Raw genomic sequence first — 54,318 nt, forward strand, 5'->3', positions numbered from 1 at the left:
ACGACTTCGCGCCGATGATAGTGCGGACTACCCGTGTGAAAGTAGGTCATCGCCAGGCTCTTATTCCCAGAACACCCCAGCCCTCAAAGCTGGGGTGTTTTGCTTTGGGCGGCCCGCCATCGCCGGGTGCTCCAAGCGCGGCTTGGATGGCGCCAGAGGCGCGCCAGGCGGCCCCTATAGGGTAGGAGGACATGTTTCGCAATGTCCTGCGATATGGCGCATGGCGCGGTCCCTGGAGGCCGCGGAATGGCGCGGCAGCAAGGGGTTTCCGGTACAGAAGTAAGGCCGAAAATGCTTGACCTGCCTAGCCAGTTGCCCCATAATCGCAAGTTCTCTGCGGAGAGGTGCCCGAGTGGCTAAAGGGGGCAGACTGTAAATCTGTTGGCTTACGCCTACGTTGGTTCGAATCCAACCCTCTCCACCAGAATGCAAAAGCAGCAGTAATCCGGCGAGTGTCGGTGAAGTGAAGTAACCGGGCGGGTGTAGCTCAATGGTAGAGCAGAAGCCTTCCAAGCTTACGACGAGGGTTCGATTCCCTTCACCCGCTCCAGAGCACGGATTGCTGTTCAAGTCGTACACATCAAGTTTCGCCCATGTGGCTCAGTGGTAGAGCACTCCCTTGGTAAGGGAGAGGTCGGCAGTTCGATCCTGCCCATGGGCACCAAATACCGCACTGGCAATATCGCTACCGAGACAGGAGTCGCGAAATGGCAAAGGAAAAGTTCGAGCGGACTAAGCCGCACGTGAACGTTGGCACGATTGGTCACGTTGACCATGGCAAGACGACGCTGACGGCGGCGATCGCGACGGTGCTGGCAGCGAAGTTTGGCGGTTCGGCCAAGAAGTACGACGAGATCGACGCAGCGCCGGAAGAGAAGGCACGCGGTATTACCATCAACACCGCGCACGTGGAATACGAAACGGCTAACCGCCACTACGCCCACGTCGACTGCCCGGGCCACGCTGACTATGTGAAGAACATGATCACGGGCGCCGCACAGATGGACGGCGCCATCCTCGTGTGCTCGGCCGCTGACGGCCCGATGCCGCAAACGCGCGAGCACATCCTGCTGGCCCGTCAGGTGGGCGTGCCCTACATCATCGTGTTCCTGAACAAGTGCGACATGGTGGACGACGCCGAGCTGCTCGAGCTGGTGGAAATGGAAGTGCGCGAGCTGCTCTCGAAGTACGAGTTCCCCGGCGACGACACCCCGATCATCAAGGGTTCGGCCAAGCTGGCGCTCGAAGGCGACAAGGGCGACCTGGGTGAAGTGGCCATCATGAACCTGGCCGAAGCGCTGGACACCTACATCCCGACGCCGGAGCGCGCCGTGGACGGTACGTTCCTGATGCCGGTCGAAGACGTGTTCTCGATCTCGGGTCGTGGCACGGTGGTGACCGGCCGTATCGAGCGCGGCATCATCAAGGTCGGCGAAGAAATCGAAATCGTGGGCATCCGCCCGACGGTCAAGACCACCTGCACCGGCGTGGAAATGTTCCGCAAGCTGCTGGACCAGGGCCAGGCTGGCGACAACGTGGGCCTGCTGCTGCGCGGTACCAAGCGCGAAGACGTCGAGCGTGGCCAGGTGCTGTGCAAGCCGGGTTCGATCAAGCCGCACACGCACTTCACCGGCGAGGTCTACATCCTGTCGAAGGACGAAGGCGGCCGTCACACCCCGTTCTTCAACAACTACCGTCCGCAGTTCTACTTCCGTACGACCGACGTGACCGGCTCGATCGAGCTGCCGAAGGACAAGGAAATGGTCATGCCCGGTGACAACGTGTCGATCACCGTCAAGCTGATCGCCCCGATCGCCATGGAAGAAGGCCTGCGCTTCGCTATCCGCGAAGGCGGCCGTACCGTCGGCGCCGGCGTCGTTGCCAAGATCCTGGATTAATCCGGATCGATAGCGGGCGCAACACCAACCGGTTGCGCTCGTTGCCAGAGGGGTTGGCGTCATCGCCGACCCCGAAGTTGTTTTAGGGGTATAGCTCAACTGGCAGAGCGTCGGTCTCCAAAACCGAAGGTTGGGGGTTCGATTCCCTCTGCCCCTGCCAATTCAATCAGCCGCGTCGCGAGAATCCATCGTGACGCGGCTTAGTCTCGTTTGCGAAACATGGCCAATCCCAATGTAGAAACCGTCAACGCTTCCAGTGGCAAGTGGCTGCTGGGCGTCGCCGTGCTGCTGGTGATTGCCGGTGTCGTCGGATTCTATGCCCTCGCCCAGCAGCCGTCCTACGTGCGTGGCGCGGCGCTGCTCGGTGGCATTGTGCTCGGTGTGATCGTCGCCCTGGTGTCTGCTCCGGGCAGGGAATTCGTAGGGTTCTCCAAGGAATCCTATCGGGAAGTCCGCAAGGTCGTTTGGCCGACCCGAAAAGAAGCCGGACAGATGACGGGCCTGGTGTTCGTCTTCGTCGTCGTGATGGCGCTCTTCCTGTGGTCGGCCGACAAGCTCATCGAGTGGGTGATTTTCTCGCTCGTGCTGGGCTGGAAATAAGGGGCAAGACATGACGGACAACGTACAGCAAGACACCGCGGCACCGCAGTCGCCTCCTTCGAAGAAGCGCTGGTATGTGGTTCATGCCTACTCCGGCATGGAGAAGAGCGTGCAGCGCGCGCTGCAGGAGCGCATCGAGCGCGCCGAGATGCAGGACAAGTTCGGACGCATCCTGGTGCCGTCCGAAGAAGTGGTGGAAATCAAGGGCGGCCAGAAGGCCGTTACCGAGCGTCGTTTCTTCCCCGGCTATGTGCTCGTGGAAATGGAAATGACCGACGAAACGTGGCACTTGGTGAAGAACACCAGCAAGGTCACCGGTTTCGTGGGCGGTGCGCGTAACCGTCCGAGCCCGATTTCCCAGAAGGAAGTCGACAAGATCATGACGCAGATGCAGGAAGGCGTCGAGAAGCCGCGTCCGAAGACGCTGTTCGAAGTAGGCGAAATGGTGCGTGTCAAGGACGGCCCGTTCACCGACTTCAACGGCAATGTCGAGGAAGTGAACTACGAGAAATCGCGCCTGCGCGTGTCGGTCACGATCTTCGGTCGTGCCACCCCGGTCGAGCTCGAGTTCGGCCAGGTCGAGAAGGTTTGAGGTTGTAGCAGTTTCGTCCGGCCAGGCCCAGCGATGGGCGGGGTCGGCGACGGTTCTCCCGAAGGGGCGGACCACAAGAGGAGCGTGAGGTCGCCGCCGAGAGGCACGACGCCAGCGCGTTACCACTCAACAGGATCGTCTCCGCGCAGGAGCGGTCTGGATTGGAGTCAAAATGGCCAAGAAGATTATTGGCTTTATCAAGCTGCAAATTCCGGCTGGTAAAGCAAATCCCTCCCCGCCCGTGGGCCCTGCACTGGGTCAGCGCGGTCTGAACATCATGGAGTTCTGCAAGGCGTTCAACGCGCAGACCCAAGGTATGGAACCCGGTCTGCCGGTGCCGGTGGTGATCACCGCCTTCGCCGACAAGAGCTTCACCTTCGTGATGAAGTCGCCGCCGGCAACCGTGCTGATCAAGAAGGCCGCCGGTATCACCAAGGGTTCGGCGAAGCCCCACACCGACAAGGTCGGTTCGATCACCCGCGCCCAGGCTGAAGACATCGCCAAGGCAAAGAACGCCGATCTGACGGCTGCCGACCTGGACGCAGCAGTGCGCACCATCGCCGGTTCCGCACGTTCGATGGGCATCACCGTGGAGGGTGTGTAAATGGCTAAGGTTTCCAAGCGCGTTGCCGCCAACAAGGCGAAGATCGAGCGCACCAAGTTCTACCCGATCGACGAGGCCCTGGGCCTGGTGAAGGAATGCGCGTCGGCCAAGTTCGACGAGTCGATCGACGTCGCCGTCCAACTGGGCATCGACGCCAAGAAGTCGGACCAGGTCGTTCGTGGCTCCGTGGTGCTGCCCGCCGGTACCGGCAAGTCGGTCCGCGTGGCCGTGTTCGCCCAGGGCGACAAGGCCGAGGCTGCCAAGGCCGCCGGTGCCGACATCGTCGGCATGGAAGATCTGGCCGAGCAAGTGAAGGCCGGCAATCTGAACTTCGACGTGGTGATCGCCTCGCCGGACACGATGCGTATCGTCGGTACGCTGGGCCAGATCCTCGGCCCGCGCGGCCTGATGCCGAACCCGAAGGTTGGCACCGTGACCCCGGACGTGGCCCAGGCCGTGAAGAACGCCAAGGCCGGTCAGGTTCAGTTCCGTGTCGACAAGGCCGGTATCATCCACGCCACCATCGGCCGCCGCTCGTTCGATGACGCCGCGCTCAAGAGCAACCTGGCCGCGCTGATCGACGCGCTGGTCAAGTCGAAGCCGGCCACCAGCAAGGGCGTGTACCTGCGCAAGGTCGCCGTGTCGTCGACCATGGGCGTTGGCGTCCGCGTGGACCAGACCTCGCTGTCGGCCTAAGCCGCGGCGTATCGCAATACGTTGGCCGGACCCGATAACGCCGGCCAGTGAAGAATTGAAGTCCTGAACAGTTTTCAGGATGGCTCCGGAACGTGGGCACATGCCAGAGCGGCAGTGGCGGCGTGACGAGAGACAAGGCTTTGGGCAGTGGTGCGAGGGAGACGACAGTCGCCGTGCACTGCTGGTTATCAAAGACCGCTGGCGGTCACGCGATCGAAACGAGATCGCGCGGCCTTAATCGGCGGGATGTCACGGCAACGTGGTGACGTGTCCCGGCGGCCAGCGCAGATGGCGAACCCGAAGGATTGAAGAATCCGGAGCGTGCTCCGGGTGATTCGGGCCGATCGGACGCCGTTCGTTTGGACTGATGCAGGGTCCCGGGATCAACCCGGAAACCGCATCGTTTTGGAGCTTAACCGTGCCACTGAATATTGAAGATAAGAAGGCCGTCGTTGCTGAGGTGTCGGCGCAAGTCGCTCAAGCCCAGACCATCGTCGTCGCCGAATATCGCGGCATCACGGTTGGCGATCTGACCAAGCTGCGTGCTACCGCCCGCCAGCAAGGCGTCTACCTGCGCGTTCTGAAGAACACGCTGGCTCGCCGCGCTGTGGAAGGTACCCCGTTTGCAGGCCTCGCGGAGCAAATGACTGGCCCGCTGATCTACGGTATTTCCGCAGATGCAGTGTCGCCCGCCAAGGTTCTGAACGACTTTGCCAAGACCAACGACAAGTTGGTTCTGCGTGCAGCGTCGTACGACGGCAAGGTGCTCGATGCTAACGCCGTCAAGGCGCTGGCCTCGATCCCGAGCCGCGACGAACTGATTGCTCAGCTGCTTGGCGTGATGCAGGCACCGGTGTCGGGCTTCGCCCGTCTGCTGGCCGCCCTGTCCGCCAAGAAGAGCGAAGGTGCCCCCGCTGAAAGCGAAGGCGCCGCGGCCTGACGGCCGGCTTGTACCGATCGCATTACCGATACCGAATCACATCTAGGAGTAATCCAAATGGCAATCAGCAAAGACGACATCCTCGAAGCCGTAGGCTCGATGTCCGTGATGGAACTGAACGACCTGGTCAAGGCGTTCGAAGAGAAGTTTGGCGTGTCCGCCGCAGCGATGGCCGTGGCCGCCGCTCCGGGCGCTGGCGGTGCTGCCGCTGCCGAAGAGCAAACCGAGTTCAACGTTGTGCTGGCTGAAGTCGGCGCGAACAAGGTTGGCGTCATCAAGGCAGTGCGCGAAATCACCGGCCTGGGCCTGAAGGAAGCCAAGGACCTGGTGGACGGCGCTCCGAAGGCTGTCAAGGAAGGCGTCGACAAGGCTGCCGCCGAGGAAGCCAAGAAGAAGCTGGAAGACGCCGGCGCGAAGGTCGAAGTCAAGTAAGCAGGTTTCGCGTGCCCTCGCGGCACGCGGAGGGGGCTGGCAAAGGGGAAATCCCGGCGCCAGCCTTTTTGCGCTTTAGTGCGGTGTGTTTTAGAAAACACTCCGGCTCGCGCAAGTGGCGAGTAATATACGCGGACTACCAGTATTTACGGTCGCCGCAGCAGAAGCTAAACATCAGTGGCACACTAAACGGTTGCTGATGTTTGTCTTCTGAACCGACTGCAGAAGACAAGTTTGGTCGGGTGTCCCCGAGCCGGGCGTGGCGCGAATGCGTGAGCATTCGCCGGACTGCGCAGGCTCGCACCGTGCGGGCACCGTCAGCCAGAGGTTGGTAGCGGCCAACCGCCAAATATCCTCCCCAGTCGCTGAACACCTCAGGCGCCGGCCGATTTTAGGCAGTCCAGCCAGCCCTGCGATGATTCGGAGATCCCATGGCGTACAGCTTCACCGAAAAGAAGCGCATTCGCAAAAGCTTTGCGAAGCGCGCGACGGTTCACCAGGTTCCATTCCTGCTTGCGACCCAGATCGAATCCTACACCCAGTTTCTGCAAGCAGATACGCCAACCTCGCGTCGCAAGAGCGAGGGCCTGCAAGCGGCCTTCAACGCAATCTTCCCGATTGTGTCGCACAACGGCCTCGCCCGTATGGAGTTCGTCTCCTACCACCTTTCCAACCCGCCGTTCGACGTCAAGGAGTGTCAACAGCGTGGCCTGACCTTCCATTCGGCCCTGCGCGCCAAGGTCCGCCTGATCATCAACGATCGCGAGAACCCGGGCAAGGTCAAGGAAGTGAAGGAACAGGAAGTCTACATGGGCGAGATTCCGCTCATGACCTCGACCGGTTCCTTCGTGATCAACGGCACCGAGCGCGTCATCGTGTCCCAGCTGCACCGTTCGCCGGGCGTGTTCTTCGAACACGACAAGGGCAAGACGCACAGCTCGGGCAAGCTGCTGTTCTCGGCCCGGATCATTCCCTACCGCGGTTCGTGGCTCGATTTCGAGTTCGACCCGAAGGACATCCTGTACTTCCGTGTCGACCGTCGCCGCAAGATGCCGGTCACGATCCTGTTGAAGTCGATCGGCCTGACGCCGGAACAGATCCTCGCGCACTTCTTCGTGTTCGATAACTTCACGCTGCAGTCCGAAGGCGCGCAGCTGGAGTTCGTGCCCGAGCGCCTGCGCGGCGAAGTCGCGCGCTTCGACATCGCCGACAAGGACGGCCGTGTCGTGGTCGAGAAGGACAAGCGGATCAACGCCAAGCACATCCGCGATCTGGACAACGCCGGCACCAAGCTGATCAGCGTGCCGGAAGACTATCTGCTCGGCCGCGTGCTGGCCAAGAACATCATCGACCCGGACACGGGCGAGGTGATCGCCAACGCCAACGACGAGCTGACCGAGACGCTGCTGGAAAACCTGCGCGAAGCCGGTGTCAAGCAGATCCAGACGCTGTACACGAACGACCTGGACCAGGGTCCGTACATGTCGCAGACCCTGCGCGTGGACGACACCGCCGACCAGACCGCCGCGCGTATCGCGATCTACCGCATGATGCGCCCGGGCGAGCCGCCGACCGAAGACGCCGTGGAAGCGCTGTTCCAGCGCCTGTTCTACAGCGAGGAGTCGTACGACCTGTCCCGCGTTGGCCGCATGAAGGTCAACAGCCGTCTGGGCCGCCCGAGCGGCGAAGGCAGCATGGTGCTGCAGGACGAGGACATCCTCGAGACCATCAAGATCCTGGTCAACCTGCGCAACGGCAAGGGCGAGGTCGATGACATCGATCACCTGGGCAACCGTCGCGTGCGCTGCGTCGGCGAACTGGCGGAAAACCAGTTCCGCGCCGGCCTGTCGCGTGTCGAGCGCGCGGTGAAGGAACGTCTTGGCCAGGCCGAGACGGAAAACCTGATGCCGCACGACCTGATCAACTCGAAACCGATTTCGTCGGCGATTCGCGAGTTCTTCGGTTCGTCGCAGCTGTCGCAGTTCATGGACCAGACCAACCCGCTGTCGGAAATCACGCACAAGCGCCGCGTTTCCGCACTGGGCCCGGGCGGCCTGACGCGCGAGCGCGCCGGCTTCGAAGTCCGCGACGTGCACCCGACCCACTATGGCCGCGTGTGCCCGATCGAAACGCCGGAAGGTCCGAACATCGGTCTGATCAACTCGCTGGCACTGTACGCCCGCCTGAACGAGTACGGCTTCCTGGAAACCCCGTACCGCAAGGTCGAGAACGGCAAGCTGACCGACCAGGTCGACTACCTGTCCGCGATCGAGGAAGGCAAGTACGTGGTGGCCCAGGCCAACGCGACGGTCGATGCCGACGGCAACCTGATCGACGAACTGGTCTCCGCCCGTGAAGGCAGCGAGCGTGAAACCCGTATGGTCACGCCCGACCGGGTGCAGTACATCGACGTGGCGCCGTCGCAGATCGTGTCGGCCGCTGCCTCGCTGGTGCCGTTCCTCGAGCACGACGATGCGAACCGTGCACTGATGGGCGCGAACATGCAGCGCCAGGCCGTGCCTTGCCTGCGTCCGGACAAGCCGCTGGTCGGCACCGGCATCGAGCGTACCGTCGCGGTCGACTCGGGCACCGCCGTGCAGGCGACCCGTGGCGGCGTGGTGGACTACGTCGATGCGATGCGTATCGTGATCCGGGTGAACGACGACGAAGCCGTGGCCGGTGAAGTCGGCGTGGACATCTACAACCTGATCAAGTACACGCGTTCGAACCAGAACACCAACATCAACCAGCGTCCGATGGTGAAGGTCGGCGACATCGTGGCCCGCGGCGACGTGATCGCCGACGGCGCCTCGACCGATCTGGGCGAGCTCGCGCTCGGCCAGAACATGCTGGTCGCGTTCATGCCGTGGAACGGCTACAACTTCGAAGATTCGATCCTGATCTCCGAACGCGTGGTCGCCGAAGACCGCTACACCTCGATCCACATCGAGGAACTGTCGGTCGTCGCGCGCGACACCAAGCTGGGACCGGAAGAAATCACGCGCGATATCTCGAACCTGGCCGAAGCGCAACTGGCGCGTCTGGACGAGTCGGGCATCACGTACATCGGCGCGGAAGTCGAAGCGGGCGACGTGCTGGTGGGCAAGGTCACGCCCAAGGGCGAGACCCAGCTGACGCCGGAAGAGAAGCTGCTGCGCGCGATCTTCGGCGAAAAGGCCTCGGACGTGAAGGACACCTCGCTGCGCGTGCCCTCGGGCCAGAGCGGCATCGTGATCGACGTGCAGGTCTTCACCCGCGAAGGCGTGGTCCGCGACAAGCGCGCCCAGTCCATCATCGACGATGAACTGAAGCGCTATCGCCTGGACCTGAACGACCAGCTGCGTATCGTGGAAGGCGATGCGTTCCAGCGTCTGGAGCGTCTGCTGCTGGACAAGACCGTCAACGGCGGTCCGAAGAAGCTGGCCAAGGGCGCGAAGCTGACCAAGGAGTACCTGGACGATCTGGACAAGTACCACTGGTTCGACATCCGTCCGGCCGACGAGGAAGTCGCAGCCCAGCTCGAAGCCGTCAAGGAATCGATCGAGCAGAAGCGCCACGAGTTCGACCTCGCGTTCGAAGAGAAGCGCAAGAAGCTGACGCAGGGCGACGAGCTGCCCCCGGGCGTGATCAAGATGGTCAAGGTGTACCTGGCCGTCAAGCGCCGCCTGCAGCCTGGCGACAAGATGGCAGGCCGTCACGGTAACAAGGGCGTGGTGTCGAAAATCGTGCCGATCGAGGACATGCCGTACATGGCGGACGGTACGCCGGCCGACATCGTGCTGAACCCGCTGGGCGTGCCGTCGCGGATGAACGTGGGTCAGATTCTCGAGACCCACCTGGGTTGGGCCGCGCGCGGTCTGGGCCAGCGCATCGGCGACATGCTCAAGGCACAGGCCAAGGCGCAGGAACTGCGCACGCTGCTCGCGCAGATCTACAACGAGAGCGGCAAGGCCGAAGACCTGGACAGCCTGTCGGACGCCGAAGTGCTGGAGCTGGCCAACAACCTGAAGAAGGGCGTGCCCTTCGCGACGCCGGTGTTCGATGGCGCGCACGAGCAGGAGATCAAGCGCATGCTGGATCTGGCCTATCCGGACGAGGTGGCCAAGGAGAAGGGCCTGACCGCTTCCAAGCAGCAGGTCACGCTGTTCGACGGCCGCACCGGCGAGGCGTTCGAGCGTCCGGTGACGCTGGGCGTGATGCACATGCTCAAGCTGCATCACCTGGTCGACGACAAGATGCACGCGCGTTCGACCGGTCCGTACTCGCTCGTGACCCAGCAGCCGCTGGGCGGCAAGGCGCAGTTCGGTGGCCAGCGTTTCGGTGAGATGGAAGTGTGGGCGCTCGAAGCCTACGGCGCATCGTACGTGTTGCAGGAAATGCTGACGGTGAAGTCCGATGACGTGAATGGTCGTACCAAGGTGTACGAAAACATCGTCAAGGGCGAGCACTCGATCGATGCCGGCATGCCGGAGTCGTTCAACGTGCTGGTGAAGGAAATCCGCTCGCTGGGTATCGACATCGACCTCGATCGCTATTGATCGGCGTCGTGCGGCGGGCGGGGGCGTAGCGCCCGTCCGCGCCAGCGAAGGGTTTCCCACAGAATGAATGCCAGCGGCCGGAAATTCCCGGCCGGTGGCGAAACAAGGAGTTGCAATGAAAGCATTGCTCGATCTCTTTAAGCAGGTTCAGCAGGAAGAGCAGTTCGACGCGATCAAGATCGGTCTGGCCTCGCCGGAGAAGATCCGCTCGTGGTCGTACGGCGAAGTGAAGAAGCCGGAAACGATCAACTACCGCACGTTCAAGCCCGAGCGCGATGGCCTGTTCTGCGCCAAGATCTTTGGCCCGATCAAGGACTACGAGTGCCTGTGCGGCAAGTACAAGCGCCTGAAGCACCGTGGCGTGATCTGCGAGAAGTGCGGCGTCGAAGTGACGCTGGCCAAGGTGCGCCGCGAGCGCATGGGCCATATCGAACTGGCTGCGCCGACCGCGCATATCTGGTTCCTGAAGTCGCTGCCGTCGCGTCTGGGCATGGTGCTCGACATGACGCTGCGCGACATCGAGCGCGTGCTGTACTTCGAAGCGTTCGTGGTGCTCGAACCCGGCATGACCCCGCTCAAGAAGAGCCAGATCATGTCCGAGGACGACTACATCGCGAAGTGCGACGAGTACGGCGAGGGCGAGTTCGTCGCCATGATGGGTGCCGAGGGCATCCGTGAACTGCTGCGCGGCATCGACATCGAGAAGCAGATCGAACAGATCCGCGCCGAGCTGCAGGCCACGGGTTCGGAAGCCAAGATCAAGAAGTACGCCAAGCGCCTGAAGGTGCTCGAGGCCTTCCAGCGTTCGGGCATCAAGCCCGAGTGGATGATCCTCGAGGTGCTGCCGGTGCTGCCGCCCGAGCTGCGCCCGCTGGTGCCGCTGGACGGCGGCCGCTTCGCGACCTCGGACCTGAACGACCTGTATCGCCGCGTCATCAACCGTAACAACCGTCTGAAGCGCCTGCTCGAGCTGAAGGCCCCTGAAATCATCGTGCGCAACGAAAAGCGCATGCTGCAGGAAGCCGTCGACTCGCTGCTGGACAACGGTCGTCGCGGCAAGGCCATGACGGGCGCCAACAAGCGTCCGCTGAAGTCCCTGGCCGAAATGATCAAGGGCAAGGGCGGTCGTTTCCGTCAGAACCTGCTGGGCAAGCGCGTGGACTACTCGGGCCGTTCGGTCATCGTGGTGGGCCCGACGCTGAAGCTGCACCAGTGCGGCCTGCCCAAGCTGATGGCGCTCGAACTGTTCAAGCCGTTCATCTTCCACAAGCTGGAAACGATGGGCATCGCCACCACGATCAAGGCGGCGAAGAAGGAAGTGGAAAGCCAGACGCCGGTGGTGTGGGACATCCTCGAAGAGGTGATCCGCGAGCACCCGGTGATGCTGAACCGTGCGCCGACGCTGCACCGCCTGGGTATCCAGGCGTTCGAGCCGGTGCTGATCGAAGGCAAGGCCATCCAGCTGCATCCGCTGGTCTGCGCGGCATTCAACGCCGACTTCGACGGTGACCAGATGGCCGTCCACGTGCCGCTGTCGCTGGAAGCGCAGATGGAAGCCCGCACGCTGATGCTGGCCTCCAACAACGTGCTGTTCCCGGCCAACGGCGATCCGTCGATCGTGCCGTCGCAGGACGTGGTGCTGGGTCTGTACTACACGACCCGCGACAAGATCAACGGCAAGGGTGAAGGCATGACCTTCGCCGACGTCAGCGAAGTGCTGCGCGCCTACGAAAACAAGGAAGTCGAACTGGCTTCCCGCGTGAACGTGCGTATCACCGAGTATGAAGTCGTGAACCCGGAAGCCGACGGCGACGCGCGTTTCGCGCCGAAGATCACGCTGCAGGCCACCACGGTCGGCCGCGCGATCCTGTCCGAGATCCTGCCCAAGGGCCTGCCTTTCTCGGTGCTGAACAAGCCCCTGAAGAAGAAGGAAATCTCGCGCCTGATCAACACCGCGTTCCGCAAGTGCGGCCTGCGCGAGACGGTGATCTTCGCCGACAAGCTGCTGCAGTCGGGCTTCCGCCTGGCCACGCGCGCCGGTATCTCGATCGCGATCGACGACATGCTGGTGCCGCCGCAGAAGGAAAAGATCATCGCCGACGCGGCCGCGAAGGTGAAGGAATACGACAAGCAGTACATGTCGGGTCTGGTGACGGACCAGGAGCGCTACAACAACGTCGTGGACATCTGGGGCGCCGCCGGCGACCAGGTGGGCAAGGCGATGATGGAGCAGCTGCAGCACGAGGACACGGTCGACCGCGACGGCAACAACGTCAAGCAGGAATCGTTCAACTCGATCTACATGATGGCCGACTCGGGTGCGCGTGGCTCCGCCGCGCAGATCCGCCAGCTGGCCGGCATGCGGGGCCTGATGGCCAAGCCGGATGGCTCGATCATCGAAACGCCGATTACGGCGAACTTCCGTGAAGGCCTGAACGTTCTGCAGTACTTCATCTCGACTCACGGCGCCCGTAAGGGCCTGGCCGATACGGCACTGAAGACCGCGAACTCGGGTTACCTGACCCGTCGTCTGGTCGACGTGACGCAGGATCTGGTCGTGGTGGAAGACGATTGCGGCACGACCAACGGCGTGGCCATGAAGGCTCTCGTCGAAGGTGGTGAAGTCATCGAAGCGCTGCGCGACCGTATCCTGGGCCGCGTGACGGTCAGCGACGTGATCAACCCCGAGACGCAGGAAACCGCGATCGAGGCCGGCACGCTGCTGGACGAAGATCTGGTCGAGATGATCGACGCGATCGGCGTGGACGAAGTCAAGGTGCGCACCCCGCTGTCGTGCGACACGCGCTACGGCCTGTGCGCCATGTGCTATGGCCGCGATCTGGGTCGCGGCGTGCTGGTGAACTCGGGCGAAGCGGTTGGTGTGATCGCCGCCCAGTCGATCGGCGAGCCGGGTACCCAGCTGACCATGCGTACGTTCCACATCGGTGGCGCGGCATCGCGTGCGGCGGTGGCATCGAGCGTGGAAGCGAAGGCAACCGGTATCGTGCGTTTCACGGCGACGATGCGTTACGTCACCAATGCGAAGGGCGAGCTGATCGTCATCTCGCGTTCGGGCGAGGCGCTGATCACCGACGACCACGGCCGCGAGCGCGAGCGCCACAAGATCCCGTACGGCGCCACGCTGCTGGTGCAGGACGGCCAGTCGATCAAGGCCGGCACGCAACTGGCCACCTGGGACGCGCTGACTCGTCCGATCGTGTCGGAGTACTCCGGTACGACCAAGTTCGAGAACGTGGAAGAAGGCGTGACCGTCGCCAAGCAGATGGACGAGGTGACCGGTCTGTCGACCCTCGTGGTCATCGACGCGAAGCGCCGCACGGCTGCCACCAAGGGTCTGCGCCCGCAGGTGAAGCTGCTCGACGCCAACGGCCAGGAAGTGAAGATCCCGGGCACGGACCATTCCGTGACCATCGGCTTCCAGGTCGGCGCGCTGATCACCGTGAAGGACGGCCAGCAGGTGCACGTGGGTGAAGTGCTCGCGCGTATCCCGACCGAGTCGCAGAAGACCCGTGACATTACCGGTGGTCTGCCGCGCGTGGCCGAGCTGTTCGAAGCGCGTTCGCCGAAGGACGCCGCCGTGCTGGCGGAAGTCACCGGCACGACGTCGTTCGGCAAGGACACCAAGGGCAAGCAGCGTCTGGTCATTACCGACCTCGACGGCAATGCGCACGAGTTCCTGATCGCCAAGGAAAAGCAGGTGCTGGTCCACGACGGTCAAGTGGTGAACAAGGGCGAGATGATCGTGGAAGGTCCGGCGGACCCGCACGACATCCTGCGCCTGAAGGGCATCGAGGAGCTGGCGCACTACATCGTCGACGAAGTGCAGGACGTGTACCGTCTGCAGGGCGTGAAGATCAACGACAAGCACATCGAAGTGATTGTTCGTCAGATGCTGCGCCGCGTGCAGATCGCCGATGTGGGCGACACCAAGTTCATCCCGGGTGAACAGGTGGAGCGCTCGGAGCTGCTGGACGAAAACGACCGCGTGATCGCGGAAGGCAAGCGTCCGGCAACCTACGAGAACCTGCTGCTCGGTATTACCAAGGCGTCGCTGTCGACCGACAGCTTCATCTCGGCGGCATCGTTCCAGGAAACGACGCGCGTGCTGACCGAGGCCGCGATCATGGGCAAGACCGACGACCTGCGTGGTCTGAAGGAAAACGTGATCGTGGGTCGTCTGATCCCGGCCGGTACCGGCCTCGCCTACCACCGCGCCCGCAAGGCGCGCGAGGCGGCGGAGCGCGAACGCGCCCAGGCGATCTCCGAAGAAGAGCAGTCGCTCTTCATGGAGCCGTCCGAAGTGCATGCCACCACCGAAAACGGTGGCGACCTGCCGGCGGTGTAAGCCAGTCGTTGTCGTAAAAGTGAATGCCCGGAGCGGGGAACCGCTCCGGGCATTTTTTTTTGTGACTGCAATCCGGCCGCGGGGCTGACGCCGGCGGCGCGGGGCGCCGGCCCGACTTACACGTAAGCGCGTGCACCGACGGTCGCCGTGGCCGCCGGCTGCGGGAATGCCGTGCCGTCCAGGCTCGCCACCGCCTGCCTGTCGCGGGTCTTCAGGATCAGCTCGGCGAGCTGACCGTACTCGCGCCAGCCCAGCTTTTCTCCATGCTGCTTCAGGAAGGCGTCGATCGGGACGCCGGCCGCCCGGAGAGACTTGATATCGGAATCGCTCAGCGTTTCCACTTCATAGCGTCCGGTCTGCTTCGACAGGGCCTCCAGCTCGCCCGACTTCTGGCGGTAGTACTTTTCGGCGGCAAACAGGTCGAGGTCGCCGGGGCCCTGCGCGGCGGCAGTCAGCGGGCTGGCCGCGTCGACGCACGGATGCTGCGGAGACTGTGCGAGCGGGTGGGCGTGATGGTCGTTATGGGATACGGGTGAGACGAACATGCAAAAACTCCAAGGATCTTGAATCGCGATTGATGGCGCAACGATTGCGCGGCGCCATCTTCGCCTTGGCATGGCGGACATGTCTTGCGGTTTCCTGGGCTGAGTTTTGATTCTCGAAGTAATCGATTCGGCGGCATGAAGCGATGGTCGAAATTCGCAAGTTCTCAATCCGCAGTCGTGATACGGCAAAGACCCGATGGCGCAACGGACGTGAACGTGTGAATCGGCGCGATCGGTAACGAATCGTCCTCGTGCGCAGTGGTATGGTTACGCCTTTCCCGGTACCCTGCCGTCCTTCGACACCTTCGTTGCCCTCGCTGTAACCCCTATGCCGCATGCGCTGACCATCCTCAAGGATGTCTTTGGCTACCACGCCTTCCGTGGCCGCCAGGCGGAAATCATCGACCATGTCGCCGCTGGCGGCGACTGCCTCGTGCTGATGCCCACCGGCGGCGGCAAGTCGCTGTGCTACCAGATTCCCGCGCTGCTGCGCCAGCAGGCGGGCCACGGCACAGGCATTGTCGTGTCGCCGCTGATCGCGCTGATGCAGGACCAGGTCGCCGCGCTGACCGAGGCCGGCGTGCGGGCGGCGGTGCTCAATTCCACGCTGAGCGGCGCGGATGCCGCGTCAGTGGAGCGCGATCTGCTCGCCGGGCGCCTGGACATCCTGTACGTCGCGCCCGAGCGGCTGATGACTCCGCGCTTCCAGGATCTGCTCGGACGGGCTCGCATCGGCCTGTTCGCCATCGACGAGGCACACTGCGTGTCGCAGTGGGGCCACGACTTCCGTCCGGAATACATCCAGTTGTCCGTGCTGCACGAGCGCTTCCCGCACGTGCCGCGCATCGCGCTGACCGCCACCGCCGATGCGGTGACGCGCGACGAGATCGTCGAGCGCCTGGCGCTGGATGAGGCGCGCATCTTCGTATCGAGCTTCGACCGGCCCAATATCCGCTACCGGATCGTCGAGAAGGACAACGCGCGGCAGCAGTTGCTCGCCTTCATCAAGGCGGAGCACATGGGCGCCAACGGTACCCATGACAGCGGCATCGTCTATTGCCTGTCGCGCCGCAAGGTGGAAGAGACGGCGAGCTGGCTCTCCGGCCACGGCATCAACGCGCTGCCGTATCACGCGGGCATGGACGCCGCGGTGCGGCAGCAGCACCAGGCGCGCTTTCGGCAGGAGGAGGGCATCGTGATGGTGGCGACCATCGCGTTCGGCATGGGCATCGACAAGCCGGACGTGCGTTTCGTCGCCCATCTGGATCTGCCCAAGAGCATGGAGGGCTATTACCAGGAGACCGGCCGCGCCGGCCGCGATGGCCTTCCGGCGAATGCGTGGATGGCCTATGGCCTGGGCGACGTGGTGCAGCAGAAACGCATGATCGACGAGTCGGACGCCGACGAGGCGCACAAGCGCGTGTCGTCCGCCAAGCTCGACGCACTGCTCGGGCTGTGCGAGACGGCCGGTTGCCGCCGCGTGCGCATCCTCGCCTATTTCGACGAGCCCAGCGAGCCCTGCGGCAACTGCGACACCTGCCTCGAGCCCCCGGCCACCTGGGACGGCACGCGCGAGGCGCAGATGGCGCTTTCCTGCGTCTATCGCACCGCACAGGCCAGCCGCGTGCATTTCGGCGCCAGCCACCTGATCGACGTGCTGCGCGGCAATGCCTCCGAAAAGGTGCGCCAGTGGGGCCACGACAAGGTGTCCACGTTCGGCATCGGCGCCGATCGGTCGATCTCCGAGTGGCATGCCATCTTCCGCCAGTTGATCGCCCATGGCCTGCTGGTCATCGACCATGGCGGGCACGGGGCGCTGCTGCTGGGCGATTCCGCCCGGGCGGTGCTGAAGGGGGAGGCGCAGATCACCCTGCGCCGGCAGGCCAGCAAGCCGGCCAGGTCCGGAGACCGGGCGGCCCGCGGCAATCGGCCCGACCACACCGCCAATATGGACGCGGACGCGCTGGCAAACTGGGAAGCGTTGCGCCGTTGGCGGACGCAGGCGGCGCGCGAGCACGGGGTGCCGGCCTACGTCATCTTCCACGACGCGACGCTCGCCGAACTCGCCCGCAGCGGCGCGGACTCCCTGGACGACCTGGCGGAAGTCCCCGGTATCGGCGCGGCCAAGCTGGAGCGCTACGGCGAGGAGATTCTCGAAACGCTGCGTGGCGCCTAGTGCGCTCGCCACCGCCCGCCGCCTCGCACCGGGCGGTTCTCCGTTCGGGGCGGCTTGACCGTTGCGTAAACCGCTGCTAGCATGCCGGATTCGAGTTTTTGGCTTCGGATTCGCTCGCCTGTCGGTTTCGTGTGCCCTGGTGCCCCGATCGACATGACCCCGGCGGCCCCAGACAGGGTGCAAGATCGCCGCAGCGCATCCCAAGCGAGCTCTCGCTCTTTGGCAAGTCTGTCCGTCACAGGTCCGTCCCAGAGCGTCCGCTCACTACTCCCGCCCAAAATTCGTCGTTGCCTTTTCGGCTGTTATTGATGCCGAGGAGGTGTTTTTCTGTAAAACCAAGTGGATTGAACAATGCCAACTATCAACCAACTGGTTCGCAAGCCGCGCGTCTCTGAAGTCGTAAAGAGCAAGAGCCCCGCGCTTGAGAACTGCCCCCAGCGTCGCGGCGTGTGCACCCGTGTGTACACCACGACGCCGAAGAAGCCGAACTCGGCACTGCGTAAGGTCGCCAAGGTGCGTCTGACCAACGGTTTCGAGGTCATCTCGTATATCGGCGGTGAAGGCCACAACGTGCAGGAACACTCGGTCGTGCTGATCCGCGGCGGCCGTGTGAAGGACTTGCCGGGTGTGCGTTACCACATGGTGCGCGGCTCGCTTGACCTGCAAGGCGTCAAGGACCGTAAGCAAGCCCGTTCGAAGTACGGCGCGAAGCGCCCGAAGGCCGCCTAAGCAGGCTGCCGAACGGCGGTTGCGCAAGCAACCAGAACCGATGGCCGGTGGCGCGAAGCGTCATGGGGCTGTCACCAGGCGGCGGTACAACGGAGCTTTTTTGCGCCGTGCCGTCGAGTAAGTGGTCACCCGGCGAATTTGCTGTCAACGAGTGCAAGCTAGTTGGTGACCGGAGGGTGGAAAGAGAACCCGCTCTCAACTGAATCTAAAGGAATAGAGATGCCACGTCGTCGTGAAGTCCCCAAGCGGGAAATTCTGCCTGATCCGAAGTTCGGTAACGTCGAAGTTGCCAAGTTCATGAACGTGCTGATGCTGGACGGCAAGAAGTCGGTTGCCGAGCGCATCGTGTACGGCGCTTTCGACCAGATCGAAAAGAAGGCAGGCAAGGCCCCCATCGAAGTCTTCTCCGTTGCGATCAACAACGTGAAGCCGGTGGTGGAAGTGAAGAGCCGTCGCGTGGGCGGTGCAAATTACCAGGTTCCGGTCGAAGTTCGTCCGTCGCGTCGTTTGGCATTGGCGATGCGGTGGCTGCGCGAGGCCGCGAAGAAGCGCAGCGAGAAGTCGATGGCGCAGCGCCTGGCTGGTGAACTGATGGAAGCCGCCGAAGGCCGCGGCGGCGCGATGAAGAAGCGCGAAGACGTGCACCGCATGGCCGACGCCAACAAGGCGTTCTCGCACTTCCGCTTCTAAAGCGCGCGAGCTACGCAGTTGGTTGCCGGGCGGGCTGTGTTTTACACATCTCGCCCGTTTGTGTTAGGGGCGCGGCCGAAGAGCGGCCGGCGCCTCATGGACGATAGAGGATTAAAGTGGCTCGTAAGACTCCCATTGAGCGCTACCGTAATATCGGTATTTCGGCTCACATTGACGCGGGAAAAACCACCACGACCGAGCGGATCCTGTTCTACACCGGTGTGAACCACAAGATCGGTGAAGTGCACGACGGCGCGGCCACCATGGACTGGATGGAGCAGGAGCAGGAGCGCGGCATCACCATCACGTCCGCTGCGACCACCGCCTTCTGGAAGGGCATGGCCGGCAACTACCCCGAGCACCGCTTCAACATCATCGACACCCCGGGCCACGTGGACTTCACCATCGAGGTGGAGCGTTCCATGCGCGTGCTGGACGGCGCCTGCATGGTGTACTGCGCCGTGGGTGGCGTGCAGCCGCAGTCGGAAACCGTCTGGCGTCAGGCCAACAAGTACGGCGTGCCGCGTCTGGCCTTCGTCAACAAGATGGACCGTACCGGCGCGAACTTCTTCAAGGTCTACGACCAGCTGAAGACCCGCCTGAAGGCCAACCCGGTGCCCGTGGTGGTGCCCATCGGCGCCGAGGACGGCTTCCAGGGCGTGGTCGACCTGCTGGAAATGAAGGCGATCATTTGGGACGAAGCCAGCCAGGGCGTGAAGTTCGAATACCAGGACATCCCGGCCGAACTGAAGGAAACCGCTGAAAAGTGGCGCGAGCAGATGGTCGAGTCCGCCGCCGAAGCCAGCGAAGAGCTGATGGAAAAGTACCTGGGCGGCGAAGAGCTGACCCGCGCCGAGATCGTCAAGGCGCTGCGTGACCGTACCATCGCCTGCGAAATCCAGCCGATGCTGTGCGGCACCGCGTTCAAGAACAAGGGCGTGCAGCGTATGCTCGACGCGGTGATCGACTTCCTGCCGTCGCCGGTCGATATTCCGCCGGTCAAGGGCGTGGACGAAAGCGACGACGAGAAGAAGCTCGAGCGCAAGGCCGACGACAACGAGAAGTTCTCGGCGCTGGCGTTCAAGATCATGACCGACCCGTTCGTCGGCCAGCTGATCTTCTTCCGCGTCTACTCGGGCAAGATCAATTCGGGCGACACGGTGTACAACCCGGTGAAGCAGAAGAAGGAGCGTCTGGGCCGTATTCTGCAGATGCACGCCAACCAGCGCGAAGAAATCAAGGAAGTGCTGGCGGGCGACATCGCCGCCGCGGTGGGCCTGAAGGACGCCACCACTGGCGACACGCTGTGCGATCCGGCGGCACCGATCGTGCTCGAGCGCATGGTGTTCCCGGAGCCCGTGATCTCGCAGGCTGTCGAGCCGAAGACCAAGGCCGACCAGGAAAAGATGGGCATCGCCCTGAACCGCCTGGCCGCCGAAGATCCGTCGTTCCGCGTGCGTACCGATGAAGAATCGGGTCAGACCATCATTTCGGGCATGGGCGAGCTTCACCTCGAAATTCTGGTCGACCGCATGAAGCGCGAATTCGGCGTGGAAGCCAACATCGGCGCGCCGCAGGTGGCCTACCGCGAAACCATCCGCAAGAAGGCCGAGGACGTCGAAGGCAAGTTCGTCAAGCAGTCGGGCGGCCGCGGCCAGTACGGCCACGCCGTGATCACGCTGGAGCCGCAGGAGCCGGGCAAGGGCTTCGAGTTCATCGACGCCATCAAGGGCGGTGTGATTCCTCGCGAATACATCCCGGCTGTCGAGAAGGGTATCGTCGACACGCTGCAGTCCGGTATTCTGGCGGGCTTCCCGGTGGTCGACGTGAAGGTGACGCTGACGTTCGGTTCGTACCACGACGTGGACTCGAACGAAAACGCGTTCCGCATGGCGGGTTCGATGGCTTTCAAGGAAGCCATGCGCAAGGCCAGCCCGGCTCTGCTCGAGCCGATGATGGCCGTGGAAGTGGAAACGCCGGAAGACTACACCGGTACCGTGATGGGCGACCTGTCGTCCCGCCGCGGCATCGTGCAGGGCATGGACGACATGGTGGGCGGTGGCAAGATCATCAAGGCCGAAGTCCCGCTGTCGGAAATGTTCGGTTATTCGACCGCGCTGCGTTCGGCCACGCAAGGCCGCGCCACCTACACCATGGAATTCAAGCACTACGCCGAGGCGCCGAAGAACATCGCCGAAGCAGTGATTGCGGCCAAGGGCAAGTAATTAGATGTATGCCGCCGGGCCCACGAGGGCGCGGCGGCGTGATGAATCGACAAGACTGCATTCCATTAGGAGCTGAAAAATGGCAAAGGAAAAGTTCGAGCGGACTAAGCCGCACGTGAACGTTGGCACGATTGGTCACGTTGACCATGGCAAGACGACGCTGACGGCGGCGATCGCGACGGTGCTGGCAGCGAAGTTTGGCGGTTCGGCCAAGAAGTACGACGAGATCGACGCAGCGCCGGAAGAGAAGGCACGCGGTATTACCATCAACACCGCGCACGTGGAATACGAAACGGCTAACCGCCACTACGCCCACGTCGACTGCCCGGGCCACGCTGACTATGTGAAGAACATGATCACGGGCGCCGCACAGATGGACGGCGCCATCCTCGTGTGCTCGGCCGCTGACGGCCCGATGCCGCAAACGCGCGAGCACATCCTGCTGGCCCGTCAGGTGGGCGTGCCCTACATCATCGTGTTCCTGAACAAGTGCGACATGGTGGACGACGCCGAGCTGCTCGAGCTGGTGGAAATGGAAGTGCGCGAGCTGCTCTCGAAGTACGAGTTCCCCGGCGACGACACCCCGATCATCAAGGGTTCGGCCAAGCTGGCGCTCGAAGGCGACAAGGGCGACCTGGGTGAAGTGGCCATCATGAACCTGGCCGAAGCGCTGGACACCTACATCCCGACGCCGGAGCGCGCCGTGGACGGTACGTTCCTGATGCCGGTCGAAGACGTGTTCTCGATCTCGGGTCGTGGCACGGTGGTGACCGGCCGTATCGAGCGCGGCATCATCAAGGTCGGCGAAGAAATCGAAATCGTGGGCATCCGCCCGACGGTCAAGACCACCTGCACCGGCGTGGAAATGTTCCGCAAGCTGCTGGACCAGGGCCAGGCTGGCGACAACGTGGGCCTGCTGCTGCGCGGTACCAAGCGCGAAGACGTCGAGCGTGGCCAGGTGCTGTGCAAGCCGGGTTCGATCAAGCCGCACACGCACTTCACCGGCGAGGTCTACATCCTGTCGAAGGACGAAGGCGGCCGTCACACCCCGTTCTTCAACAACTACCGTCCGCAGTTCTACTTCCGTACGACCGACGTGACCGGCTCGATCGAGCTGCCGAAGGACAAGGAAATGGTCATGCCCGGTGACAACGTGTCGATCACCGTCAAGCTGATCGCCCCGATCGCCATGGAAGAAGGCCTGCGCTTCGCTATCCGCGAAGGCGGCCGTACCGTCGGCGCCGGCGTCGTTGCCAAGATCCTGGACTAAGGCAACCTGCGGGGACATGCGCATACGCATGTCCCCTTACTTTCGGGCACGCGGTGCCCATCGCTCTTTTAAGGAAATATCATGCAGAACCAGAAGATCCGTATCCGCCTGAAGGCTTTCGACTATCGCCTGATCGACCAGTCGGCCGCCGAAATCGTGGATACCGCCAAGCGCACCGGCGCGATCGTCAAGGGCCCGGTGCCCCTGCCGACCCGCATCGAGCGCTTCGACATCCTGCGTTCGCCGCACGTCAACAAGACGAGCCGCGACCAGTTCGAGATTCGCACGCACCAGCGCCTGCTGGACATCGTCGACCCGTCGGAAAAGACCGTCGACGCGCTGATGAAGCTCGACCTGCCGGCCGGCGTGGATGTCGAGATCAAGGTGTAAGACATGATGTGCCGGGCCCGGCGACGGGCCCGTTGCAGCGGAACGGCGAACGCGAGTTCGCCGTTTTTCTTTGGTAGCAACGCACCGCGGCCACCGCGTGCGGCGTGCAAACCACGTCGCCACAATTTTCCCCAATTCGCAAGCAGAAAGCGCAGCGATGCAGTTGCTCTTTGGATATTGCTGCGATATAGTGTGCGGCTACCCGTTTACCTACGGGTATTGGGCTGGCCGCTTTGGCCGCGCGCGACTTTCAGCGCAAGCCCTCACACTGCAAACACAGTTTTCGTGTATCAATCAGCCCCGGCCAATCGCAGCTGGGAATGGAGCAAACCATGAGCCTTGGCCTTGTAGGTCGCAAGGTTGGCATGACCCGTATTTTCACGGACGACGGTGATTCGATTCCCGTTACCGTGATCGAGGTCGGCGACAACCGCGTGACGCAAATCAAGACGGACGACACCGACGGTTACACCGCGGTGCAAGTCACCTTCGGCGCCCGGCGCGCAAGCCGCGTCACCAAGCCGCTGGCGGGTCATCTCGCCAAAGCCGGCGTGGAAGCGGGCGAAGTCATCAAAGAATTCCGCGTGGATGCAGCCAAGGCTGCCGAACTGCAAGCTGGCGGTTCGCTCTCGGTCGACCTGTTCGAAGTCGGTCAGAAGATCGACGTCCAGGGCGTCACGATCGGTAAGGGCTACGCCGGTACCATCAAGCGCTACCACTTCGCATCGGGTCGTGCCACCCACGGTAACTCGCGTTCGCACAACGTGCCGGGTTCGATCGGTATGGCGCAGGATCCGGGCCGTGTGTTCCCCGGCAAGCGCATGACCGGCCACCTCGGTGATGTCACCCGTACCGTCCAGAACCTGGTGATCGCCAAGATCGACGCGGAGCGCAAGCTGCTGCTGGTCAAGGGTGCCATCCCCGGCTCCAAGGGCGGCAAGGTCATCGTTACCCCGGCCGTCAAGGCCAAAGTTGCCAAAGCGGCTTAAGGAGCGGAATCAATGGAACTCAAGCTCCTCCAGGACAATGGCCAGATCGGTGCAGGCGTAGCCGCCTCGCCCGAAGTCTTCGGCCGTGACTACAACGAAGCCCTCGTTCACCAGATCGTCGTCGCTTACCAGGCCAACGCGCGCAGCGGTAACCGTAAGCAGAAGGATCGTGAAGAGGTCAAGCACACCACGAAGAAGCCGTGGCGCCAGAAGGGTACGGGCCGTGCTCGTGCCGGTATGTCTTCCTCGCCGCTGTGGCGCGGGGGCGGCCGTATCTTCCCGAATTCGCCGGAAGAGAACTTCAGCCAGAAGGTCAACAAGAAGATGTTCCGTGCCGGCATGCGCTCGATCTACTCGCAGCTCGCACGTGAAGGTCGTATCAACGTGGTGGACGGTTTCACTGTCGACGCGCCCAAGACCAAGCTGCTGGCCGAGAAGTTCAAGGCCATGGGTCTGGATTCGGTGCTGATCATCACCGACAACCTCGACGAAAACCTCTACCTGGCTTCGCGCAACCTGCCGCACGTGTCGGTTGTCGAGCCGCGCCACGCTGACCCGCTGTCGCTCGTGCACTACAAGAAGGTGCTCGTGACCAAGGCGGCCGTCGCGCAGATTGAGGAGTTGCTCAAATGACGCAAGTAGCCAAGAACGATCATCGTTTGATGCAGGTGCTGCTCGCGCCCGTGGTTTCCGAAAAGGCAACCCTGGTCGCCGACAAGAACGAACAAGTCGTGTTCGAAGTCGCTCGCGACGCCAACAAGGCGGAAGTGAAGCAGGCTGTCGAGCTGCTGTTCAAGGTCGAGGTGCAGTCCGTTCAGATCCTGAACCAGAAGGGCAAGCAAAAGCGTTTTGGTCGCTTCATGGGTCGTCGTAACCATGTGAAGAAGGCCTACGTTTCGCTCAAGCCGGGTCAGGAAATCAATTTTGAAGCGGAGGCCAAGTAATCATGGCACTCGTCAAGACCAAACCGACTTCCCCGGGCCGCCGCTCGATGGTGAAGGTCGTCAACAAAGACCTTCACAAGGGCGAGGCATACGCGCCGCTGCTGGAAAAGCAATTCCAGAAGTCCGGCCGTAACAACAACGGTCACATCACCACCCGTCACAAGGGCGGTGGTCACAAGCACCACTACCGCGTGGTCGATTTCAAGCGCAACGACAAGGACGGCATCCCGGCCAAGGTCGAGCGCCTGGAATACGATCCGAACCGCAGCGCCAACATCGCCCTGGTGCTGTTCGCCGACGGCGAGCGTCGCTACATCATCGCTACCCGCGGCATGGCCGCCGGCCAGGTGCTGATGAACGGCCCGGAAGCGCCGATCAAGGCTGGCAACAACCTGCCGATCCGCAACATCCCGGTCGGTACCACGATCAACAACGTGGAAATGCTGCCGGGCAAGGGTGCACAGATCGCGCGCGCCGCCGGCGGTTCCGCCGTGCTGCTGGCTCGCGAAGGCATCTACGCCCAGGTTCGCCTGCGCTCCGGCGAAGTGCGCCGCGTGCATATCGAATGCCGCGCCACCGTTGGTGAAGTTGGCAACGAAGAGCACAGCCTGCGCGTGATCGGCAAGGCCGGCGCGACGCGCTGGCGCGGTATTCGCCCCACCGTCCGCGGTGTGGTGATGAACCCGGTGGATCACCCGCACGGTGGTGGTGAAGGCAAGACCGCTGCTGGTCGCGACCCCGTGTCGCCGTGGGGTACCCCGGCCAAGGGTTACCGTACCCGCAGCAACAAGCGCACTGCCAGCATGATCGTGCAGCGCCGCCACAAGCGTTAATCGGTAGGTAGGAGCCTAGACATGACACGTTCCGCAAAGAAGGGTCCGTTCTGTGACGCCCACCTGCTGAAAAAGGTGGAAGCGGCCACGGGCGGCAAGGACAAGAAACCCATCAAGACATGGTCGCGTCGCTCGACCATTCTGCCGGAGTTCATCGGCCTGACGATCGCCGTTCATAACGGTCGCCAGCACGTGCCGGTGTACGTTACGGAAAACATGGTTGGCCACAAGCTCGGTGAATTTGCGCTGACGCGCACGTTCAAGGGCCATGCGGCTGACAAGAAAGCGAAGAGGTAAGGTGCCATCATGGAAGTGAAAGCGATTCATCGCGGTGCCCGCATCTCCGCCCAGAAGACGCGCCTGGTCGCTGACCAGATCCGCGGTCTGCCGATCGAGCGCGCGCTCAACATCCTGACGTTCAGCCCGAAAAAGGCTGCCGGGATCGTGAAGAAGGTGGTCGAATCGGCCATCGCCAACGCCGAGCACAACGAAGGCGCCGACATCGACGAACTGAAGGTCACTTCGATCTACGTCGACAAGGCAACCTCGCTCAAGCGCTTCACGGCACGGGCAAAGGGCCGCGGCAACCGCATCGAGAAACAAACCTGTCACATCACTGTGACGCTCGGCAACTAAGGAGTCACGATGGGACAGAAGATTCATCCGACTGGCTTCCGTCTGGCCGTCAGCCGTAACTGGGCTTCGCGTTGGTACGCCAACAACACGAAGTTCCCGGGCATGCTGAAGGAAGACATCGAGGTTCGCGACTTCCTGAAGAAGAAGCTGAAGAACGCCTCGGTTGGCCGCGTCGTCATCGAGCGCCCCGCCCGCAATGCACGCCTGACCATTTACAGCTCGCGTCCGGGCGTGGTCATCGGCAAGAAGGGTGAGGACATCGAACTGCTGAAGGCTGAGCTGCAGCGTCGCATGGGCGTGCCCGTGCACGTGAACATCGAAGAAATCCGCAAGCCGGAAATCGATGCGCAGCTGATCGCCGACTCGATCACCCAGCAGCTCGAGCGCCGCATCATGTTCCGTCGCGCCATGAAGCGCGCGATGCAGAACGCGATGCGCCTCGGTGCCCAGGGCATCAAGATCATGAGCGCCGGTCGTCTGAACGGTATCGAAATCGCTCGTACCGAGTGGTATCGCGAAGGTCGCGTGCCCCTCCACACGCTGCGCGCCGATATCGAGTACGGCTTCTCCGAAGCGAAGACCACCTACGGCATCATCGGTGTCAAGGTGTGGGTCTACAAGGGGGATCACCTCGGCCGCAACGAAGCGCCGGTGGTGGAAGAGCCGCAAGACGACCGCCGTCGTCGCCCGGGTCGTCCGGAAGGTCGCCGCCGTGAAGGCGAAGGCCGCCCGGCTGGCAACCGCCGTGGTGCGGGTGCCGGTGCAGGTCGCCGCGGTGCGCCTGGCGCAGACGCGAAGAGTGGAGAATAACGATGCTGCAACCTAAGCGCAGAAAATACCGCAAGGAGCAGAAAGGCCGCAACACGGGTAAGGCTACCCGTGGCAACGCCGTGTCTTTCGGCGAATTCGGCCTGAAGGCAATGGGCCGTGGCCGTCTGACGGCTCGCCAGATCGAGTCGGCACGTCGTGCGATGACCCGCCACATCAAGCGTGGCGGCCGCATCTGGATCCGGATCTTCCCGGACAAGCCGATCTCGAAGAAGCCCGCCGAAGTCCGTATGGGTAACGGTAAGGGCAATCCGGAATACTACGTGGCTGAAATTCAGCCGGGCAAGATGCTGTACGAAATGGATGGCGTGAGCGAAGAGCTGGCGCGTGAGGCGTTCCGCCTCGCCGCGGCGAAGCTGCCGATCGCCACCAATTTCGTGGTGCGTCAGGTCGGGACGTAAGGAGAGCAGGGATGAAAGCATCCGAACTTCGCGGCAAAGACGCCGCCGGGCTGAACAACGAGCTCTCCGAGCTCCTGAAGGCCCAATTTAGCCTGCGCATGCAAAAGGCCACCCAACAGCTGCAGAACACCAGCCAGCTGAAGAAGGTGCGCAAGGACATCGCGCGGGTGCATACCGTGCTGAATGAGAAGGCGAGCTCGAAATGACAGAAACTGCACAAACGGAATCGTCGCTTCGCCGCACGCTGGTCGGTCGGGTAGTTAGCGACAAGATGGACAAGACCGTTACGGTCCTGGTGGAAAACCGCGTCAAGCACCCGCTGTATGGCAAGTACGTGCTGCGTTCGAAGAAGTACCACGCACACGACGAAGCCAACCAGTACAAGGAAGGCGACAAGGTGGAGATTCAGGAAGGCCGTCCGCTGTCGCGGACCAAGTCCTGGGTCGTTTCCCGCCTGCTTGAAGCTGCACGCGTCATTTAAGAACCACAGCGTTCTTTCTTGACTTGCGAGTCCAGGGTTATGTGTCTATAATCCTGGACTTCCGCTTTATTGCGTCCGCCCTAGCACCACCACCCCGGCGAGCCCTTAAGGCGAATACAGGCCGAGCGGTACCTGATAAACATTGGGCCGCCTGGCAACAACCGACTTCAAAGTTGCTCAACCCAAACGGTAGCTGGCGCAAAGCCAGAGGCCGACGGGACCAAGACTGACCGGCGGGCGTTGCCCGGTGGATTAAGTTGGGAAGATAACACCATGATTCAGACAGAAAGCCGGCTCGAAGTGGCCGATAACACTGGTGCGCGCGAAGTTTTGTGCATCAAAGTGCTGGGTGGGTCCAAGCGCCGCTACGCGAGCGTGGGCGACATCATCAAGGTGACCGTCAAGGACGCAGCGCCGCGCGGTCGCGTGAAGAAGGGCGACATCTATAACGCCGTCGTCGTGCGCACCGCCAAGGGCGTGCGTCGCGCTGACGGTTCGCTCGTCAAGTTCGACGGCAATGCCGCTGTCCTGCTGAACAACAAGCTCGAGCCGATCGGCACCCGCATTTTCGGGCCGGTGACTCGTGAACTCCGCACCGAGCGCTTCATGAAGATCGTGTCGCTCGCACCGGAAGTGCTGTAAGGAGCCGCCATGAACAAGATTCGCAAAGGCGACGAGGTCATCGTCCTGACCGGCAAGGACAAGGGCAAGCGCGGTACGGTCCAGGCCGTGCTGGGCGACAAGGTCGCGGTTGAGGGCGTGAACGTTGCCAAGAAGCACGCTCGCCCGAACCCCATGCTGGGTACGACGGGTGGTGTGGTCGACAAGGTCATGCCCCTGCATATTTCCAACGTTGCGCTCGTGGATGCCAATGGCAAGCCGTCGCGCGTCGGCATCAAGGAAGTGGACGGCAAGCGTGTGCGCGTGCTGAAGACGACCGGCGCCGTCGTGGCCGCTTGATTCTGGGCACGGATAGGAGTTGAGCATGACAGCACGTCTGCAAGAGTTTTACAAAGAACAAGTCGTCCCGAAGCTGATCGAGCAGTTCGGCTACAAGTCGGTCATGGAAGTGCCGCGCATCACCAAGATCACCCTGAACATGGGTCTTGGCGAAGCCATCAATGACAAGAAGGTCATTGAGCTGGCCGTGGGCGACCTGACGAAGATTGCCGGCCAGAAGCCGGTCGTGACCAAGGCTCGCAAGGCTATCGCAGGTTTCAAGATCCGCCAGGGTTATCCCATCGGCGCGATGGTGACGCTGCGCGGCGAGCGCATGTTCGAATTCCTGGATCGTTTCGTGACCGTGGCCCTGCCGCGTGTGCGTGACTTCCGTGGTGTGTCCGGCAAGTCGTTCGATGGCCGCGGCAACTACAACATCGGGGTGAAAGAGCAGATCATTTTCCCCGAAATCGAATACGACAAGATCGACGCGCTGCGCGGTCTGAACATCAGCATCACGACGACGGCTAAGAATGACGAGGAAGCCAAGGCTCTCCTCGGTGCATTCAAGTTCCCGTTCCGTAATTAAGGGGTAACCGTGGCTAAACTGGCTCTGATTGAACGTGAGAAGAAGCGCGCCAAGCTCGTGGCGAAGTATGCCGAGAAGCGCGCTGCCCTCAAGGCCATTATCGACGACCAAGAGAAGTCGGAAGAAGAGCGTTACAGCGCGCGTCTCGAGCTGCAACAGCTCCCGCGCAACGCGAACCCGACTCGCCAACGCAATCGTTGCGCGATCACCGGTCGTCCCCGCGGTACCTTCCGCAAGTTTGGCCTGGCGCGTAACAAGATCCGCGAGATCGCCTTCAAGGGCGAGATTCCGGGTCTGACGAAAGCCAGCTGGTAATTACGCACAGGCTACAGGAGAAACAGTATGAGCATGAGCGATCCTATCGCCGATATGCTGACGCGCATCCGCAACGCCCAGGGCGTGCAGAAGGCGTCGGTTGTCATGCCGTCGTCGAAGCTGAAAGTGGCGATCGCCAAGGTCCTGAAGGACGAAGGCTATATCGACGACTATGCCGTGACTGAAGAAGGCGGCAAGGCACAACTGAACATCGGTCTGAAGTACTACGCCGGCCGTCCCGTGATCGAGCGCATCGAACGCGTGTCGAAGCCCGGTCTGCGCGTGTACAAGGGCCGCAGCGAGATCCCGCAAGTGATGAACGGCCTGGGCGTCGCGATCATCTCGACCCCGCAGGGTCTGATGACCGACCGCAAGGCGCGCGCCACCGGCGTGGGCGGCGAAGTTCTCTGCTACGTCGCTTAAGGAGTAAACCATGTCCCGTGTAGGTAAGGCTCCCATCAAGCTGCCGAAAGGCGCAAAGATCAGCGTGGCAGCTGGCGTGCTCTCCGTGGAAGGCCCGCTGGGTAAGCTGTCGCAGCCGGTCCATCCGCTGGTCAAGGTCAATGTCGAAGACGACGTGCTGACCTTCGCCCCGGCCGATGAGTCCCGCGAAGCAAACGCGCTGCAGGGCACGATGCGTGCCCTGGCGAACAATATGGTCAACGGCGTGACCACCGGTTTCCAGCGCAAGCTGAACCTTGTCGGCGTGGGCTATCGTGCCCAGCTGCAAGGTAACGCGCTGAAACTCCAGCTTGGTTTCTCGCACGACGTGATCCATGAGATGCCGGAAGGCGTGAAGGCGGAAACGCCGACGCAGACCGAGATCATCATCAAGGGTGCGGACAAGCAGAAAGTCGGTCAGGTTGCCGCGGAAGTGCGCGCGTACCGTCCGCCCGAGCCCTACAAGGGCAAGGGCGTGCGCTACAGCGACGAGCGCGTCATCCTGAAGGAAACCAAGAAGAAGTAAGGGGTGCAATGATGAACAAGAAAGACGCTCGTTTGCGCCGTGCACGTCAGACCCGCAGCAAGATTGCCGAGCTGAAGGTCAATCGTCTGACTGTGTTCCGTACGAATACGCATATTTACGCTCAGGTCTATTCGCCGTGCGGCACCCAAGTGGTTGCCTCGGCGTCGACGGTCGAAGCAGAAGTGCGCAAGGAACTGACCGGCAGCGGCGCTACCGCTGCGGCCGCTACCCTGATCGGCAAGCGCATCGCCGAGAAGGCGAAGGCAGCTGGCGTGGAAACCGTCGCGTTCGATCGCGCTGGCTTCCGCTTCCACGGTCGCGTGAAGGCCCTGGCTGACGCTGCGCGCGAAGCCGGCCTCAAGTTCTAAGCGCACACAGAGAGATACGTCATGGCAAAAATGCAAGCAAAAGTCCAACAGGACGAACGCGACGACGGCCTCCGCGAGAAGATGATCTCGGTCAACCGTGTCACCAAGGTGGTGAAGGGTGGCCGGATTCTCGGTTTCGCTGCGCTGACCGTGGTTGGTGACGGCGACGGCCGCGTCGGCATGGGCAAGGGCAAGGCGAAGGAAGTGCCCGTGGCCGTGCAGAAGGCAATGGACGAAGCCCGTCGCAAGATGGTCAAGGTCCCGCTGAAGAACGGCACGCTGCAACACGAAGTCGTTGGCAAGCACGGCGCCGCCAAGGTGCTGATGATGCCGGCCAAGGAAGGTACCGGCGTGATCGCCGGCGGCCCGATGCGCGCCATCTTCGAAGTGATGGGCGTGACGAACGTCGTGACCAAGTCGCACGGCTCGACCAACCCGTACAACATGGTTCGCGCCACGCTGGACGGTCTGACGAAGATGAGCACGCCGAGCGAGATCGCTGCGAAGCGTGGCAAGTCGATCGAAGACATCCTCGGTTAAGGCAGGTGAACGAAATGTCGCAGAAAACCGTAAAAGTGCAACTCGTGCGCAGCCTGATCGGCACGCGCGAGGATCATCGCGCCACCGTTCGTGGTCTTGGCCTGCGCCGCATCAACTCGGTGTCGGAGCTGCAGGACACGCCCGCCGTGCGCGGCATGATCAACAAGGTCTCGTACCTGGTCAAGGTTCTGGCCTGATACCGGGGACTCGGAGAGCAACATGCAACTGAACAACCTGAAACCGGCCGCCGGTTCGAAGCACGCCAAGCGTCGCGTCGGCCGCGGTATCGGCTCCGGCCTGGGCAAGACCGCCGGTCGCGGGCACAAGGGCCAGAAGTCGCGTTCGGGCGGCTTTCACAAGGTGGGCTTCGAAGGCGGTCAAATGCCGCTGTATCGTCGTCTGCCGAAGCGTGGCTTCACCTCGCTGACGAAGGAATTCACCGCCGAGGTGACCCTGCGTGACATCGAGCGTCTGGAAGCTGCCGAAGTGGATCTGCTCGTTCTGAAGCAGGCTGGCCTGGTGGGCGAGCTGGTCAAGAGCGCCAAGGTCATCAAGGCCGGCGAGCTGACCCGCAAGGTAACGATCAAGGGTCTGGGCGCCACCGCTGGCGCCAAGGCAGCGATCGAGGCCGCCGGTGGTCAGATCGCGGCGTAATTCAGCAGCAGATTTCGCAGCATAGGCGAGTCACAGTCGGAGCATCGTTTGGCCACGGCGAAACCCAATGCAAGCGCACAAGCCAAGAACACGGCGAAGTATGGCGACCTCAAGCGCCGGCTGATGTTCTTGGTGCTGGCCCTGATCGTCTACCGCATCGGTGCGCATATTCCGGTGCCGGGAATCGATCCGGAGCAGCTCGCGAAGCTATTCCAGAGTCAGTCGGGTGGCATCCTCGGGATGTTCAACCTGTTCTCGGGCGGCGCCTTGTCGCGCTTTACCGTCTTCGCGCTCGGCATCATGCCGTACATCTCGGCGTCGATCATCATGCAGTTGCTGACGATCGTGCTGCCGCAGCTGGAGCTGCTGAAGAAGGAAGGGCAGGCAGGACAACGCAAGATCACCCAGTACACGCGCTACGGCACGGTGTTGCTGGCCACCTTCCAGGCTTTCTCGATCGCGGTCGCGCTCGAGTCCCAGCCTGGCCTGGTGATCGATCCGGGCATGATGTTCCGGGCGACCGCGGTGATCACGCTGGTCACGGGAACGATGTTCCTGATGTGGCTGGGTGAGCAGATCACCGAACGGGGCCTGGGCAACGGCATCTCGATCATCATCTTCGGTGGTATCGCGGCGGGCTTGCCCAATGCGATCGGTGGCCTGTTCGAGTTGGTGCGTACCGGTTCGATGAGCATCATCGCGGCGATCCTGATCGTGGCGATCGTCATCGGCGTCACGTTCGCGGTGGTGTTCGTGGAGCGTGGCCAGCGCAAGATCCTGGTGAACTATGCCAAGCGTCAGGTCGGCAACAAGGTGTACGGCGGTCAGTCGTCGCACCTGCCGCTGAAGCTGAACATGGCCGGGGTGATTCCGCCGATCTTCGCATCGTCGATCATCCTGTTCCCGGCGACCATCGCGGGCTGGTTCACGTCGGATGCGACGGGGTCGGTGGGTCGGGTGATCAAGGATCTGGCGGCGACGCTGTCCCCTGGTCAGCCGGTGTACATCCTGCTCTATGCTGCGGCGATTGTATTTTTCTGCTTCTTCTACACGGCGCTGGTCTACAACAGCCGCGAAGTGGCAGACAACCTGAAGAAAAGCGGTGCCTTCATTCCGGGCATCCGTCCGGGCGAGCAGACGACGCGCTATATCGACAAGATTCTGGTGCGACTGACGCTGGCTGGCGCGATCTACATCACGCTGGTGTGCCTGCTGCCGGAATTCCTGGTGCTGCGCTGGAACGTTCCGTTCTACTTCGGCGGAACCTCGTTGCTGATCATCGTGGTCGTCACGATGGACTTCATGGCCCAGGTCCAGTCCTATGTCATGTCGCAGCAGTACGAGTCGCTGCTCAAGAAGGCGAATTTCAAGGGCAATCTGACCTTGCGTTGAAGTAGTAGGGTTGGTTCGGACCGGTTCGGACTCTCGGTATGGCAAAGGACGATGTCATCCAGATGCAGGGGGAGGTACTGGAAAACCTCCCGAACGCAACGTTCCGCGTCAGGCTCGAGAATGGCCATATCGTGCTGGGGCACATCTCCGGCAAGATGAGAATGAACTACATCCGGATTCTTCCGGGTGACAGGGTGACGGTTGAACTGACCCCATATGATCTGTCACGAGCGCGCATCGTCTTCCGGACGAAGTGAGCCGAACAGGAATTGAAGGAAGAGGAAAATCATGAAAGTGCTGGCTTCTGTTAAGCGCATTTGCCGCAACTGCAAAGTTATCAAGCGCAACGGTGTCGTGCGCGTGATCTGCTCGTCGGATCCCCGCCACAAGCAACGCCAAGGCTAATCGTAAAGAGGATTGACGAATGGCACGTATCGCAGGGGTTAACATCCCGAACCACAAGCATACCGAGATCGGCCTGACGGCTATTTACGGTATCGGCCGCTCGCGCGCCCGCAAGATCTGCGAGGCCACCGGCGTTCCCTTTGATAAGAAGGTCAAGGACCTGACTGACGCCGACCTGGAAAAGCTTCGTGACGAAGTTGGCAAGGTCACGGTCGAGGGTGACCTGCGTCGTGAAACCACGATGAACATCAAGCGTCTGATGGACCTTGGTTGCTATCGTGGCCTCCGTCACCGCAGGGGCCTGCCGATGCGCGGTCAGCGCACCCGTACCAACGCCCGTACCCGCAAGGGTCCGCGTAAGGCCGGCGTGGCTCTGAAGAAGTAAAGCCCAAGGCAGAGGAAGAAACTAATGGCAAAAGGTCCGAACAACGCAGCCCAGCGCGCGCGTAAGAAGGTGAAGAAGAACGTCGCGGACGGCATCGCGCACGTCCACGCCTCGTTCAACAACACCATCATCACGATCACCGACCGTCAGGGCAATGCCCTGTCGTGGGCGACGGCAGGCGGCCAGGGCTTCAAGGGCTCGCGCAAGTCGACCCCGTTCGCAGCCCAGGTGGCCGCGGAGAACGCCGGTCGTGTGGCGCAAGATCAAGGCATCAAGAATCTGGAAGTTCGCATCAAGGGCCCGGGCCCGGGTCGCGAGTCCGCCGTCCGTGCGCTGAACGCGCTGGGCATCAAGATCGCCATCATCGAAGACGTGACGCCGGTTCCGCACAACGGCTGCCGTCCGCCGAAGCGCCGCCGCATCTAAGGGCGCTGCATAGCTGGATTCCGCAGGGGTGTCCCTAACGCGGTTTCCAGTTGTGATAGAATCTCGCGTTTTCCTGCTGCAGAAGTTCGCGGCAGGATTTCGCGTTTTATATGGCAACGTCGCCAGGGCGCTCGAGGCGTCCGTGTGTCGTTTGCCCGCATCGCTGATTTGCGGGCTCTCATGCCGGGAGCCCGTTGGATAAGCCCACCGTTCGCCCAATACGCTGTTTCGCGGCTCTTGCCCGAAGCACGTCTGGCGGACTCGCGGCGCGTCATGATGGCGCCGTGATCGATCAGGAAGGAAGATAAAGTGGCACGTTATACCGGCCCGAAGGCCAAACTCTCCCGCCGTGAAGGTACTGACCTGTTCCTGAAGAGCGCACGTCGCTCGCTCGCGGACAAGTGCAAGCTCGACAGCAAGCCCGGCCAACATGGCCGCACGTCGGGTGCCCGCACCTCGGACTACGGCACGCAGCTGCGTGAAAAGCAGAAGGTCAAGCGCATCTACGGCGTACTCGAGCGCCAGTTCCGCCGCTACTTCGCGGAAGCCGACCGCCGCAAGGGCAACACCGGCGAGAACCTGCTGCAACTGCTGGAAACGCGTCTGGACAACGTCGTGTACCGCATGGGCTTCGGTTCGACCCGTGCTGAAGCGCGTCAGCTGGTGTCGCACAAGGCGATCCTGGTCAATGGCCAGACGCTGAACGTGCCGTCGGCCCAGATCAAGGCTGGCGACGTGGTTGCCATCCGCGAGCAGTCGAAGAAGCAAGTGCGTATCGCCGAATCGCTGTCGCTGGCCGAGCAGTCGGGCTTCCCGACCTGGGTCGCCGTGGACGCGAAGAAGTTCGAAGGCACGTTCAAGCAAGTGCCGGATCGCGCCGATATCTCGGGCGACATCAACGAAAGCCTGATCGTCGAATTGTATTCGCGCTAATCGCCTGATCCCTGTCCGAACGGTCAAGGCTTGCGCTTTTCGTCGAGCTCAATTTTTCAGCCCGGCGCGCTCATGCGCGCCGGGCTTATTGCCCATCGTAGGATGGGTTTTCAGGTTCCAAACGTCAGCCTTATCGGTGTAACGAGCCGAGGGTATTGAAAAGGACAACCTAATGCCAACAGCACTTCTCAAGCCTAAAATCATCGCCGTCGAGCCGCAAGGCGATCATCACGCCAAGGTCGTGATGGAGCCGTTCGAGCGGGGCTACGGCCATACGCTCGGCAATGCCTTGCGTCGCGTGCTGCTGTCGTCGATGGTCGGCTATGCTCCGACCGAAGTGACAATCGCCGGGGTGGTCCACGAGTATTCCACCATTGATGGCGTGCAGGAAGACGTCGTCAACCTGCTGCTCAACCTGAAGGGCGTCGTCTTCAAGCTGCATAACCGCGACGAAGTCACGGTATCGCTGCGCAAGGAAGGCGAAGGCGTGGTGACGGCCGCTGATATCGAGCTGCCGCACGACGTCGAGATCATCAACCCGGGCCACGTGATCGCCCACCTGTCCGCCGGCGGCAAGCTGGACATGCAGGTGAAGGTCGAGCAGGGCCGCGGCTATGTGCCCGGCAACGTGCGCAAGTTCGGCGACGAGTCGAGCAAGGTGATCGGCCGCATCGTGCTGGACGCCTCGTTCTCGCCGGTTCGCCGCGTGTCGTATGCGGTCGAGTCCGCCCGTGTGGAACAGCGTACCGACCTGGACAAGCTGGTGATGAACATCGAAACCGACGGCGTGATCTCGCCCGAGGAAGCGATTCGTCAGTCGGCCCGTATCCTGGTGGACCAGCTGTCGGTGTTCGCCGCGCTGGAAGGCACCGAGTCGTCGGCGGAAGCCGCGTCGAGCCGCGCGCCGCAGATCGATCCGATCCTGCTGCGTCCGGTGGACGATCTGGAGCTGACGGTGCGTTCGGCCAACTGCCTGAAGGCCGAAAACATCTACTACATCGGCGACCTGATCCAGCGTACCGAGAACGAGCTGCTGAAGACCCCGAACCTGGGTCGCAAGTCGCTCAACGAAATCAAGGAAGTCCTCGCTTCGCGTGGCCTGACGCTCGGCATGAAGCTCGAGAACTGGCCGCCCGCTGGCCTGGAAAAGTAATCTGCGTGGCCGGGCGGTTCGCCGCCCGGCCATCAGGACCCGCCGCTGACTCCGGTTCGCGGCACCGACCGACTACCGGCCCGCGCCGGGCGGAACGACCCGAAGGGATCGCGCCGCTGGCGATAGAAGAGCTGGTCAAACACTGTAATCAAAAGGAATCATCATGCGTCACCGTCATGGCTTGCGGAAACTGAACCGCACCTCGTCGCACCGTCTCGCGATGCTGCGCAACATGTCCAACTCGCTGTTCCAGCACGAGCTGATCAAGACCACCCTGCCGAAGGCGAAAGAGCTGCGCAAGGTCGTCGAGCCGCTGATCACGCTGGCCAAGAAGGACACCGTGGCAAACCGCCGCCTGGCCTTCGCCCGTCTGCGCGACCGCGACATGGTCACCAAGCTGTTCAACGAACTGGGCCCGCGCTACGCCACCCGTCCGGGCGGCTACACCCGCGTGCTGAAGTTCGGCTTCCGTCAGGGCGACAACGCGCCGATGGCGCTGGTCGAGCTGGTGGATCGTCCGGAAATCACCGAAGCCCCGGCCGAAGAAGCCGCGGAATAAGGTTGCATCCGCCGCCCATCGCTCGTCGATGGGTCTACCGGACAACGCTTACAATCGAGCCAGGCAATGCCTGGCTCTTTTGTTTTTTGGCGCCCGAGGCGATGGATGCGATGAGCGAGAACGGAACCGACAAGCAGGCCGGTAGCGACGTCATCGTCGTGATGACCAATCTTCCGGACGCGCAGAGCGCGGCGAGCCTGTCGCGCTCGGTGCTGCAGGCGCGGCTGGCCGCCTGCGTGAACCGGCTTGGTCCATGCCAGTCGGAGTACTGGTGGCAGGGCGGGCTGGAACAGGCCGAGGAATGGCCGGTGCTGATCAAGACCACGCGCGCGCGTTATGCCGAACTCGAGGCGCTGATCTTGGCGGCGCATCCCTATGACGTGCCGGAGATCGTCGCGATGCCGCTGGTGGCAGGCTTCGCGCCCTATCTGGCGTGGGCCGCGGGCGAGACCGGCGCAGGCGCGAACATGGAAGAGGACAACGGATGAGCAGCACGGTGTGGACGCGGACGGGCGCGGACGGTAGCAGGACGATGCGTCAAATCGCCGCGGCGGCGTGGGCGATCGTGACCACGACGGTCCTGGTGCTGCTCGCGTTGGCGACCGTATCGCCCGCTCGCGCGGCGGGCCAGGACGATTTCCTGCCGCCCGAAAAGGCGTTCCGCTTCGCGGCGCGCGAGATCGATGGGCAGAACATCGAGGTGCGCTTCGATGTCGCCGACGGCTACTACATGTACCGCGAGCGCTTCGCGTTCACCGCGCAGCCGGCGGATGCGGTCAAGCTGGGCCAACCTGAATTCCCGGCCGGCAAGGTCAAGTTCGACGAGACCTTCGGCAAGGAGATGGAGACCTACCGCGGCACCGTGACCATCCGCGTGCCGGTGGTCTCCGCGCCCGCCGACGGCAAGTGGTCGCTCGTGGTGACCTCGCAGGGCTGTGCGGACCAGGGGCTGTGCTATCCGCCGATGGAAAGCGTCCACCAGGTCGGCGGCGGTGCGCTGGCCGGCTGGTTCGGCAAGCGGGACAGCACGCCGGCCGTCACGGCGGCCCCTCTGCCCGCGCAGCGCCGGCAGGCGGCGACGGGCGCGGACGTGGGTGGCGGGCGCGCGGTGGACGACAGCGAGGGCATCGCAGGCACGCTGGCAACGGGCAATCTGGGACTCATCGTCGCGCTGTTCTTCGGGCTCGGCCTGTTGCTGACCTTCACGCCGTGCGTGTTGCCGATGGTGCCGATCCTGTCGTCCATCGTCGTCGGCGAGCACGTGCATCGCGGGCGGGCGCTGGCCGTTTCGCTGGCCTATGTGCTGGGCATGGCGGTGGTCTACACCGCGGTCGGCGTCGCCGCCGGGCTGCTCGGCGAAGGGCTGGCGGCGGCATTGCAGAATCCCTGGGTGCTCGGCGTCTTCGCGGCACTGATGGTGGCGCTGGCGCTGTCGATGTTCGGCGCCTACGAATTGCAGTTGCCGCAGCGCTGGCAGACCCGGCTGACGGAGTCGTCGAACCGCCGCCGCGGCGGCCAGGTTGCCGGCGCGGCGGCGATGGGCGCGATCTCGGCGCTGATCGTGGGTCCCTGCGTGACCGCGCCGCTGGCCGGGGCGCTCGCCTACATCGCGCAGACCGGCGATGCCGTGACCGGCGGCGCCGCGCTGTTCGCGATGGCCATCGGCATGGGCGTGCCGCTGGTGCTGGTGGGCGTCGGCGCCGGCAACCTGCTGCCGCGCGCGGGGCGCTGGATGGAGGCTACCAAGCGCTTTTTCGGCTTTCTGCTGATCGCGGTCGCGATCTGGATGGTGGGACCCGTGCTGCCGTCGTGGCTGCTGATGCTGGCGTGGGCGGCGTGGCTGCTGATCGCCGCGGTCTTTCTCGGCGCGCTGGACGGGCTTGGCGCCCAGCCGCACCCGCTGACCCGGCTGGGCAAGGGGGTGGGGGTGCTGGCGGCGCTGGGCGGCGCCATCCTGCTGGTGGGCCTCGCCTCGGGCGGACGCAATCCGCTGCAGCCGCTGGCGCATCTGGCGCTGGCGCCGGAGACGGTGGGATCCCCGCAGGGAGCGGCGAGCGCCAATGCGCATGCAGAGGTCCGCTTCGAGCGCGTGCGCTCGATCGCCGAACTCGACGCCCGGCTCGCCCAGGCGGCCGCCGCCGGGCAACCGGTGCTGCTCGACTTCTATGCCGACTGGTGCGTGAGCTGCAAGGAGATGGAGCGCTTCACCTTCAGCGATCCCAAGGTGCGCGCGCGCCTGGCAGGCGTGGTGATGCTGCAGGCGGACGTGACGGCCAACAATGCCGACGACAAGGCCCTGCTGAAGCGCTTCGGGTTGTTCGGCCCTCCCGGCATCATCCTGTTCGGCGCCGATGGACGCGAGAGCACGGTGCGGGTGATCGGCTACCAGTCGGCCGGCCGTTTCCTGGCCAGCCTGCAGCGGGCGCTCGGACCCGCCACGGACGCCTGATTGCCGCGCGGCTCAGCCGCGCCGCAACCGCCTGCCCACGAACCACGCCACGGCCAGGCTGACGATGACGCCGCCCATCAGGCCGATCGACCACCAGAAACCGGTGGGCTCGCGCAGCCACGGCATGCGTTCGAAATTCATGCCGAAGATGCCTGTGATCAGCGTCAGCGGCATGAACAGCGCCGTGATCATGGTCAGCATGCGCATGGTGTTGTTGGTGCGGTGCGCCACGGCCGAGAAATGGATCTGCACCGCCGATTCGATCGAATCCTCCAGCCGCCGGGCGTGGGCCAGGACCCGCGAAATATGCTCCATGACGTCGTTGATGCGCACCAGCAGCACTTCGTCGCGGTCCGTCACGCCGCCGCCGGTCTGGCTGCTGTAGCTGTTGTCGAGCAGGCCATCGCGGAATTCCTGCAGCGCGTCGCGCTGCTCCTCACACAGATGCTCGAGCCGGCGCAGCTGGATACGGGCATCGAGCAATCCCTCCCAGCTCGAGAAACCGCTGTCGGCGTTCAGCAGCGCGCGCTGCCAGCGATCGAGCTGGCGTGTGAGCGGGGCTCGCAGGTCCAGGTAGCGGTCCACCATCGCGTTGAGCAGGCGCAGCATCAGGTCCTCCGGCCGCGTCGGTGGACGGATACCGTGCACCAGCGTCACCTGGCCATTGGTGCGGTTCGCGGGGCGGGAGGCCTGGCATAGCTCGATCAGGCGCTGCCGCACCTGCTCGATCGTGCGGGACTGGCTGGGCCGCACGGTGATCAGCACGTTGTCGAAGACGAAGAACGTGACAGGCTGGGTGTCGATGCGCGCCAGCGCCGGCAGAAAGCCGGGAGGGTGCCGCCGCGGCTTCACCGGGCCAGCGGTGGACGATACCGAAGTCATGGACGGCGGTGGGTGGGATGCGCCGTTGGCGGCCCCGTTGACTGGCGCAAGCGGCGCTGCGGTGTGCGGTGCCGGCGGCGTATCGGATACCGGCCGGCCCTGCACGGTGGCGGCCGGCACCGCGACCGCGGCCGGTGCGGCGGCAAGCGCCGCCGTCGCGGCCGCTTCCCCGCCTTCGGCGATCAGCCGGCTGGTCTCGAAGGTCAGCTTGCGGAAGATCACCATGTCGTACGCGTGCGTCGTGTCGAAGTACGACGGATGCGCCGGATTGATGGCGTCGGTCAGGTGCAGATCCAGCACGGGCGCGCCTGCCACGGTCTGCATGGCTTCGCGCCATGCGGTGGGATTGGCGGTGACTTCCTCGATCGGGCAATCGATCCAGACGAAGCGCGCCGCGGCGTTGCCGACGAGGAATTCGCGGGCCGCCTCGAGCGTGGCGAGCGGATGGACCTGGCTGGCGGAGAACCCTAGCAGCTGCATGCGGTGCGGGGCGCGAGTCGTGCCTAGCCCTGCATCAGACGCGCCGCGTCGCGCGCGAAATACGTCAGGATGCCGTCCGCGCCGGCGCGGCGGAAGGCCAGCAGCGATTCCATCATCACCTTGTCGTGGTCGAGCCAGCCGTTCTGCGCGGCGGCCTTGAGCATCGCGTACTCGCCGCTGACCTGGTAGACGTAGGTCGGAAAGCGGAATTCGTCCTTTACGCGGCGCACGATGTCCAGGTACGGCATGCCGGGCTTGACCATCACCATGTCGGCGCCTTCCATGATGTCCTGCGCCACCTCGCGCAGGGCCTCGTCGGTATTGGCCGGGTCCATCTGGTAGGTCATCTTGTTGCTCTTGCCCAGATTGGCGGCGGAGCCGACGGCATCGCGGAACGGGCCGTAGAACGCCGAGGCGTACTTGGCCGAGTACGCCATGATCCGCGTGTGGATATGGCTTTCGTTCTCCAGGGCGGCGCGCACCGCGCCGATGCGGCCGTCCATCATGTCGGACGGCGCGACGATGTCCACGCCCGCGTGCGCCTGCACCAGCGCCTGCCGCACCAGCAGCTCCACGGTGGTCTCGTTGATGACGTAGCCGTTCTCGTCCAGCACGCCGTCCTGGCCGTGGCTGGTGTACGGGTCCAGCGCCACGTCGGTCATCACGCCCAGTTCGGGGAAGCGGTCCTTCAGCGCGCGCACCGCGCGGGGAATCAGGCCCTCGTCGCGCGTGGCCTCGATGCCGTCCGGCGTCTTCAGCGAGGGGTCGATCACCGGGAACAGCGCCATGACGGGAATGCCCAGCTTCACGCATTCCTCGGCCACGGGCAGCAGCAGATCGACCGAGAGCCGCTCCACGCCGGGCATCGACGCCACGGTCTCGCGCTGGTTCTGTCCGTCGAGGATAAAGACGGGGTAGATCAGGTTGTCGGGCGAGAGCCGATGTTCACGCATCATGCGGCGGGAAAAATCATCGCGGCGCATGCGGCGGGGGCGGTATTCGGGAAAGGTCGACATGGCGGGATCGAAAGAAAATCGCGGAAATGCACCGGCGGGATCACAGCGGCATCGCAGCCGTGGGAAAGCGTGTCCGCCGTGAAAGAAAAACTAAACTTTTGGGTGTGCCCGCTATCATACTCGCGGACACTCTGCGTTGCGCCTCGCGTGGCGCGGTGTCCCCCGCTACTCCTCCCTGAGCGGGTACCCGCCTTCAAAGCGGGAAAGTTCATCCCCGTTGCTTGCAGCGGGGTTTTTTTTTGCGCGCTTCAGTCCTGCGCGGGCGCGGCCGATCCGTCCTGCCCATCCGTGCCGTCCGTGCCGTCCGCGCCGTTTGCGGCATCGGCCGGCGGACTCGCTTCGGGCAGCGCCAGCCAGCCGGCGATACGCTGCTGGGCCTCTTCGATGCCGCGCCGTTTCAGGCTCGAGAACAGCTGCGCGGTCAGCGTCGCGGTGCCCGCGGCCTGCTTCGCATAGTCGGCCAGCACACGCCGCGTCTCGCGCAGCGCCAGCGCGTTCTCGCTGCTGGTCAGCTTGTCGGCCTTGGTCAGCAGCACGTGGATCGGCTTGCCGGTGGGCAAAAACCACTCGACCATCTGGCAATCGAGATCGGTGAACGGGCGGCGCGCGTCCATCATCAGCACCAGCCCGGCCAGCTGCGGACGCGACTGCACGTAATCGCCCAGCAAGGCCTGCCAGTGGTATTTGGCCGAGCCCGACACCTGGGCGTAGCCGTAGCCGGGCAGGTCGACGAGAAAGCCCAGCGCGTCGGGCGCCTTGACCGGGGCGATGGTGAAGAAGTTGATGTGCTGGGTGCGGCCCGGCGTCTTGGAGGAGAACGCAAGCCGCTTCTGGTTGCACAGCACGTTGATGGCGGTGGACTTGCCCGCGTTGGAACGTCCGGCAAAGGCCACTTCCGGCACGGCCGTGGTCGGCAGGTCGCGCAGGTGATTGACGGTGGTGAAGAAGCGGGCCTGATGGAGAAGGGACATGCGGATCGGGGCAAGGAGCGGGTGGGCGGGGCGAGCCACTGGTGGCTCGGTCCACCTCGCGAAAACATTGGCTGCGGGTGGCAGGGGCGGCAAGGTTGCCGCCGTGGCCGGCAAGCCGCGCGGGGTGTCCGAAGCGGCTTTCCGGGAAGGGTTTTATTGTACAATAACCCGGTTTACGGCCTCCCGACCGGGTGGCGTGTGGCATTCACCGCCACCCGCCGCGGCCCCGCGGCAGGCCCGCATGTCGTTCCATCGTGGCAGCAGTGGCAACACAATCCGGCGGTAATCCCGTTTCGGCCCGGTCAGGCCGGGACGGAGATCACGGCGGTTTCCCGGCCCTCGCGGCCTGCTGACTCTCCGATGTCCAAGTCTTCGCCCAGCGCGTCCTCACCGCGGGCGGGAGGCTGAACGGCAAGCATGACGGTATTCAAAAACAATCAGACAAGGTGTGCGAATGAACCGCATTGCGAAACTTCTGGCTGTCGTGGCGCTGGCACTGCCGGCAACGGCCATGACCGGTCTGGCATCTGCCGCAGAGCAGGCCGCCGTCAAAGCTGATCCGGCCAAGGGCGAAACGCTTTTCTCGCAAGGCGCGCCCGATCGCAATGTGGCCGCCTGCCTGAGCTGCCATGGCGCCGGCGGCAACAGCGGCGCGGCGGTCAACCCCAAGCTTGCCGCCCAGCACCCCGAATACATCGACAAGCAGTTGAAGGACTTCAAGACCAAGGTCCGCAACAACCCCATCATGACGCCCATCGCCGCGCAGCTGACCGACCAGGAAATGCGCGACCTGGGCGCCTATCTCGGCAAGCAGGCCCTCAAGCCGGCCACCGCGAAGAACAAGGACACCATCGAGCAGGGCCAGAAGATCTATCGTGGTGGTATCGCCGCGAAGGGCGTGCCGGCCTGCGCCGCCTGCCACGGCCCGACCGGCGCTGGCATCCCGGCCCAGTATCCGCGCATCGGCGGCCAGTTCTCCGAATACACCGAAGCGCAACTGGTCGCCTTCCGCCAGGGCAACCGCAAGAACAACCCTGTGATGACCGCCATCGCGGCCAAGATGTCGGACGCCGAGATCAAGGCAGTGGCCGACTACGTCGCCGGCGTTCGCTAAGTCGTTCCGCGTCGGGGCGTCCCTCGGGGACGCCCGGGCCTTGCTTCGGCGGGGTACCGGACCGCAACCAAGCGGCCCGACAACAATCGAAAAGGGTGGCCTGCGCGAGCATGTCCACCCTTTTTTATTTCACCGCCTCGGCCTCATCCGCACATGTCGACCGTTTCCACTTCGGGCCTGCACCTGAAGACATCCCACCGCCTGCTGCGTGACGTCGTCGAGCTGCTGTCGTCGATGCGTTTTGCCATCGCGCTGCTGACGGTCATCTCGATCGCCAGCGTGATCGGCACGGTGCTCAAGCAGAACGAGCCGTATCCGAACTACGTCAACCAGTTCGGTCCCTTCTGGGCCGACCTGTTCCACGCGCTGTCGCTGCAGAAGGTGTACAGCTCGTGGTGGTTCCTGCTGATCCTGGCCTTCCTGGTCGTGTCGACCTCGCTGTGCATCGCGCGCAATGCGCCGAAGATGATCGCGGACATGCGCTCGTGGAAGGACCATGTGCGCGAGCGCAGCCTGCGCGCGTTCCACCACCGGGGCGAGTTCGACAGCGGCAACGGCCGGGCCGACACGGTGGCGCGGCTGGCGGCACTGCTGGTCAACCGGCGCTACCGGGTCAAGCGGGTCGAGCACGAGGGCGCGACGCTGATCGCGGCCAAGGCCGGGGCCTTCAACAAGCTGGGCTATATCTTCGCGCACGTGGCCATCGTCGTGATCTGCATCGGCGGCCTGCTCGACGGCGACATGCTGATCCGCGCGCAGATGTGGTTCGGCGGCAAGACGCCGGTCAGCGGCAACGCGGTCATCAACGAGATTCCGCCGCAGCACCGCCTGCCGGCCAGCAACCCGGGCTTTCGGGGCAATGCCTTCGTGCCGGAGGGCGCCACCGTCTCCACCGCCATCCTGAATGTCGCCGACGGCGCGCTGGTGCAGGATCTGCCTTTCAGCCTGACGCTGAAGAAGTTCACGGTCGAGCATTACTCCACCGGCATGCCCAAGCTGTTCGCCTCCGACGTGATCGTGACGGACCGCGCCACCGGCAAGCAGACGGAGGCCACGGTCAAGGTCAACGAGCCGCTGATCGTGGACGGCATCGCCATCTACCAGTCCTCGTTCGAGGACGGGGGCTCGCGCCTGAAGTTCGTCGGCTATCCGATGCAGGGCGCGCAGACCGGCACGTTCCCGCTGGCCGGCACGGTGGGCGGGCAGTTGCCGCTCAAGGGTACCGGCACGGCCGCGGACGACGCGGGGCTGACGGTCGAGTTCGCCGACTTCCGGCTGATGAATATCGAGAACGTCACCGACGCCTCCGGCAAGCCGGACGCGCGCGGCGTCGCCCGCAAGTCCTTCAACGAGCAGCTCGAGGCCCGGCTCGGCTCGGCGGCCAATCCCGAGCGCGGCAAGGAGCTGCGCAACGTCGGCCCGTCGGTGCAGTACAAGCTGCGCGACCGCAACGGCCAGGCGCGCGAGTTCAACAACTACATGGTGCCCGTGGCGCTGGACGGCCAGCTGGTCTTCCTTGCCGGCATGCGCGACTCGCCGAGCGAGGCCTTCCGCTACCTGCGCATCCCGGCCGACGACCAGAACACGGTGGCCGACTGGATGCGCCTGCGCGCGGCGCTGCAGGACCGCGCGCTGCGCGGCGAGGCGGCACGGCGTTTCGCGCAGGCCTCGATGCCTGGCGACGACAAGGCGCCGCTGCGGGCGCAGCTGGGCGAGAGCGCACAGCGCGCGCTGGACCTGTTTGCCGGCGCCTCGCGCGGCGACGGCGAGGCGCCGCCGGGCGGCTTCACGGCCATTGCCGCCTTCCTGGAAAAGTCGGTGCCACCGGCCGAGCAGCAAAAGGCCGCCGACGTGCTGCTCAAGATCCTGAACGGCACCATGTGGGAGCTGTGGCAGCTCGCGCGCGAGCGCGACAAGCTGCCCGTGGTGCCCAACAGCGCGCAAAGCGGCGCGTTCCTGCAGCAGGCGATCAACGCGCTGTCGGACAGTTTCTTCTACGCCGCGCCGGTCTTCCTGCAGCTCGACGACTTCCAGGAAGTGAAGGCCAGCGTGTTCCAGATGACCCGTGCGCCGGGCAAGAACATCGTGTATCTTGGCTGCCTGCTGCTGGTACTGGGCGTGTTCTCCATGCTCTATATCCGCGAGCGCCGCGTCTGGATCTGGGTGAAGGACCGGGCCGACGACCGCACGAGCGGCGGCGCCGCCGACGCGGGCGCGGCCGATGCCGATGCCACCGGCAGCCATGTGCTGATGGCCATGTCGACCCAGCGTCGCACCCTCGATTTCGAGAAGGAATTCGCGGCCCTGCGCGACGACGTGCGGCGGGCCGCGGGCGGCACCGCGGTGCCGGACGCCGACTAGCGCGGCCGGGTCCACCCGCCGCTCCCCACTTAAGAGCAGGTAAGGATATGTCCTCCAACGCTACCAACATCAATCCGCCGGCGGCGGCCCGGGACGCCGCGGCGCCCGAGGGCGTCTACATGCAGCCGCCGCTGCTGCGCCGGCTGTCCTGGGTCGACTGGGTCTACGCAGTGCTGCTGGCGGTCGGCGCCGGCTTCGCGCTGACGCGCTACGGCCAGTGGATGGATGGCTACGACAAGGGCGTGCTGGTGGCCTCGGTGCCCACCTTCGCCTTGATGGGCTGGTACTGGAAGCCGGTGCGGCCGCTGATGGCCGGGCTGACGGTGCTGTCGCTGCTCGCCATCCAGCTTTATCAGGGCGATCTCGCCCGCGCCGAACAGGCGTTCTTCCTGAAGTATTTCCTGTCGAGCCAGTCGGCCATCCTGTGGATGTCGGCGCTGGTGTTCCTCGGCACGCTGTTCTACTGGGGCGGCCTGCTGGGCCGCTCGGAGGCCGGTTACAGCATCGGCAGCAAGATGGTGTGGGCCGCGGTGGTGCTGGGCTTTACCGGCATGCTGGTGCGCTGGTACGAGTCGTACCTGATCGGCACCGATATCGGCCATATCCCCATCTCGAACCTGTACGAAGTCTTCGTGCTGTTCACGCTGATCACCTCGCTGTTCTACCTGTACTACGAGGGCCGCTACCAGACGCGCGCGCTGGGCCCCTTCGTGATGCTGGTGGTGTCGGCGGCGGTGGCCTTCCTGCTGTGGTACACGGTGAGCCGCGACGCGCACGAGATCCAGCCGCTGGTGCCGGCGCTGCAAAGCTGGTGGATGAAGATCCATGTACCGGCCAACTTCGTCGGCTACGGCACCTTTGCGCTGGCGGCCATGGTCGCGGTGGCCTACCTGCTGAAGCAGCGTGGCATCCTGGCCGAGCGGCTGCCCTCGCTCGACCTGCTGGACGACGTGATGTACAAGGCCATTGCAGTTGGCTTTGCATTCTTCACCATCGCCACCATCCTGGGCGCGCTGTGGGCGGCGGAGGCTTGGGGCGGCTACTGGAGCTGGGACCCCAAGGAGACCTGGGCGCTGATCGTTTGGCTGAACTACGCGGCCTGGCTGCACATGCGGCTGATGAAGGGCCTGCGCGGCACCATGGCGGCCTGGTGGGCCGTGGTCGGCCTGCTGGTGACGACCTTCGCCTTCCTCGGCGTCAATATGTTCCTGTCGGGGCTGCACAGCTACGGCGAGCTCTGATCCGCGGGCCCGCCGGCCCGCTCCCGGACGACAAACCTGCCCCTCGGGGCAGGTTTTTTTTCGCCGGCATGGAATAAATGCATCACATCGGGTGTTTACTGAGGGGCAGGGCGCCGGCTGGCGGCGCCCCCAGACCAGGAGACCGCATCATGGCCCTTTCCCGCCGTTTCGCTTCCGGAACCGCGTCCCTGTCCCGCACGACGCTCCGCTCGGCCTTGCTGGCCACCACCTGCGCGGCCGTTCTGCTGTCCGGCTGTTCGACCCTGGCCGGCGATGGCGGCGGCGCGAAGGCCGGCATGCCCGCCGCCGTCAAGGTGGCCGACGGCGTGCTGACCGATCCGCAGGGGCTGACGCTCTACACGTTCGATCGCGACACCGCCAACAGCGGCAAGAGCGTCTGCAACGGGCCCTGCGCCACCAACTGGCCGCCGCTGCTGGCGCAGCCGGGCACCGCGCCGACCGGCGGCTACACCGTCGTCACCCGCGATGACGGCACGCGCCAGTGGGCCTACAAGGGCAAGCCGCTGTACCGCTTCGCCAAGGACGCCAAGCCGGGCGACCGCACCGGCGACAACCTCAACAACGTGTGGCACGTCGCCAAGCCCTGACGGCCTGGACTGCGGCGCACGCAGGACCGGATCATCGCCACGGCCCCGGGCATGGACGGGTTTGACCGCCAACTGATCGCGCTGGCGCCGCGCCTGCGGCGCCATGCGCGCGGCCTGACTCGCGACGTGGCGGCGGCCGACGACCTGGTGCAGGACACCCTGGAGCGGGCGCTGCGCTATCGCTGGCGTTTCCGCCTGCGCACGGGCGCGCGCTGGGGCGACGGCGGCGACGGCCTGCTGTCGTGGCTGCTGACGCTGATGCACCGGCTGCGCCTGAACGGCGTGCGCCGCGCGGATCTGGTGGTCGCGGCCGATGTCCTGCCCGACGTTGCCGCACCCGGCGCCGATCCCGGCCTGCGCCGCGATCTCGCGCGTGCGCTGGAGGCGCTGCCCGAGGCCCAGCGGGCGGTGCTGCTGCTGGTCAGCCTGGAGCAGTTCTCCTACCAGGAGGCGGCGCGCGTGCTGGACGTGCCGGTCGGCACCGTGATGTCCCGGCTGGCGCGGGCCCGCGAGCGCATGCGCCAGTTGCTCGACGGCGAGACGGCACCCGATGCGGCGACGACCGCCGGCGCACCGCGGCCGGCCACCCGACCCGGCCTGCAAAGAATCAAATGACGCCCCCACCGATCCCGGACGAAGACGAACTGCATGCCTATGCCGACGGCCGGCTGGCGTCCGCCCGCCGCGCCGAGGTGGATGCCTATCTGGCCGCCCACCCGCAGGCCGCGGCGCGCGTCGCGTCGTGGCAGCGGCAGGCGCGCGAACTGCATGCCGCGCTGGACGGCGTGCTCAACGAACCGGTGCCGGGCCGGGCCCTGCCGGCCGGGCTGCGCGGGCAGGACGGCGCGCGCGCGCCCTCGCCGGGGCGCCGCACGGCATGGACGGTGGGACTGGCGGCCAGCGTCGCGTCGCTGGCGCTGGGCGCCGCCATCGGCTGGATGGCGCACGGCAGCATGGCCGCGGGCGGCGCGGGCGGCGGCCTGATCGCCACCGCGCCGGCGGTGGAGCGCTTCGCGCGCCAGGCGCTGGCCAGCCACGTGGTCTACGCACCGGAGGTGCGGCATCCGGTCGAGGTGACGGCCGACGACGAGGCGCATTTGGTGGCATGGTTGTCCAAGCGCCTCGGCGCGCCGCTGCAGGTGCCCGACCTCTACCCGCTGGGCTTCCGGCTGATGGGGGGGCGTCTGGGGGTCGCCGAGGGCGGACCGTCCGCCATCCTGATGTACGAGGGCCAGGACGGTACCCGCCTGTCGCTGCAGCTGCGCCGGATGGCGCAGGGCACGCCGGACACCGGTTTCCGGATGGAAAGAATGGGCCGCGGCCCGAGCGACCGGCCTGCCGATGCGGCCCGCACGATGGCCTTTTACTGGGTCGACCGGGATGTCGGGTTTGCGCTGGCCGGCCCGCTGGAGCGCGACCGGCTGCTGGCGCTGGCCCAGAGCGTATATCGCCAGTACCGCAGCGGTTGAGACCGCGCGGGGCGCGACCGAACGCCGCAGGTGGCGTTGCCGGCGGGCCGCGCACCCTGGACCGCTGCACCGGTCCAACGCAGTAAGGAATACCCCGGTCGCGCCGTGCCGGCCCGGCCGGGAAGTCGCAACGCAGGCAGGTCCGCCCGCTTTACACGCAAAGGAATGACGATGCTGATCCCCTCACCAAAGTGGCTGCGTGGCGACGATGTCGCCGCCAGCGAAATCACGCCGCGCGAGGTGTTCGAGTCGCGGCGGCGCTGGCTGGCGCTGGCGGCGGCCGGCGCCGCTGGCGGCGCGCTGGGCCCGTGGTTCGCGCGCGAGGCGCTGGCGCAGAACCCCGCCGCGCAGAAGCTGCCCGCCACGCCCAACAACGCCTACGTGCTGACCGACAAGGCCACGCCTTACGACGACGTCACCACGTACAACAACTTCTACGAGTTCGGCACCGACAAGTCCGACCCCGCGCGCAATGCGGGCAGCTTGCGCCCGCGCCCGTGGCAGGTCTCGGTCGAGGGTCTGGTCAAGCGGCCCAAGGTCTACGACATCGACGAGCTCACGCGGCTGGCGCCGCAGGAGCAGCGGGTCTACCGGCTGCGCTGCGTCGAAGGGTGGTCGATGGTGATTCCCTGGACCGGCTATTCGCTGGCCGAACTGATCCGCCGCGTCGAGCCGCAGGGCAGCGCGAAATTCGTGGAGTTCGTCACGCTGGCCGACAAGAAGCAGATGCCGGGGCTGGGCAGCCCCGTGCTGGACTGGCCCTACACGGAAGGGCTGCGGCTGGACGAGGCCATGCATCCGCTGACGCTGCTGACGTTCGGGCTGTATGGCGAGGTGCTGCCCAACCAGAACGGCGCGCCGGTGCGCCTCGTGGTGCCGTGGAAGTACGGCTTCAAGAGCGCCAAGTCGATCGTGAAGATCCGCTTCGTCGAGAAGCAGCCGCGCACCAGCTGGAACATCGCGGCCCCGCAGGAATACGGCTTCTATTCGAACGTGAATCCGGACGTCGACCATCCGCGCTGGAGCCAGGCCACCGAGCGCCGGATCGGCGAGAGCAAGGGGGGCGGCTTCGGTGCGCTGTTCGCGCCCAAGCGCAAGACCCTGCCGTTCAACGGCTATGCGCAGCAGGTGGCGTCGCTGTACCAGGGCATGGACCTGCGCAAGCAGTTCTAAGCGCCGCCGCGACCATCACGGGACCGATATCGATGAGGACCGACTCTTCCGCCCGCAACGCGCCAGCCAATGTTGCGGGCCTCGACCGGCCGGCGCCAGGCGCGGCCCGCGCCGCCGCCAAGGGAGGGCTGGCCGGCCTGGCCCCGGCGCAGGTACGGCTGGTCAAGGCCGCGCTGTGGCTGCTGGCGCTGCTGCCGTTCGCGCGTCTGCTGTATCTGGGCGCGACGGGGCAATTCGGCGCCAACCCGCTGGAGTTCGTCACGCGCTCCACCGGAACCTGGACGCTGGTGATGCTGTGCGCCACGCTCGCCGTCACGCCGCTGCGGCGGCTGACCGGCTGGAACTGGCTGCTTCGCCTGCGCCGCATGCTGGGCCTGTTCGCCTTCTTCTACGGCCTGATGCATTTCCTGCTGTGGCTGGGCGTCGATCGCGGCTTCGACCTGGCCTATATGGCCAAGGACGTGGTCAAGCGACCCTTCATCACGGTGGGCTTCGCCGCGTTCGTGCTGATGGTGCCGCTGGCGCTGACCTCGACCAACGGCATGGTGCGGCGCCTGGGCGGCAAGCGCTGGCAGGCGCTGCACAAGTCGATCTACGCGATCGCGGTGCTCGCCATCCTGCACTACTGGTGGCACAAGGCGGGCAAGAACGATTTCACCGAGGTGTCGATCTATGCCGCGGTGGTCTTCGTGCTGCTGGGGGTGCGGGTCTGGTGGTGGCGGCGCAACGCAGCCGGCCGCTGAGGCAAGCGGCCGGCGGAGGGCGGGGTCGCCGGACGGCGGCGCCTCAGCGGGGCAGCAGCCGCTCGTCGCGGAACAGGTCCTCGGCGCGCTCGCGGGCGCGCACCAGATGGACGGCATCGCCGTCGACCATGACTTCGGCGGCGCGGCCCCGCGTGTTGTAGTTCGAGCTCATCACGAAGCCATAGGCGCCCGCCGACATCACGGCCAGCAGATCGCCCGGCGCCACGGCCAGCGAGCGGTCGCGGCCCAGCCAGTCGCCCGATTCGCACACCGGACCCACCACGTCGTAGACCACGGCGGCGGGGTCGGATGACGAGCCGGCGGCGGCCACCGGCTCGATGCGGTGGTAGGCCTCGTACATGGCAGGCCGCGCCAGATCGTTCATGGCGGCATCGACGATGCAGAAGTTCTTGGCGACGCCGGGCTTGAGGAATTCCACGCGCGTGAGCAGCACGCCGGCGTTGCCCACCAGCGAGCGGCCCGGTTCGAACAGCACCTCGCGATGGCCGTGGCCGCGCTCGGCCACCCGGTCCAGCAGGGTGGTGGCGAAGGCGGTGATGTCGGGCGGCGTCTCGTCGTCGTAGGTAATGCCCAGGCCGCCGCCCACGTCGATATGCTCGAGCCGGATGCCCTCGCGCTCCAGTGCCTCGACCACGTCGAGCACCTTGTCCAGCGCCTCGATGTAGGGCGCGACCTCGGTGATCTGCGAGCCGATATGGCAGTCGATGCCGGCCACTTCCAGATGCGGCAGCGCCGCGGCGGCGCGGTAGGTCGGCAGCACGTCGTCGAACGCGACGCCGAACTTGTTGCCCTTCAGGCCGGTGGAAATATAGGGATGGGTCTTGGCGTCGACGTCCGGATTGATCCGCAGCGACACGCGCGCGCGCTTGCCGACGCGCCCGGCCACGGCGTTGAGCCGGTCCAGTTCGGGAATGGACTCGACGTTGAACGACATCACGTCGTGCGCGAGCGCCAGCTCCATCTCGGCCTCGGACTTGCCCACGCCGGAGAACACGACCTTGCGCGGATCGGCGCCGATGGCCAGCACCCGCTGCAGCTCGCCGCCCGACACGATGTCGAAGCCCGCGCCCAGCTCGGCGAAGACCTGCAGCACCGCCAGGTTCGAGTTCGCCTTCATCGCGTACTGCACGCGCGCGCGGCGGCCCTTGCAGGCCGCGGCGTAGGCCCGGTACGCGGCGGTCAGCGCCGCGCGGGAATACACATAGGTCGGCGTGCCGAACTCGGCGGCGATACGGGCAAGCGGTACCTGTTCGACGGCGAGCGCGCCGTCGTGGCGATGGAAAAAGGCGGTCATGTTCTACTTGGCGGGAGAGGCGGAGCCGGGTGCCGATTGCGGCGAACGGGGTGCGGACGAATCGGCCGGTGTGGACGTTGCGGACGGGGCGGCGCCGTTGGCGGGCGCGACGAACTCGCTTGGCGCCGGGGCGCCGGCCTTGCCGAGCCCCGGGTCCGGCACGGTCGGCGCGGTCGGTGCGGGCGGGCGCTTGGGCATCGTCAGCGGTCCGCGAATGCCGCATCCCGCCAGCAGGGACATCGCAAGGGTGGCGGCAAACGCCGATACAATCGCAACACGACGCAACATCGGGTCGTCCTTAGAGTGCGGTCCCGGCGGGACCAGAAGACAATAATCAACGCAGCGCCGGCAAGCGCGCGCCCGCATCGAAGGAGCGGGAAAACCGGGTGGTGGGGTTTGACGGCGGTTCGTGCCTGCGGACGCCGACCTCGCCGATCCCCGGCGGCGGCCCGGCGGTCTTGGAGTTTAGCATGCCCCCCTTGAGCGAAAGCGAGTTCGTGACCCTGGCCAGCGCGGCGCTGGATCGGCTGGAAAGCGACATCGAAACGGCGGCCGACGCGGCCGATGCCGATATCGAGATCAACCGCACCGGCAACGTGATGGAACTGGAGTTCGAGGACGGCTCCAAGATCATCGTCAACAGCCAGGCGCCGATGCAGGAGCTGTGGGTGGCGGCGCGCGCGGGCGGCTTCCATTTCCGCCGCGATGGCGAACGGTGGGTCGATACGCGCAGCGGTGGCGAGCTGTACCAGGCGCTGTCGCAGTACCTGAGCCAGCAGGCGGGCACGACCATCACGCTGCGCTGAGCCGGGCCCGCAAGGGCCCTTTGCATCGCCCAAAGACAAAGCCGGCCACATGGGCCGGCTTTGCCGTTTCTCGTGCGTCCCGCGGGCGGGCTCAGCCCCCGCCGCCGAACATCTCGAGGATGCGCCGCTTCTCGGCCTCGACGTCGACCTGCGGCGGCGCCGCGGGGTCGACCTTGCCCGGCCACGGATCGCCCAGGCCCACCGACGCCACGCCGCTGCCGCCGGCGTTCTCCTCCAGCGTCCAGTCTCCCGCTACCATCAC

Annotated in this window: 61 protein-coding genes and 4 tRNA genes (1 of these 65 only partly in view); 58 read left to right on the forward strand and 7 right to left on the reverse strand. The window is 64.5% G+C overall.

What is annotated here, in order from left to right; genetic code table 11:
* The first annotated feature begins 338 nt into the window (after positions 1–338).
* From LDO27_RS22920 to rpoC, 13 genes are all read left to right on the forward strand, one after another.
* Positions 339–424, forward strand: a tRNA-Tyr gene (locus LDO27_RS22920).
* A 52-nt stretch (positions 425–476) separates the two neighbouring features.
* Positions 477–550 (forward strand) — tRNA-Gly (locus LDO27_RS22925).
* A gap of 39 nt (positions 551–589) precedes the next feature.
* Positions 590–664, forward strand: a tRNA-Thr gene (locus tag LDO27_RS22930).
* Positions 665–707: 43 nt separating this feature from the next.
* Entirely contained in the window at positions 708–1,898 is a 1,191-nt protein-coding gene (gene tuf / locus LDO27_RS22935; RefSeq protein WP_224044175.1) for an elongation factor Tu, read from the forward strand.
* A gap of 84 nt (positions 1,899–1,982) precedes the next feature.
* Positions 1,983–2,058: transfer RNA gene (locus tag LDO27_RS22940), tRNA-Trp, on the forward strand.
* Between the two features lie 59 nt (positions 2,059–2,117).
* Complete coding sequence (gene secE / locus LDO27_RS22945; RefSeq protein WP_222209715.1) at positions 2,118–2,498, forward strand: preprotein translocase subunit SecE; 381 nt, start codon at positions 2,118–2,120, stop codon at positions 2,496–2,498.
* A 10-nt stretch (positions 2,499–2,508) separates the two neighbouring features.
* On the forward strand, positions 2,509–3,090 hold the full coding sequence (gene nusG, locus LDO27_RS22950) for a transcription termination/antitermination protein NusG (RefSeq protein WP_224044177.1): 582 nt from the start codon (positions 2,509–2,511) through the stop codon (positions 3,088–3,090).
* Between the two features lie 172 nt (positions 3,091–3,262).
* On the forward strand, positions 3,263–3,694 hold the full coding sequence (gene rplK / locus LDO27_RS22955) for a 50S ribosomal protein L11 (protein ID WP_222209711.1): 432 nt from the start codon (positions 3,263–3,265) through the stop codon (positions 3,692–3,694).
* Positions 3,695–4,390 carry a 50S ribosomal protein L1 gene (gene rplA, locus LDO27_RS22960; protein WP_222209709.1) on the forward strand — a complete coding sequence of 232 codons (696 nt, stop codon included), beginning with the start codon at positions 3,695–3,697 and terminating at the stop codon, positions 4,388–4,390.
* 418 nt (positions 4,391–4,808) lie between these two features.
* Complete coding sequence (gene rplJ / locus LDO27_RS22965) at positions 4,809–5,330, forward strand: 50S ribosomal protein L10 (RefSeq protein WP_222209707.1); 522 nt, start codon at positions 4,809–4,811, stop codon at positions 5,328–5,330.
* Positions 5,331–5,387: 57 nt separating this feature from the next.
* A complete protein-coding gene (gene rplL / locus LDO27_RS22970; RefSeq protein ID WP_222209705.1) occupies positions 5,388–5,762 on the forward strand; it encodes a 50S ribosomal protein L7/L12 in 375 nt (124 codons plus the stop codon).
* Positions 5,763–6,193: 431 nt separating this feature from the next.
* Positions 6,194–10,300: a DNA-directed RNA polymerase subunit beta gene (gene rpoB, locus LDO27_RS22975; RefSeq protein ID WP_222209703.1), complete on the forward strand. Its 4,107-nt coding sequence runs from the start codon at positions 6,194–6,196 to the stop codon at positions 10,298–10,300.
* A 115-nt stretch (positions 10,301–10,415) separates the two neighbouring features.
* Positions 10,416–14,666 (forward strand): DNA-directed RNA polymerase subunit beta', encoded by a 4,251-nt coding sequence (rpoC, locus tag LDO27_RS22980; RefSeq protein WP_222209701.1) that lies wholly within the window; start codon positions 10,416–10,418, stop codon positions 14,664–14,666.
* A gap of 116 nt (positions 14,667–14,782) precedes the next feature.
* On the opposite strand, the gene LDO27_RS22985 is transcribed toward rpoC, so the two are convergent.
* Complete coding sequence (locus tag LDO27_RS22985; RefSeq protein WP_224044180.1) at positions 14,783–15,211, reverse strand: hypothetical protein; 429 nt, start codon at positions 15,209–15,211, stop codon at positions 14,783–14,785.
* A gap of 328 nt (positions 15,212–15,539) precedes the next feature.
* Here LDO27_RS22985 and recQ point away from each other — a divergent pair, with 328 nt between their 5' ends.
* The 36 genes from recQ (at position 15,540) to dsbD (ending at position 39,877) form a co-directional block, all read left to right on the forward strand.
* On the forward strand, positions 15,540–17,387 hold the full coding sequence (gene recQ, locus LDO27_RS22990) for a DNA helicase RecQ (protein ID WP_224044181.1): 1,848 nt from the start codon (positions 15,540–15,542) through the stop codon (positions 17,385–17,387).
* Between the two features lie 351 nt (positions 17,388–17,738).
* Positions 17,739–18,116, forward strand: coding sequence for a 30S ribosomal protein S12 (gene rpsL / locus LDO27_RS22995; protein ID WP_222209694.1), 378 nt, complete (start codon positions 17,739–17,741; stop codon positions 18,114–18,116).
* Between the two features lie 219 nt (positions 18,117–18,335).
* The gene (gene rpsG / locus LDO27_RS23000) at positions 18,336–18,806 is read left to right on the forward strand and encodes a 30S ribosomal protein S7 (protein WP_222209692.1); all 471 of its coding nucleotides are present in this window, start codon (positions 18,336–18,338) and stop codon (positions 18,804–18,806) included.
* 116 nt (positions 18,807–18,922) lie between these two features.
* The gene (gene fusA / locus LDO27_RS23005) at positions 18,923–21,031 is read left to right on the forward strand and encodes an elongation factor G (RefSeq protein WP_222209690.1); all 2,109 of its coding nucleotides are present in this window, start codon (positions 18,923–18,925) and stop codon (positions 21,029–21,031) included.
* Between the two features lie 79 nt (positions 21,032–21,110).
* A complete protein-coding gene (gene tuf, locus LDO27_RS23010) occupies positions 21,111–22,301 on the forward strand; it encodes an elongation factor Tu (protein ID WP_224044175.1) in 1,191 nt (396 codons plus the stop codon).
* A gap of 81 nt (positions 22,302–22,382) precedes the next feature.
* Complete coding sequence (gene rpsJ / locus LDO27_RS23015; RefSeq protein ID WP_006576248.1) at positions 22,383–22,691, forward strand: 30S ribosomal protein S10; 309 nt, start codon at positions 22,383–22,385, stop codon at positions 22,689–22,691.
* A 332-nt stretch (positions 22,692–23,023) separates the two neighbouring features.
* Complete coding sequence (gene rplC, locus LDO27_RS23020) at positions 23,024–23,680, forward strand: 50S ribosomal protein L3 (protein WP_222209761.1); 657 nt, start codon at positions 23,024–23,026, stop codon at positions 23,678–23,680.
* Positions 23,681–23,692: 12 nt separating this feature from the next.
* Entirely contained in the window at positions 23,693–24,313 is a 621-nt protein-coding gene (rplD, locus tag LDO27_RS23025) for a 50S ribosomal protein L4 (RefSeq protein WP_222209759.1), read from the forward strand.
* Entirely contained in the window at positions 24,310–24,624 is a 315-nt protein-coding gene (gene rplW / locus LDO27_RS23030) for a 50S ribosomal protein L23 (protein ID WP_222209757.1), read from the forward strand. Before rplD ends, rplW begins: the two co-directional genes overlap by 4 nt.
* A gap of 2 nt (positions 24,625–24,626) precedes the next feature.
* A complete protein-coding gene (gene rplB / locus LDO27_RS23035) occupies positions 24,627–25,457 on the forward strand; it encodes a 50S ribosomal protein L2 (protein ID WP_222209755.1) in 831 nt (276 codons plus the stop codon).
* Between the two features lie 21 nt (positions 25,458–25,478).
* Complete coding sequence (gene rpsS / locus LDO27_RS23040) at positions 25,479–25,754, forward strand: 30S ribosomal protein S19 (RefSeq protein WP_039007581.1); 276 nt, start codon at positions 25,479–25,481, stop codon at positions 25,752–25,754.
* Between the two features lie 9 nt (positions 25,755–25,763).
* On the forward strand, positions 25,764–26,093 hold the full coding sequence (gene rplV / locus LDO27_RS23045; protein ID WP_222209753.1) for a 50S ribosomal protein L22: 330 nt from the start codon (positions 25,764–25,766) through the stop codon (positions 26,091–26,093).
* A gap of 9 nt (positions 26,094–26,102) precedes the next feature.
* Positions 26,103–26,903, forward strand: coding sequence for a 30S ribosomal protein S3 (gene rpsC / locus LDO27_RS23050; protein WP_222209751.1), 801 nt, complete (start codon positions 26,103–26,105; stop codon positions 26,901–26,903).
* A 2-nt stretch (positions 26,904–26,905) separates the two neighbouring features.
* Positions 26,906–27,322 (forward strand): 50S ribosomal protein L16, encoded by a 417-nt coding sequence (gene rplP, locus LDO27_RS23055; RefSeq protein WP_006576240.1) that lies wholly within the window; start codon positions 26,906–26,908, stop codon positions 27,320–27,322.
* Between the two features lie 11 nt (positions 27,323–27,333).
* Positions 27,334–27,528, forward strand: a complete 195-nt coding sequence (gene rpmC, locus LDO27_RS23060; protein ID WP_222209749.1) for a 50S ribosomal protein L29 — start codon at positions 27,334–27,336, stop codon at positions 27,526–27,528.
* Complete coding sequence (rpsQ, locus tag LDO27_RS23065; protein ID WP_222209747.1) at positions 27,525–27,803, forward strand: 30S ribosomal protein S17; 279 nt, start codon at positions 27,525–27,527, stop codon at positions 27,801–27,803. The genes rpmC and rpsQ overlap by 4 nt, the downstream gene beginning before the upstream one ends.
* Positions 27,804–28,076: 273 nt before the next feature.
* Complete coding sequence (gene rplN / locus LDO27_RS23070; RefSeq protein WP_006576237.1) at positions 28,077–28,445, forward strand: 50S ribosomal protein L14; 369 nt, start codon at positions 28,077–28,079, stop codon at positions 28,443–28,445.
* 9 nt (positions 28,446–28,454) lie between these two features.
* Entirely contained in the window at positions 28,455–28,763 is a 309-nt protein-coding gene (gene rplX / locus LDO27_RS23075; RefSeq protein ID WP_222209745.1) for a 50S ribosomal protein L24, read from the forward strand.
* A 25-nt stretch (positions 28,764–28,788) separates the two neighbouring features.
* On the forward strand, positions 28,789–29,331 hold the full coding sequence (gene rplE / locus LDO27_RS23080) for a 50S ribosomal protein L5 (RefSeq protein ID WP_222209743.1): 543 nt from the start codon (positions 28,789–28,791) through the stop codon (positions 29,329–29,331).
* Between the two features lie 9 nt (positions 29,332–29,340).
* A complete protein-coding gene (gene rpsN, locus LDO27_RS23085; RefSeq protein ID WP_222209741.1) occupies positions 29,341–29,646 on the forward strand; it encodes a 30S ribosomal protein S14 in 306 nt (101 codons plus the stop codon).
* Between the two features lie 27 nt (positions 29,647–29,673).
* Positions 29,674–30,069 carry a 30S ribosomal protein S8 gene (gene rpsH / locus LDO27_RS23090; RefSeq protein WP_222209739.1) on the forward strand — a complete coding sequence of 132 codons (396 nt, stop codon included), beginning with the start codon at positions 29,674–29,676 and terminating at the stop codon, positions 30,067–30,069.
* Positions 30,070–30,079: 10 nt separating this feature from the next.
* On the forward strand, positions 30,080–30,613 hold the full coding sequence (gene rplF / locus LDO27_RS23095) for a 50S ribosomal protein L6 (protein WP_222209737.1): 534 nt from the start codon (positions 30,080–30,082) through the stop codon (positions 30,611–30,613).
* An 11-nt stretch (positions 30,614–30,624) separates the two neighbouring features.
* Positions 30,625–30,981: a 50S ribosomal protein L18 gene (gene rplR, locus LDO27_RS23100; protein ID WP_222209735.1), complete on the forward strand. Its 357-nt coding sequence runs from the start codon at positions 30,625–30,627 to the stop codon at positions 30,979–30,981.
* A 21-nt stretch (positions 30,982–31,002) separates the two neighbouring features.
* Positions 31,003–31,521 carry a 30S ribosomal protein S5 gene (gene rpsE, locus LDO27_RS23105; RefSeq protein WP_222209733.1) on the forward strand — a complete coding sequence of 173 codons (519 nt, stop codon included), beginning with the start codon at positions 31,003–31,005 and terminating at the stop codon, positions 31,519–31,521.
* 14 nt (positions 31,522–31,535) lie between these two features.
* A complete protein-coding gene (gene rpmD, locus LDO27_RS23110; RefSeq protein ID WP_010812381.1) occupies positions 31,536–31,718 on the forward strand; it encodes a 50S ribosomal protein L30 in 183 nt (60 codons plus the stop codon).
* Positions 31,719–31,740: 22 nt separating this feature from the next.
* Positions 31,741–32,175: a 50S ribosomal protein L15 gene (gene rplO, locus LDO27_RS23115; protein WP_222209731.1), complete on the forward strand. Its 435-nt coding sequence runs from the start codon at positions 31,741–31,743 to the stop codon at positions 32,173–32,175.
* Positions 32,176–32,223: 48 nt separating this feature from the next.
* Positions 32,224–33,567: a preprotein translocase subunit SecY gene (gene secY, locus LDO27_RS23120; RefSeq protein ID WP_222209729.1), complete on the forward strand. Its 1,344-nt coding sequence runs from the start codon at positions 32,224–32,226 to the stop codon at positions 33,565–33,567.
* 38 nt (positions 33,568–33,605) lie between these two features.
* Entirely contained in the window at positions 33,606–33,824 is a 219-nt protein-coding gene (gene infA, locus LDO27_RS23125; protein ID WP_222209727.1) for a translation initiation factor IF-1, read from the forward strand.
* Positions 33,825–33,855: 31 nt separating this feature from the next.
* Positions 33,856–33,972, forward strand: coding sequence for a 50S ribosomal protein L36 (gene rpmJ, locus LDO27_RS23130; protein ID WP_006160433.1), 117 nt, complete (start codon positions 33,856–33,858; stop codon positions 33,970–33,972).
* Between the two features lie 19 nt (positions 33,973–33,991).
* Positions 33,992–34,357 (forward strand): 30S ribosomal protein S13, encoded by a 366-nt coding sequence (gene rpsM / locus LDO27_RS23135; RefSeq protein WP_144832071.1) that lies wholly within the window; start codon positions 33,992–33,994, stop codon positions 34,355–34,357.
* Between the two features lie 24 nt (positions 34,358–34,381).
* Positions 34,382–34,783: a 30S ribosomal protein S11 gene (gene rpsK, locus LDO27_RS23140; RefSeq protein WP_130393144.1), complete on the forward strand. Its 402-nt coding sequence runs from the start codon at positions 34,382–34,384 to the stop codon at positions 34,781–34,783.
* A 309-nt stretch (positions 34,784–35,092) separates the two neighbouring features.
* Complete coding sequence (rpsD, locus tag LDO27_RS23145) at positions 35,093–35,716, forward strand: 30S ribosomal protein S4 (protein WP_222209725.1); 624 nt, start codon at positions 35,093–35,095, stop codon at positions 35,714–35,716.
* 172 nt (positions 35,717–35,888) lie between these two features.
* A complete protein-coding gene (locus LDO27_RS23150) occupies positions 35,889–36,869 on the forward strand; it encodes a DNA-directed RNA polymerase subunit alpha (protein WP_222209723.1) in 981 nt (326 codons plus the stop codon).
* A 163-nt stretch (positions 36,870–37,032) separates the two neighbouring features.
* Positions 37,033–37,428, forward strand: coding sequence for a 50S ribosomal protein L17 (gene rplQ / locus LDO27_RS23155; RefSeq protein ID WP_222209721.1), 396 nt, complete (start codon positions 37,033–37,035; stop codon positions 37,426–37,428).
* Positions 37,429–37,538: 110 nt separating this feature from the next.
* Positions 37,539–37,916 carry a divalent-cation tolerance protein CutA gene (cutA, locus tag LDO27_RS23160; protein WP_224044189.1) on the forward strand — a complete coding sequence of 126 codons (378 nt, stop codon included), beginning with the start codon at positions 37,539–37,541 and terminating at the stop codon, positions 37,914–37,916.
* A 44-nt stretch (positions 37,917–37,960) separates the two neighbouring features.
* Positions 37,961–39,877 (forward strand): protein-disulfide reductase DsbD, encoded by a 1,917-nt coding sequence (gene dsbD / locus LDO27_RS23165; RefSeq protein ID WP_224044196.1) that lies wholly within the window; start codon positions 37,961–37,963, stop codon positions 39,875–39,877.
* Between the two features lie 12 nt (positions 39,878–39,889).
* Here dsbD and LDO27_RS23170 read toward each other — a convergent pair whose 3' ends face one another.
* The 3 genes from LDO27_RS23170 to yihA form a co-directional block, all read right to left on the reverse strand.
* On the reverse strand, positions 39,890–41,239 hold the full coding sequence (locus LDO27_RS23170; protein ID WP_224044197.1) for a magnesium transporter CorA family protein: 1,350 nt from the start codon (positions 41,237–41,239) through the stop codon (positions 39,890–39,892).
* Positions 41,240–41,262: 23 nt separating this feature from the next.
* The gene (gene hemB / locus LDO27_RS23175; RefSeq protein WP_222209629.1) at positions 41,263–42,255 is read right to left on the reverse strand and encodes a porphobilinogen synthase; all 993 of its coding nucleotides are present in this window, start codon (positions 42,253–42,255) and stop codon (positions 41,263–41,265) included.
* 248 nt (positions 42,256–42,503) lie between these two features.
* The gene (gene yihA, locus LDO27_RS23180; RefSeq protein WP_224044199.1) at positions 42,504–43,226 is read right to left on the reverse strand and encodes a ribosome biogenesis GTP-binding protein YihA/YsxC; all 723 of its coding nucleotides are present in this window, start codon (positions 43,224–43,226) and stop codon (positions 42,504–42,506) included.
* A 454-nt stretch (positions 43,227–43,680) separates the two neighbouring features.
* Here yihA and LDO27_RS23185 point away from each other — a divergent pair, with 454 nt between their 5' ends.
* The 8 genes from LDO27_RS23185 to msrQ all read left to right on the forward strand — a co-directional run bounded on the left by LDO27_RS23185 (position 43,681) and on the right by msrQ (position 51,935).
* Complete coding sequence (locus tag LDO27_RS23185; RefSeq protein ID WP_222209627.1) at positions 43,681–44,340, forward strand: c-type cytochrome; 660 nt, start codon at positions 43,681–43,683, stop codon at positions 44,338–44,340.
* A 153-nt stretch (positions 44,341–44,493) separates the two neighbouring features.
* Positions 44,494–46,701: a cytochrome c biogenesis protein ResB gene (locus tag LDO27_RS23190; RefSeq protein ID WP_222209626.1), complete on the forward strand. Its 2,208-nt coding sequence runs from the start codon at positions 44,494–44,496 to the stop codon at positions 46,699–46,701.
* Positions 46,702–46,748: 47 nt separating this feature from the next.
* Positions 46,749–47,942: a c-type cytochrome biogenesis protein CcsB gene (gene ccsB / locus LDO27_RS23195; RefSeq protein WP_377747764.1), complete on the forward strand. Its 1,194-nt coding sequence runs from the start codon at positions 46,749–46,751 to the stop codon at positions 47,940–47,942.
* A gap of 149 nt (positions 47,943–48,091) precedes the next feature.
* Positions 48,092–48,550: a COG4315 family predicted lipoprotein gene (locus tag LDO27_RS23200; protein WP_222209624.1), complete on the forward strand. Its 459-nt coding sequence runs from the start codon at positions 48,092–48,094 to the stop codon at positions 48,548–48,550.
* Between the two features lie 51 nt (positions 48,551–48,601).
* Positions 48,602–49,165 carry an RNA polymerase sigma factor gene (locus tag LDO27_RS23205; RefSeq protein WP_222209623.1) on the forward strand — a complete coding sequence of 188 codons (564 nt, stop codon included), beginning with the start codon at positions 48,602–48,604 and terminating at the stop codon, positions 49,163–49,165.
* Complete coding sequence (locus LDO27_RS23210) at positions 49,162–50,019, forward strand: anti-sigma factor family protein (protein ID WP_224044201.1); 858 nt, start codon at positions 49,162–49,164, stop codon at positions 50,017–50,019. Before LDO27_RS23205 ends, LDO27_RS23210 begins: the two co-directional genes overlap by 4 nt.
* A 171-nt stretch (positions 50,020–50,190) precedes the next feature.
* The gene (msrP, locus tag LDO27_RS23215) at positions 50,191–51,192 is read left to right on the forward strand and encodes a protein-methionine-sulfoxide reductase catalytic subunit MsrP (RefSeq protein ID WP_224044331.1); all 1,002 of its coding nucleotides are present in this window, start codon (positions 50,191–50,193) and stop codon (positions 51,190–51,192) included.
* 32 nt (positions 51,193–51,224) lie between these two features.
* On the forward strand, positions 51,225–51,935 hold the full coding sequence (gene msrQ / locus LDO27_RS23220; RefSeq protein WP_224044203.1) for a protein-methionine-sulfoxide reductase heme-binding subunit MsrQ: 711 nt from the start codon (positions 51,225–51,227) through the stop codon (positions 51,933–51,935).
* A 43-nt stretch (positions 51,936–51,978) separates the two neighbouring features.
* Here the strand turns inward: msrQ and lysA are convergent, their stop codons facing one another.
* Both lysA and lptM read right to left on the reverse strand, forming a co-directional pair.
* Positions 51,979–53,250: a diaminopimelate decarboxylase gene (lysA, locus tag LDO27_RS23225; RefSeq protein WP_222209619.1), complete on the reverse strand. Its 1,272-nt coding sequence runs from the start codon at positions 53,248–53,250 to the stop codon at positions 51,979–51,981.
* A 3-nt stretch (positions 53,251–53,253) separates the two neighbouring features.
* Positions 53,254–53,616 carry an LPS translocon maturation chaperone LptM gene (gene lptM, locus LDO27_RS25685; protein ID WP_377747765.1) on the reverse strand — a complete coding sequence of 121 codons (363 nt, stop codon included), beginning with the start codon at positions 53,614–53,616 and terminating at the stop codon, positions 53,254–53,256.
* Positions 53,617–53,720: 104 nt separating this feature from the next.
* Here lptM and cyaY point away from each other — a divergent pair, with 104 nt between their 5' ends.
* Complete coding sequence (cyaY, locus tag LDO27_RS23235; protein WP_224044206.1) at positions 53,721–54,056, forward strand: iron donor protein CyaY; 336 nt, start codon at positions 53,721–53,723, stop codon at positions 54,054–54,056.
* 91 nt (positions 54,057–54,147) lie between these two features.
* Here cyaY and LDO27_RS23240 read toward each other — a convergent pair whose 3' ends face one another.
* Positions 54,148–54,318, reverse strand: the final stretch of a protein-coding gene (locus tag LDO27_RS23240) for a penicillin-binding protein 1A (protein WP_224044208.1). The gene runs 2,208 nt beyond the window's last position; the window shows 171 of its 2,379 coding nt (coding positions 2,209–2,379); the start codon falls outside the window, past its right edge; its stop codon occupies positions 54,148–54,150.

Source organism: Cupriavidus respiraculi (assembly GCF_914271545.1).
Lineage (GTDB): Bacteria > Pseudomonadota > Gammaproteobacteria > Burkholderiales > Burkholderiaceae > Cupriavidus > Cupriavidus respiraculi.

What these genes read in the sequence shown, in the direction of transcription:
- rplN (WP_006576237.1), top strand. Translation starts at nt 28,077, where the DNA reads ATGATTCAGACAGAAAGCCGGCTCGAAGTGGCCGATAACACTGGTGCG.
- rpsJ (WP_006576248.1), top strand. Translation starts at nt 22,383, where the DNA reads ATGCAGAACCAGAAGATCCGTATCCGCCTGAAGGCTTTCGACTATCGC.
- nusG (WP_224044177.1), top strand. Translation starts at nt 2,509, where the DNA reads ATGACGGACAACGTACAGCAAGACACCGCGGCACCGCAGTCGCCTCCT.
- rplC (WP_222209761.1), top strand. Translation starts at nt 23,024, where the DNA reads ATGAGCCTTGGCCTTGTAGGTCGCAAGGTTGGCATGACCCGTATTTTC.
- rpmJ (WP_006160433.1), top strand. Translation starts at nt 33,856, where the DNA reads ATGAAAGTGCTGGCTTCTGTTAAGCGCATTTGCCGCAACTGCAAAGTT.
- rplV (WP_222209753.1), top strand. Translation starts at nt 25,764, where the DNA reads ATGGAAGTGAAAGCGATTCATCGCGGTGCCCGCATCTCCGCCCAGAAG.
- rpsL (WP_222209694.1), top strand. Translation starts at nt 17,739, where the DNA reads ATGCCAACTATCAACCAACTGGTTCGCAAGCCGCGCGTCTCTGAAGTC.
- LDO27_RS23200 (WP_222209624.1), top strand. Translation starts at nt 48,092, where the DNA reads ATGGCCCTTTCCCGCCGTTTCGCTTCCGGAACCGCGTCCCTGTCCCGC.
- rplB (WP_222209755.1), top strand. Translation starts at nt 24,627, where the DNA reads ATGGCACTCGTCAAGACCAAACCGACTTCCCCGGGCCGCCGCTCGATG.
- rpoB (WP_222209703.1), top strand. Translation starts at nt 6,194, where the DNA reads ATGGCGTACAGCTTCACCGAAAAGAAGCGCATTCGCAAAAGCTTTGCG.
- rplR (WP_222209735.1), top strand. Translation starts at nt 30,625, where the DNA reads ATGAACAAGAAAGACGCTCGTTTGCGCCGTGCACGTCAGACCCGCAGC.
- rpsC (WP_222209751.1), top strand. Translation starts at nt 26,103, where the DNA reads ATGGGACAGAAGATTCATCCGACTGGCTTCCGTCTGGCCGTCAGCCGT.
- rplL (WP_222209705.1), top strand. Translation starts at nt 5,388, where the DNA reads ATGGCAATCAGCAAAGACGACATCCTCGAAGCCGTAGGCTCGATGTCC.
- rpsQ (WP_222209747.1), top strand. Translation starts at nt 27,525, where the DNA reads ATGACAGAAACTGCACAAACGGAATCGTCGCTTCGCCGCACGCTGGTC.
- rplK (WP_222209711.1), top strand. Translation starts at nt 3,263, where the DNA reads ATGGCCAAGAAGATTATTGGCTTTATCAAGCTGCAAATTCCGGCTGGT.
- rplF (WP_222209737.1), top strand. Translation starts at nt 30,080, where the DNA reads ATGTCCCGTGTAGGTAAGGCTCCCATCAAGCTGCCGAAAGGCGCAAAG.
- rplP (WP_006576240.1), top strand. Translation starts at nt 26,906, where the DNA reads ATGCTGCAACCTAAGCGCAGAAAATACCGCAAGGAGCAGAAAGGCCGC.
- LDO27_RS23205 (WP_222209623.1), top strand. Translation starts at nt 48,602, where the DNA reads ATGGACGGGTTTGACCGCCAACTGATCGCGCTGGCGCCGCGCCTGCGG.
- rplA (WP_222209709.1), top strand. Translation starts at nt 3,695, where the DNA reads ATGGCTAAGGTTTCCAAGCGCGTTGCCGCCAACAAGGCGAAGATCGAG.
- rpmC (WP_222209749.1), top strand. Translation starts at nt 27,334, where the DNA reads ATGAAAGCATCCGAACTTCGCGGCAAAGACGCCGCCGGGCTGAACAAC.
- rplO (WP_222209731.1), top strand. Translation starts at nt 31,741, where the DNA reads ATGCAACTGAACAACCTGAAACCGGCCGCCGGTTCGAAGCACGCCAAG.
- ccsB (WP_377747764.1), top strand. Translation starts at nt 46,749, where the DNA reads ATGTCCTCCAACGCTACCAACATCAATCCGCCGGCGGCGGCCCGGGAC.
- rplW (WP_222209757.1), top strand. Translation starts at nt 24,310, where the DNA reads ATGACGCAAGTAGCCAAGAACGATCATCGTTTGATGCAGGTGCTGCTC.
- infA (WP_222209727.1), top strand. Translation starts at nt 33,606, where the DNA reads ATGGCAAAGGACGATGTCATCCAGATGCAGGGGGAGGTACTGGAAAAC.
- recQ (WP_224044181.1), top strand. Translation starts at nt 15,540, where the DNA reads ATGCCGCATGCGCTGACCATCCTCAAGGATGTCTTTGGCTACCACGCC.
- LDO27_RS23170 (WP_224044197.1), bottom strand. Translation starts at nt 41,239, where the DNA reads ATGCAGCTGCTAGGGTTCTCCGCCAGCCAGGTCCATCCGCTCGCCACG.
- tuf (WP_224044175.1), top strand. Translation starts at nt 21,111, where the DNA reads ATGGCAAAGGAAAAGTTCGAGCGGACTAAGCCGCACGTGAACGTTGGC.
- rpsG (WP_222209692.1), top strand. Translation starts at nt 18,336, where the DNA reads ATGCCACGTCGTCGTGAAGTCCCCAAGCGGGAAATTCTGCCTGATCCG.
- rplE (WP_222209743.1), top strand. Translation starts at nt 28,789, where the DNA reads ATGACAGCACGTCTGCAAGAGTTTTACAAAGAACAAGTCGTCCCGAAG.
- cutA (WP_224044189.1), top strand. Translation starts at nt 37,539, where the DNA reads ATGAGCGAGAACGGAACCGACAAGCAGGCCGGTAGCGACGTCATCGTC.
- rpsS (WP_039007581.1), top strand. Translation starts at nt 25,479, where the DNA reads ATGACACGTTCCGCAAAGAAGGGTCCGTTCTGTGACGCCCACCTGCTG.
- rplX (WP_222209745.1), top strand. Translation starts at nt 28,455, where the DNA reads ATGAACAAGATTCGCAAAGGCGACGAGGTCATCGTCCTGACCGGCAAG.
- hemB (WP_222209629.1), bottom strand. Translation starts at nt 42,255, where the DNA reads ATGTCGACCTTTCCCGAATACCGCCCCCGCCGCATGCGCCGCGATGAT.
- msrQ (WP_224044203.1), top strand. Translation starts at nt 51,225, where the DNA reads ATGAGGACCGACTCTTCCGCCCGCAACGCGCCAGCCAATGTTGCGGGC.
- LDO27_RS23190 (WP_222209626.1), top strand. Translation starts at nt 44,494, where the DNA reads ATGTCGACCGTTTCCACTTCGGGCCTGCACCTGAAGACATCCCACCGC.
- rpsM (WP_144832071.1), top strand. Translation starts at nt 33,992, where the DNA reads ATGGCACGTATCGCAGGGGTTAACATCCCGAACCACAAGCATACCGAG.
- tuf (WP_224044175.1), top strand. Translation starts at nt 708, where the DNA reads ATGGCAAAGGAAAAGTTCGAGCGGACTAAGCCGCACGTGAACGTTGGC.
- rpsE (WP_222209733.1), top strand. Translation starts at nt 31,003, where the DNA reads ATGGCAAAAATGCAAGCAAAAGTCCAACAGGACGAACGCGACGACGGC.
- lysA (WP_222209619.1), bottom strand. Translation starts at nt 53,250, where the DNA reads ATGACCGCCTTTTTCCATCGCCACGACGGCGCGCTCGCCGTCGAACAG.
- LDO27_RS23185 (WP_222209627.1), top strand. Translation starts at nt 43,681, where the DNA reads ATGAACCGCATTGCGAAACTTCTGGCTGTCGTGGCGCTGGCACTGCCG.
- yihA (WP_224044199.1), bottom strand. Translation starts at nt 43,226, where the DNA reads ATGTCCCTTCTCCATCAGGCCCGCTTCTTCACCACCGTCAATCACCTG.
- lptM (WP_377747765.1), bottom strand. Translation starts at nt 53,616, where the DNA reads ATGCGGGCGCGCGCTTGCCGGCGCTGCGTTGATTATTGTCTTCTGGTC.
- LDO27_RS22985 (WP_224044180.1), bottom strand. Translation starts at nt 15,211, where the DNA reads ATGTTCGTCTCACCCGTATCCCATAACGACCATCACGCCCACCCGCTC.
- rplQ (WP_222209721.1), top strand. Translation starts at nt 37,033, where the DNA reads ATGCGTCACCGTCATGGCTTGCGGAAACTGAACCGCACCTCGTCGCAC.
- msrP (WP_224044331.1), top strand. Translation starts at nt 50,191, where the DNA reads ATGCTGATCCCCTCACCAAAGTGGCTGCGTGGCGACGATGTCGCCGCC.
- secE (WP_222209715.1), top strand. Translation starts at nt 2,118, where the DNA reads ATGGCCAATCCCAATGTAGAAACCGTCAACGCTTCCAGTGGCAAGTGG.
- rpoC (WP_222209701.1), top strand. Translation starts at nt 10,416, where the DNA reads ATGAAAGCATTGCTCGATCTCTTTAAGCAGGTTCAGCAGGAAGAGCAG.
- cyaY (WP_224044206.1), top strand. Translation starts at nt 53,721, where the DNA reads ATGCCCCCCTTGAGCGAAAGCGAGTTCGTGACCCTGGCCAGCGCGGCG.
- LDO27_RS23210 (WP_224044201.1), top strand. Translation starts at nt 49,162, where the DNA reads ATGACGCCCCCACCGATCCCGGACGAAGACGAACTGCATGCCTATGCC.
- LDO27_RS23150 (WP_222209723.1), top strand. Translation starts at nt 35,889, where the DNA reads ATGCCAACAGCACTTCTCAAGCCTAAAATCATCGCCGTCGAGCCGCAA.
- rpmD (WP_010812381.1), top strand. Translation starts at nt 31,536, where the DNA reads ATGTCGCAGAAAACCGTAAAAGTGCAACTCGTGCGCAGCCTGATCGGC.
- rpsH (WP_222209739.1), top strand. Translation starts at nt 29,674, where the DNA reads ATGAGCATGAGCGATCCTATCGCCGATATGCTGACGCGCATCCGCAAC.
- dsbD (WP_224044196.1), top strand. Translation starts at nt 37,961, where the DNA reads ATGCGTCAAATCGCCGCGGCGGCGTGGGCGATCGTGACCACGACGGTC.
- rpsK (WP_130393144.1), top strand. Translation starts at nt 34,382, where the DNA reads ATGGCAAAAGGTCCGAACAACGCAGCCCAGCGCGCGCGTAAGAAGGTG.
- rplD (WP_222209759.1), top strand. Translation starts at nt 23,693, where the DNA reads ATGGAACTCAAGCTCCTCCAGGACAATGGCCAGATCGGTGCAGGCGTA.